We start from the raw sequence: 57671 nt of genomic DNA on the forward strand, positions 1-57671 counted from the left end.
AGAGGGTACTACACTTAAAGGTTCAGGAGCTTTTAGGGCTTCATTTATCTGCTCTTTATTAAAAACTTTCTTAAGATCCAAATCCCAAATATACTCTATTCTAGTAGTTCCATCTTCATTTTTAAATCCAGGATGATTATAATCAATTCCAGTATCAATAAATCCAACTAAAACTCCTTCTCCATAAGTTGAATAAGTGCTTTGAAGTTGATTCACACATATATCTCTATTACTATAAAAATCAGTAGTATATAAAACTTTAGGTAATTCTATATATTGAAATTCTTTCACTTCCATAAGACTATCCAACTTATCCACAGATATATTTATTATTCCATATCCATATCCTAAATCTTCGTATGTTCCACCTAAGTTATCCACAATTTGTGATAATTTATCCACATTTTCCCCACTTATACTCACAACCTCTATAGTTTTTTTATCTTCTGATATTACATTATTTCCTAAAAAATTAAGTTTTTCATTCAAGTTCCTATTTTTTAATTCATTATAAAATCTTAATTTAGATTCAAAAATATCTATTGTTATAATAATTCACCTCAAAAAAAGTACTATTAATTCATTCTATGAATCAATAGTACTTTTGATAAAATATTAAGTTATTTTTTTATTTTTATTAAAATTTATTGACTTATTATGATATTAGTATTATACTTACAATAGTTGGTAAAACAATTTTAATTAAATTTAATATCGCGGGATGGAGCAGTTGGTAGCTCGTCGGGCTCATAACCCGAAGGTCGTAGGTTCAAGTCCTGCTCCCGCAACCATAAAAAGATTCTAAAAAGAATCTTTTTTTATTTTAAATTTAATTTTTAACTGCTACTATTAAATTACGATTTATTGATTGATCAACTCTATGAATATAATTATTAAATGGTTCTTCATCTAAAACTTTAAATCCGTTATTTTCCAAAACTTCTTTTACATCTGTATATTTTAAAGTAAATTCATTAAATGATATACATAATGAGCCTTTAACTTTTAATACGTAATGCCATGATGGTATACAATCTTTTAAAAGTTGTAATGGACTTCTATCCATACTTTGTTCTGTAGCACTTTTACTTCCATGCTGAACTCCATACGGTAAATCAGAAACAAGAATATCACATGAATTTTTCTTTATTAAAATCTTCGCATTTCTTGTATCTGAAACAAATAAATTGAAGTTTTGAGTATTATTTTTCATAAACTCTTCTTTTTTGCTAGCAGTATCAACTATGAAACATTCTGCAATTTTCTTTCCATTAGCTCCAGATCTTTTTTCTTTTTGAGATTTATGTTTATATTTTCCCATTTTTAAATATCTAATAAGATATGTTTGAATTTCTTGAGCCCATTGTGCATTTATTTCTATTCCAGTTACATCAAATCCTCTAATAAGACCTTCATATAATGTTGTTCCTTTTCCACACATAGGATCTATTAATCTTATTTTTTTGCTTCCTGTTTTACAAGCACTTAATGCTAAGTTAACCATTAATCTAGTAAACTGTTCATTTGTTTTTCCAGTATATTTTAATATTTGAACCATACTTTCTGGGAAACTTCTAAAATCTTCTATAGGTATAGGCTTTAATAATCCTTCTTCAACAACCTTAAAAAGTGCATAAAAAATTGATGCTGTACTTATTCTTTTAAAATCTTCTTGTTGTAACTCCTTCTCAGTTTTAAAGCAAATACAAGCTGGAAGACCTAAATCTCCTTCAAATATTTCTTGTATTTCCACTCCATGTGAAGATATTATCGCTTTTAATTCTGAAAATGCAATAGTTAATGCAGTATCAAAATATATGCGATTATGCCCCGGATTTGCTAAAATTGCATATTGCTTCATGTTTTTATCATACCTTTCTAACTTTTATGTAGATTAAATTTTACACTACATAACATTAAATTGACAATAATATTAAAGATTAAATTTTAAACTTTAAGAATCTAGTTTTCGGACTCATCCCTGCTTTTATTTGCGTTTTTAATGAGTTGTGATTATATGCCCAACACCCTGATATAGGTTCTTTTCCCATAGTATATGCTAATTCTTTAAGCCTAATTAATATTTCTGTTCCATAGCCTAAGCCTCTATATTTTGAATTAACATACATACCAATATTTTTATGTTCTTCGAATAAAATTCCATTAACAAAATGTCCAAGTCCAATAATATTTTCATTATCAATAGCAAAATAAAATTCTTTTTTAGAAATTCCTTCTTTTAATCTTGGATAATATTCTTCTGATATTTCATTTGCTAGCTCAAAATCTTTTTCCTCTAAAAGTCTTAACGTTATTCTCTTTTTATCCATTACTTCTCTTTTTGAATCTATTGAGTAATATGAATCTTTCTCCATATCTTTATAATTTTCTAGTATTAAACCAAGTAAAGTTTCATCACTAGTAGCTACTGAAGCATGTGTAACATATTCTAACTTTTTAACTTCAGAAAATATCTTATCTCCTCTATGAAAATATTCTTTATTTAAAGTAAATGACATTATAGTGTTTTTATCATATACAGCACATACCCCAGCGAAGTTATCATCAACCATTATTTTATAAAAATTTGATTGCATGATTCTTTCTTCCCAAAATACATCTATAAATATATTATTTTTCCTATAATATTCTTTCAAATAATCTAAAATATCAATTATATTACAACCCAAAAACCTAATCTTCATTTTATCTCTCCCATTTTACTTTATATAAAAAAAATAGTAGCACTTCTTTAATGTAAATGCTACTATTTTTATTTATATTTTTTTAACGAATTCTGATTTTAAGCTCATAGCTCCAAATCCATCTATTTTACAATCTATGTTGTGGTCACCTTCAACTAATTTTATATTTTTAACTTTAGTCCCTTTTTTTAAAGCTGAAGAAGCTCCCTTTACCTTAAGGTCTTTTATTATAGTTACAGAATCACCATTTTGTAATACATTCCCATTTGCATCTTTAACTACTAAAACATCTTCATTTACCTCTTCAGAATTTGAATTCCATTCATGAGCACATTCAGGACAAACTAGCATTAATCCATCCTCATAAGTATATTCTGAATTACATTTTGGGCAATTTGGTAAAGTTGACATATATAATACCTCCTAATTTTTCTATGTACTTTTATAAGTATTTACTTATAGGTTTATATAATATCATAGTCTTTTAGTATTGACAACGTAATTACATATATTATTTATTTAAACATAAATGGTACTTTTTTACTTAATAAAAGTAATAATAAAGCTAGTCCACTCACCTAATTTACTTTTAACTTTAATACTCCCATTATGCTTTTCAATTATAGATTTTGATAATGCTAATCCTATACCTATGCTCTTAGGCTTCTTTTCTGAACTATTTTTATAAAACCTTTCAAATATTTTTTTAAGCTTATCTTCTTCAATTCCTTCCCCATTATCTTTAATTTCTACTTCCAAATATATCGGGCTTTCTCTTATTAAAATTTCTATTTTTCCACAATTATCTGTGTGTTCTATTCCATTTTTAATAATATTACTTAAAGCTTCACTAAGCCATTTTCTATCATGTCTTAAAATAAAACTTCCATTTTCATAATTAATATTTATATTTTGATTTTTTTCTTCAGCTTTTATTTTTAAAGGAGCTATAGCTTCAGATATAGTATCTAAAATAGATATATCCTCCATTTTATAATCAATTACATCACCTTCAAGTCTTGCATATTTTAAGAGAGTTATAGTAAGCCAATCCATTCTCTCTAATTGTCCTGCACTAAGTTCTATAAAACTTTCTATATCATAATTACTTATAATCTTTTAAAATATAATTATAAGACATAAGAGCTGTTAACGGAGTTTTAAGTTGATGACTTATATCATTTATTATATTTTTAAGATTTATTTTTTCTTTTTTAAGGTCACTTATATCTCTTTTTATTCTATCTTCCATAAGTGAAAAACTTTCATATAAAGTTTCAAAAGTTCCATCTTTAAGTTTATACTTATTATTTTCTGAAAATTTACCTTCTATAATTCTATTTGCTCTATTTATTAACTCTGTAGAAAGTATGAAATTTCTCCTATCCCTTAAGTAAATTAGAAATAATAATATTAAAGATAATGTTATCCAAACTATTATTATATTTCTATATAAATTCTTCTCAATATCATTCATAATTGGGTTTAAACTTAAATCTAAACCTTCTTTATAAGAATATTTTTCTAATATATCTTTTCCAATAATATAATCAGAATAATTTCCTTTTGTTATAGTTGCTATAATTTTATTTTCATCAAAACTTTTACTTTTTGATAAAGTTCCTATAATAGAAATATTTTGTTTTATATAAGCATTATTTATTTCTTTTAGAGCTGAATTAAAAGCAAAAATTAAAAAAACTCCAAATATTAAAAATAATATTGAAGCTACTAATATATTTTTTCCCCTCTCATTTAAATCCACTAATTTTCACCCCATTTATAGCCAATTCCCCTAACAGTAATTATATATTTAGGATTTTTCAAATCATCTTCAATCTTTTCTCTAAGCCTCCTAATATAAACATTTAAAGTATTAGCGTCTACAAAATCTCCGTCAATATCCCAAAGCTTTTCTAATAATCTTCCTCTTTAAATAGTTTGTCCTTTATTTTCTAGTAAAATCATCATAAGCTTATACTCACCTTTTGTTAAAGGTATTTCTGTTGAATTTTTAAAGACTGTATGCGAAAGCTTATCTATTTTTAAATCACCTATTAAATTAAAATTACTTTCAACTGACAGTTTTCCTTTTCTTCTTGAAATAGCATTTATTCTAGATATTAACTCTCTAATTCTTATAGGCTTTGTTATATAATCATCTCCACCTAAATCAAGTCCTAAAACTACATTACATTCTTCATCACAAGCAGTTACAAATATTATTCCAATATTATTATTCTTATTTTTTATATATGTACAAAGCTCATATCCATCACCATCAGGTAGTGTTATATCTAACAAAGCTATATCTATTTTCTCATTATCTATAGCTTTCTTTCCTTCTTCTACGCTAAAAGCTAAAACTACTTCAAATCCTTCTTTTTTTAAACTATATTCAATACCAATAGAAACTGGTCTATCATCTTCTACTAAAAGTATTCTCATAAAATTTCACCCCTCTTAATTTTACCATAATAATACTTTTTATATCATTATTCCCTAACAAAATGTGAGATACCTAAATTTAATTAGGTATCTCTATAAAGTTATCTATATTTATCTAAAACTATTTCTCCATCTTCAATTTTTATAATTCTATCAACTTCATCAGTTATCGAAATATCATGAGTTATCATAATTAAAGTTTGATTATACTTTTTACAGGAGTATTTTAATAAAGATATTATTTCCTTTGATGTTTTACTATCTAAATTTCCTGTTGGCTCATCCGCTAAAATAACATCTGGTTTATTTGATAAAGCTCGTCCTATCGCAACTCTTTGTTGTTGTCCTCCTGATAATTGAGATGGCAAACTATTCTCTTTTCCATTTAAATGTAGCATTGAAATTAAGTCTTTTTTATATTCTTTATCAACTTTTCCCTTATCTAAAAGAACTGGCATATCAATATTTTCCTCAACTGTTAATGATGAAAGAAGATTAAACTCTTGAAATACAAATCCAATATTCCTTCTTCTTATAATTCCAAGCTTCTTATCTTTAAGTTTTGAAAAGTCTACTCCATTTAAATAAACTTTTCCGCTAGTTGGCTTATCAACTCCACCTATCATATGAAGAAGAGTTGATTTTCCAGAACCTGACTCTCCAATAATTGCAATAATTTCACCTTTTTTTATTTCTAAATTTATATTTTTTAAAGCTTCAACTTTTGTTTCACCTTTCCCATAAACCTTGCTTAAACCTTCTACCTTAATCATAATTTACTCCTTTAATCTATACTTCTAATCATTTCAACTGGATTATCTAAACCTAATCTTCTTATACTATTTAAAGTATTTAGAATTGAAACTATTATTATAATTAATGTTCCTAGAATCATTACTCCATAAGAAAAACTGAATTTCTTTTCAAAGTTTTGTATAACTTTAAAAATCCCCAATGTAATTCCATTTCCTATTATTAAAGCTATTAAACATTGGATTAACCCTTCATAAATTAAACTTTTTCTAAGCATAACTTTGTCCATTCCAACAGCAAACATAATTCCAAATTCTTTTTTTCTGTTATTTAAAATTATGTCTCTTATATTTATTAAGCTTACTATACTCATAGATATAATCAAAATAAGTATAGTATATATAACTAAAGCTATAGATCGCATTTTTGCAGTTTCCTCTTCTAAATATTCAACTGAATTAAAAACTGTACTTTTATAATCATCTTCTTTTATCACTTCTTCTAAATCTTTTTCTAATTTAGGCATATATTCATCTCTTAATTTTTTATTGTTAAATTCAAAAGCATATTTTTTACCTTGTTTTGATTTCAAATTTTGCGATAAACTATCTGAAATTATAATTCCTATATAATTTCCTTCCCAATTCTCCCTACTTCCAAAAAAAGTCTCTAAATAAATAGTTCCCATTAAGTTCAAATCTAGGACATCTGTTTTTGCATTCTTAGGAATAATAGGTTTATTTACCTTTCCTAATTCACTCTCATAATTTTCATATTCCATTATTTCATAATTCATAAGAACTCTTATGTCATTTCTTTCTTTAGGAGGATAAATAGCTCCCTTTTCTTTATTTGAAAAAAGTATTGCTCCATTTTTTTTTAATTCTTCTAAATTAATATTTTTTCCATCAATATAAGGCATTAGATCATTAAAAAATTTATCATTTATTGTGAAAATACACCCATATTGTCTTGATATTATTACTTTTTCATCTTTATCAAAATATATATAATTTTGACTATCTTTTAATACCTCCTTATCTATTCCTTCTATCCTAACTACTGGCGTATAACTTGTTCTTGTAGAATAATTGCCAAAATCTTTATATTTCTCTAAAACATCTTCTATTTTTCTTTGTCTTTCATCTTCATTTACGAAATTATATATATCTAAATCTCTTGTCATAACTCCTAAATCTTGTTTAACTTCTTTCAACTTAAAAGTATAATAACTTGTAAATACATTAAATATTGTTAATGAAATTACCATAGCCAAAGTTAATCCTATTAAATTAACTTTATCACTCTTTAAATTCTTATATGCTAACTCTGCTTCATATCCAAAAATCTTTCTTATAAAACTAGATTTAATTTTCTTTTTTCTTCCTTTTAAATTTTCATCTTTAATTCCTTCTATTGGTGATAATTTACTTACCCATATCATTGGAATTAAACTTGATATAATGCAAACTATTAATGATATTATTACCGCAATTAGTATTATTTTAAAATTTATTGTACTTCTAATATCTATTCCATATTCATTTATAATTTCTAAAAGTCTTTCTCTAATTCCTAAGAAAATAATCTCCCCTAAAATAATTCCGGGGATTATTGACATTACTGATACAATTAAACTCTCCTTTAAAATTAACCTTCTTATTTGTCCATTACTAGCTCCTATACATTTAAGCATAAAATAAGCTTTTTTCTTTTCTTTTACTGATGCGTTTATAGATATATACGTAAAAAATATTAAAGCTAATATTAATATTCCTTGAAGTATCGCAGTTGATTTATCTGGATAATATATATCTCTTCCTAATGTTATCTTTTCACCTAATAAAAGTATTCTATTTATATTTAAGTCTATTAATGGTTTATCTCTAGGTACCTCAGATACTTCATTCCAATTCAAGAACTCAGTAACTCCTATATCCTTGCCTATTTCTTTTATGGATTTAACAATATTCTTTTCATTTATAAGTTTTATATGGGCATTAACACTTTTCATTTGACTAACATCTTTTATTCCTAAAATCTTTCTATCAGATGCCCCAATATCCAATATATTTGTTATAAAACCTACAACTACTCTATCTTTTCCTAATACATTTATTTTATCTCCAATTTTTTTATTTATAGTTTTCTTATTTCCTATAATAATTTCATCATCTGATAAAGGAATTCTTCCTTCTATCTCATAGGAATCATTCATTAATATTTTTTCTAGATAGTTTTTATCTGCATAAAATATTTCTTCTGTTATTTCTGAATATCCTTCACTATTTTCATATCTAGTTACTTCTCTATGCGTATAAGTAAATCCAACTTTTTCTATTAAACTATTATTTAATAATTTACTTGCTTGTTCTCCATTAATATTTAAAAATTTAGAATGTTTATCTCCAGTATCATATTTATTTGCCTGTAATTCATATTGTTTATTTAAATTATTTACCTCTCCTAAAAAAATTAACATTGCTAATCCAAGAATTATTCCTAAAAGAGTAAATACTGTTCTTTTCTTATGTTTTATAAGTTCTTTTAAAGCAATTTCATCATAACTCTTCATTTTAAATTCCCCCATAAATTCTCTATGATTAAAATTTTAATTTCTTTAACTTACAATCTAATAAAAGTAAAATTACTTTTTTGTAATTTTCGCCTTATTAGACTGGATATTAAATTTAAATATTTTATTTAAATAAAAAATAGTAGCCCTCATTTTAATTTTGAGATACTACTATTTCTTAATTAAAAAATTTTATTCCCATGCCTTTAAAGCATCTATCATATATTGCCTTATATCAAGCCCATAAACTTCTTTTATTTCATTACTTTTTAAAACTTTTTCCACTTTATCGTTTTTTATTATTTTCCCATCATTTATTAAAATTGCTCTTTCACTAAACATTTGAACCAAATTTAAATCATGTAAAACTCCTATAACAGTTTTTTTATTTTCTTTAGTCCATCTTTTTATGTATGATAATATTTCTATTTGACATTTTAAATCTAAATGATTTGTCGGCTCATCTAAAAGTATTATATCTGGCTCCTGTGCAAAAACTCTTGCTAAATAAACTCTTTGAAGTTGCCCTCCTGATAATTCACCTATAAGTCTATCCTTTTCTTTATATAACCCAACATTTTCAATTGCTTTTGATATTATTTCATTATCTTTACTTGATAAGCTTTTAAACATACCTTCCATATATGGATATCTTCCTAATGCTACTGTTTGATATATTGTATAATCAAAAAATATATTTGAAGTTTGACTCATTAAAGCTATCTTTTTAGCTAAATCTTTTCGCTTTAAACTTTTTAAATCTTTATTATTTATTTTTATTTCACCTTTATAATCAATTATATTTCCTATTGCTTTTAATATAGTTGATTTTCCACATCCATTAGGACCTATTAAAGCTATACTATTTCCTTCTTCAATATTAAAGGAGATATTATGTACTACGTCTATCCCATTATATCCACTTGATAAATTTTTAATTTCTAACATTTCTATCTCCTTTTTCTCTTACTAAAATAAATATATGCAAAAAATGGTGCTCCAATAACTGCAGTTATTGCACCTATAGGAAGTTCTGATGGTGATATTACAGTTCTTGAAGGTATATCTGTAAGAACCATAAAAATTCCACCAATAATAAAACTCATTGGGATAACTATTTTATGCTCTGAACCAAAAACTTTTCTTGCTACATGAGGAATTATTAAGTCTACAAATCCAATTACACCACTTAAAGCCACAGCACTTCCTGAAAGTATTGCTACAGCTATTAAAAGATATTTTTTTACTTTTTGAACTTCCACACCTGTAGTCATTGCCTGTTCTTCTCCAAAACTTAAAATATCCATTTCTCTTGTATACTTTAAAGCTACTAATAATCCTATAATGCAAAATGGTATACTAGCAATTACATATGACCATCCTTTCATTGAAAAAGAACCCATTTGCCACATTGCTATAGATTTTAAATCTTCACTAAATAAAGCAGTTAAAGTTGTTAATAATGCACTTGCAAAAAGAGATAAAACCATTCCTGCCAAAACTACAGTATTATTTGAAAATCCTCTATCAACTTTATTAGAAAATATTATTACAGTAAATATAGTAATAACTCCACATAAAAATCCTATTATAGGTAATGAAAATGAACTTATAAATGGAATACTAATTCCTAATATTATATATACTCCAACTCCTAAAGAAGCTCCTGCCGAAACACCTATTGTATAAGGTGATGCTAAAGGATTTTTTAGGATAGATTGCGTAATAGCTCCACTTACCGAAAGTATTCCTCCTACAATAAATGCTAATAAAACTCTTGGTAATCTAATTACCCAAATTATTGCCACGTCCTGTGGATTTATATTGTTTGGTAATGGAACATTAAATACCTTATTTATAATTATATTAATAATATCCTTTATATTAATATTGGAACTTCCAATGGAAGTTCCAATACATAAAATCAATATAACTATAGGTATCCATAGCCATGTATATTTTCTTTTATTATTTAATATTTTCATATTCTTTTGGATATATAGCTTTTGCTATTTCCTTTAATGCAATTATTGAATATTGACTTGGACGTGATGATGCATTTAAATTTATTTCATATACAGCTTTATCTTTAACAGCTTTTATAGTATTAAAACCTGCTCTATCTTCAATAGATTTTATAGGATTTTCTAAATATGTTTCATTAGTCAATATAACATCTGGATTAGCTTTTATTACTGATTCAGGTGAAGGACTTATCCATTCTTTTTGATCAGCAAAAATATTTTTAGCTCCAACAATTTCAATCATTGAATTTAAAAATGTGTTATTCCCAAAACTAAATAAATTAGGTGATGATCCTATTTCAAAATATACTGTCTTTTTATCTTTTATATTTTTAGCAATTTCTTCAATTTCTGAAACTTCTTTTTTCATTTCATCAATTATTTCAGTACCTTTTGCTTCAGTTCCAGTTAGTTTCGCTAAAAAGTTTATATCTTCATAAATTCCATCAAAACCTCCACTAGTTGGTACATAAACTACTGGTATTCCTGCTTCTTTTATTAATTTAAAAGGATCTTCTTCTCCCTCTTTATTATGTGTAGAAGCAATTACTATATCAGGCTTTAAACCTATTATTGCCTCAGCATTAGGATTTCTAAAATCTATTTTTTCAACTTCTTTATTTAATCCTTTTATATCTGCTGAATATTTATCAATTGCAACAATTTTATCTCCAAGCCCAAGTCCAACCAATATTTCAGTATTTGATGGTGCAGTAGATATTATTCTCTCAATTTTTTTAGGTGCTGTAAACTCCTCTCCTGCTCTATCTTTCATAGTAACTGTTTTATCCCCGCATCCAGCTAAAACTACTAAAGATAAAATCATAATGCTAATTACAGCAAGTAGTCTTTTAAATTTTTTCATTATTATTTCTCCCCTTTATACAGTTTAGGGTAAAAGATTAGTACTTATAAATACATACATTCTTTAGAATTTATACGTACTACTTAGCCCAACCCTCAGAAGGCTATAGTACTCACATAAAGGCAGGTATCCCGACTTAGATTCATCCTCTATCTCGCCTTCCCACATTATATGCAGTGACATTTTGAGATTTCGTCATCCTTACGGTTACTGGGGTAGTTAAGGATTTTAACCTTATTCCCTATTAAGTAAAATACACCATTTATGAGCTAATCGTTAATAGTTTATTATTTATTCATTATTTTGTCAATAATAACCTTATAAAGCATTTTATTGATTTTATAAATCCCATTATCTACAACTTATAAAATTATAATATAACTTCAATTTTAATTTTTGAAAATAAAAAGGAGATATATTCTAAAAGAATATATCTCCTTTTTATTAATTGTATATTAATTTATAATATCTTTCGATATCTCTTTCTAAATCTAGCATGCTAAGATTTCTTCCAAGTCTTAAAGTTTCCTTTTTATCCACATAAAGAATTAATAATGGTAGACTAAAAACTCCATACTCTGCTGCTATATCTAAGTGCTCTTCCCCGCTAATTTCTCCACACTTTATCTTTTGGAAATCTTTAACTAAAAGTTCAACTTTTTGCTTTATTACATCACATGCTATGCAAGTCTTTCCCGTAAAGTAAATTATAGCTATTTGACTACTATTTATAAGCTCTTTAATTTCTATATTACTATTTAACTTCTTCAAGTTTAGCCATCTTTCTTTCTTTGTTTATTTTAAGAATTATACTTAGTGTAATTAAAACTCCTACAAAACATATAATTGTTCCTATTAATAAAACTGTATCCATTGAGCTTACAAATACTTTTCCTTGTCCTCTTACAAATCCTCTAACTGTATATCCTAATTTTTTACTCATTAACCCATAAAGTAATGAAGTACCAAAAGTTATTCCACAAATCATTCCAAGGTTTCTAACAAGACCATTCATGCTTCCTGCAATACCAAGTTGATTTCTTTTAACTGATGACATTACTACTGCATTCATAGGTGCTTGGAAAAGACCATTTCCTGCCCCCATTATAAATAAGTAAACAGCTATTAAAACTATATTTGTCTCTGGTTTTATTGTACTAATTAATAAAAATCCGATTCCACATACTATAAGTCCTATAAAAGGTAAAATCTCTCTTCTCATCTTATCTGAAAGACTTCCACTTAAAGGTGCAAAGATTGATAATGCAATTGGGAATACCATCATTAAAAGTCCACTATATCCAGGAGAAATACCTCTTACTGATTCATAATAGAAAGGTAATAAAATTGTATAACTACTAGTAGCAGTAAATACTAAGAAAGAAGTAATTATACCCTTTGAAAATCTATGATTTTTAAATATTTCAAGATTTAATATTGGTGATGTTAATTTTATTTGAGTAATCATAAATACTATAAATGCTATTATTGCAATTGCAAATGATATAAGTATGTATTTATTTGTATATCCATATATACTTCCTTCTGTTATTGCTAAAACTAATGAAATAATTGTTATCATAAATAATATTGTTCCTATAAAATCAATTTTAGGTCTATTTTCTTTAGCAACTTTAACTGTAGGAAGCACCTTAAATGCTAATCCAATTGCAAATATACCTATTGGAATATTTATAAGGAAAATATATTCCCACTTTAATTCTGATATTATTCCTCCAAGTGCTGGACCAATCATAGTTCCAAGTGCAACTACTAATCCTGAAATTCCAAGAGCTTTACCTCTTTCTTCTATTCCAAAAGTAGCTGTAATTATACCTTGACTATTAGCCATAGTACAAGCTGCTCCAAGGCCTTGAATAGCTCTTGAAATTATTAAGAATTCAATATTTCTTGAAAGACCACAAAGTAAAGAACCTAATGTAAAAATTATTATACCTACTCTAAAAACTCTTGCTTTACCTATAATATCTCCCAACCTACCAAATGTTAATATAAGACCTGAAATAACAATTAAATATGTAGTAACTGTCCACTGTACTACTGACATAGGAACTTTTAAATCTCCTGATATAACTGGAAGTGCAACATTAACTATGCTAGCATCAACACAACTCATAAAAGTTACTATGACAACACTAAAGAGAACAATCCATCTTTTTTTTCCTGAAACTTGTTCTGCTGAATGATTCATATACTTATCTCCTCCTTTGTTATTTTATATAGTTTACCTATATTTTATGTTTTTTACCATCATCTCTAAGTTTTCTATGATTGATTCTTTTGTTTTATCATCCATTCCTTTGGTCATTAACTCCATCCATTCATCTAAAACTTTTCGAATAATAGGTTTTATTTTTTTTCCTTTTTCAGTCAAGGATACTTCGAAAGATCTTTTATCATTTTCACTTCTATGTTTATAAACAAATTCTTTTTTTACTAAGCTATTTATAACTTTTGTTGTAAGTGCAGGGTCTACACCAAGCTCATTTGACAAATATGATAAGTTAACACTACTATCTAAAGGCAAAGATATAATATACATGTATTCTGAGCAACCTATTCCATACTCACATAGCTTTGCATTTATATAAATTTGTTTTTTCCTATAAATAAATGATATGCTTTTTCCTATTTGCTTATTTGTTGTATTCATATAATATTACCCCTAATAATTTATTTGACAATTCAAATAATAACTCAAATTTATTTGAATTGTCAAATAAATATTATTTAATTATAAGTTAATTTCTTTATTAACATATATATTTTTAAAAGTAAATAAATATGTTATTATATTTTTGTTAATTATTTTACATTTTATCTATATTTATCTCATATTTTTTGCTTTAACTATATAAATTTATATCTAATAAATAGATAGTAAAATAATAACTAATATTATTTTTAGGGGGAATTTGTATGCAACTATTATGTTACTTAATTTCAGGTATTATAATAGCTTCTTTAAACTACTTTATCTTTAAAAAAGATGAATCAAAATTTGCTATTATAAAAAATTTTATTACTAATGTACTTCTATTAAATTTAATTTCATTAAGTATTCTAAAGTTTATCTTAAATAAACCTAATATACTTAAACCTACAGTCTATAACACTTCACTTTCATTTAAATATATTTTATTCACTTTGCTTTGTGGAATAATCTATTTATTTATAAAGTGTCTTATTTATTCAAAAATAATTTTTATCGAGGTTAAAGTTAGTAAAAGTGTTAAAACTAAAATATTCAAATACATAAGTGTATTCCTTTTTGCTATTGGTTCATTTTTTGTATTCTTTGCAAATTGGTTTATAGACTATTTTGGAAATATTACACCGGAACAATTTTTATTTAACCTAAATTCTCCACTTAAAGGTACAAGCACTGATATGAATCAAGAAATTCTTATGACACCTGTTTTTTCTGGAGTTGTTTGCGTAATTCTTTTTTTAATATTTATAAATTTTAAATATGACATATATTTAAATTGGTCGCATAATAAGATTAAAATTATTAATCAAAAAATATTAAAAATTATAGCATATATAATTACTGCTATCTGTTTTTTTGGTGGAATTGCTTATGGAGTTAAAAAGCTAAGCTTACATGAAGTTTATAAAGCTTATACTTCAGATTCCTCTTATATTAAAGATAATTACATTGATCCACGTAAAGTAGAAATCACTTTTCCTAAGAAAAAAAGAAATCTTATCCACATTTATTTAGAATCTATTGAAAACTCTTACTTTTCTAAAGATTTAGGTGGATATATGAATGTTAATCTAATGCCAGAGCTTTCAGATCTTTCCAAAGAGGGATTAAGCTTTTCCAATAATAATAAATTTGGCGGTCCTTATCAAACCTATGGTTCAAGTTGGTCTGTTGCAGCTATGATTAATATGAGTTCAGGATTACCTCTAAAAATACCTATGAATGGTAATTCTTATGGTAAATCAGGTAGCTTCTTACCAGGAGCTGTAACTCTAGGTGATATTCTATCATCTCAAGGTTATGAACAAACTATAATGTTTGGAGCTGATGCTGATTTTGGTGGATTAACTACTTATTTTGGATCTCACGGTAATTTCAATATATTTGATCACAAAGCAGCTATACAAAAGGGACTAATCCCTAAAGATTATAATGTATGGTGGGGATTTGAAGATGATAAGCTTTATGAGTTTGCTAAGCAAGAAATAACTAGATTATCTAATACAGGTAAACCATTTAATTTCACAATGGAAACTGCTGATACACATTTTCCAGATGGATATCTTTCGAAAAAAGCTGAGAAAAAATATGATTCGCAATATGCAAACGTTATTTCATATTCAACTAAAGAAGCTGTAAAATTTATTAGATGGATTCAAAAGCAACCTTTTTACGAAAATACAACTATTATAGTTACAGGAGATCATTTAAGTATGGATAAAAATTTCTTTAAAGATTGGGATTCATCTTACAACAGGTCTATATTTAACTTAATTCTAAATCCTGATCCTAACACTACTAATGATAATATTGATAGACTAAAGAATCGTAAATTCTCACCAACTGATATGTATCCAACTATTTTAGCAAGTATGGGAGTAACAGTTCAAGGTGATAGACTTGGTCTAGGAACAAATTTATTCTCAGATCAAAAAACTTTAGTTGAACGTGATGGACTTAAAACAGTTGGTAAAGGATTCGGTGATAAGAGTAATTTTTTTAATAATGAATTTATTTCAGAAAAGAAAAATAGCACTTTTACTACTGACTTAGTTAAAATTAGAAATTAAATAAAAACCATCAGCAAAGCTGATGGTTTTTTTATAAATTTATCTCTATTTTATCTAATTTTGCAATTACTTGAAGGTTCTTAACTTCTACAGTTTCTGTCATAAGGCCGCCTCTATTACTCATGAGAAGAACTTTTGAGTTATCTAATCTCTTGATTTCTCTTATCTTATTTTCACCTTTATGATTTACTAAGAAGAATCCATTTGAATTTAATTCACTTACTAAATGTGCAAATACTAAATCTCCTTCAAGCATTCTAAATCCACTCATTTCATCATCTTGGATTTTTATATATAAAACTTTATCTTGTGGATATCCTTCTACTTTATTTGAATGGATTGGTAACTCTTTATGTCCCAACACATTCTTTAAATTATAATCATATATTGGAACATTTCTTAGAACTGATGAAAAAGCATTTTCCCAAACATCATTCTTTTCAATTTTTGTTTTTTGAGGTTTAAAGTTTGATGCTGCTTTTCTTTCATCCATTAAATCTTTATCTGTAACAACCATACTTATATCATTTAAATCTGCTTTTAAAATTTTAGCTGCTCTATCAATAAAAGATTCTTGTGCTACTTTTCTACCAAGCTCAACTTCATTTATATACTTTTCTGCTACTCCAAGCTTTTTAGCTAAAGCTTTTTGTGTCATATTAGATTTAAGTCTTGCTTCTTTTATTCTTTCACCAACTCTACTCAAAATTTATCTCCCCTTTTGCATGTTTCTATAGAGCTCTCTTTCTTGCATTAAGTGGTTTACTAAATAGTGTAGACTCCATTGTTTAGACATAGGTGTAACAATTGCTAATATTACACCTTCTGCAATATTTCTTACCTTTTTAGTCATTCCTCTAACTTCGCCATCAGCAAAATCATGGAATAAAACTACTTTTTCATTTGGCATAATTTTTTCTGTAGTAAGTTCTTCCCCATTATATAAAGGAATTTTTCCTATTTTCATTTCTGCCATTTCAGGTTTTACCTCTATAACTTTTCCTAATGCTCTTAATGCTAACATCTCTTCATTAGTTAAGCCGAAAGCTAATAAACATTTATTTTTTTTCATAAGATATCTCCTATTCTATTATAGAAGGAGCTTCTGCTTTATAGCCATTTAATTCAACTGTTACAGTTTCCATTATTTGATCATCATATGGTCTATCCATTCTATCAGTTGGTTGTTTAACTATTTCTTCTGCAACTTCCATTCCTTCTAAAACTTTACCAAATGAAGCATATTGCCCATTTAAATGTGGTGCATCTGCAACCATTATAAAGAATTGGCTTCCTGCTGAATTAGGATTCATAGCTCTTGCCATTGATAAAACACCTGTTGTATGTTTTAAATTATTTTGGAAACCATTTGAAGTAAATTCACCTTTTATTGAATATCCAGGACCTCCCATACCATTTCCATTTGGGCATCCTCCTTGAATCATAAATCCAGGGATTACTCTATGGAATATTAAACCGTCATAATATCCTTTTTCTACTAAATCAATAAAGTTATTTACTGTATTTGGAGCTATTTCTGGATATAATTCAGCTTTTATAACTCCACCATTTTTCATTTTTATAGTTACTATTGGATTACTCATAATAATCTCCTTTCAATTTTGCTATTTTATATTATTCTCTAAAGCTAAATAATAATTCAAAATTTACCTTTAAAAATAATATTTTTATTATATTGAAATTATATATCATATAAACTTTTTTATCCATAAAAACAAAAAAACCTACTATAATCATACCGATATAGTAGGTTTTTTATACCTTATTCTGTTTTCACTCATTGTAATACTCCAATATATTTATTTGTATTATTGCAATTTAATATATACTTTCATTTTTTATTTTTATTAGTTTAAAAAAGTTGTTCCCATAACTACTCTTGAAAAATCTCTAGAATTTGTTAAGTTCTTAACACTCACATTATTAAAAATTGCTTCTCTTCCTCTTTCATTTATTAAATCTTGAAATAAGCTTATAAAAAATGTGCTTGGAACTCTATCTAATCCTTCAAAATCTAATACAACTGCTTCTTCGCTGTCTTTTATAGCCTCTCTTAAAAATATAGCATCTTCAATACCAAAATTTTCTCCTAAAAATTCTCTAACATTTATCATCATATTAATCACCTCTGTTAAAATTTGTTTTTATTTTTGAAATTTTCTGATAATTTCTTCCTCACTTATAATATATCAAGAGTGCAAAAGTTTGTCAACTATTTCACAAACTTTTTTATAATTTTCTTTTTATTTTATTATATGTCATGTTTTCTCTTTTAGTTCCTATTAAAATATAATAAAAATAAAACAAGCTATATCAAATCATTATCTATATGACTTGATATAACTTATTTAATAAAATGTATATTATATTCCTAATAGTTTTCTACTAAGTTCTTCTACATCTTCTCTTCCACATGAATTATGGAATTCTATAGTACCTTTTTGTGTACTTTCATTTATAAGACCAGCTACACTTAATCTTCTTCTTAATTCTCTTACTGTTCCTTCTCCACCATCAATTATAGGAATATCTTTACCTACTACTGATGCTAAAGTTTCTTTTATAAATGGATAATGTGTGCATCCTAAAACTATTGCTGCAATATCCTCTTTCATAACTTCTTTAAAATGATCTCTTAAAAACTCTTTTAATTCATCACTATGTAAATCTCCTGCCTCAATAAATTCCACAAGTCCTGGACATGGCATAGGGTATAATTCAACATAATCATATTTACTAACTAATTTAGCAAATTTATCTTGTTTTAAAGTAAAAGCAGTTGCCATTATAACTATTTTACCTTTTCTATTAAGCTCAACAGCAGGCTTAACAGCAGGTTCTATTCCAACTATAGGAACTTCAGGGTGAACTCTTCTAAGTTCTGCAACTGCTGCACTAGTTGCTGTGTTACAAGCAACTACTATTGCTTTTACATTTTTTGAAAATAAAAAATCAACTGCATCAAAAGTTAAATCTCTTATTTCTTTCATTGATCTATCACCATAAGGAGCATTTTTAGAATCTCCAAAAAATATATAATTTTCATTAGGCATAAGCTTTAATGCATCTTTCAAAACGCTTAATCCACCAACACCTGAATCAAAGAAACCTATTGGTAATTTACTCTTATCCAAAGCTTAATCCCTCCACTCTTTATTAATCTATTATTTATTTTATAACTTTAATATTAATAAATCTACTAACTTTTTATAAATTATAAGAACCTTACCAATAATCCCCTAATAGTTTTACTAAAATTTAATTTTATTTTTATTGACTATGTTATTGACTATGTATATTATATATAGTAAAATCTTCCTAAGATTTGTAAATTATACGAATATTTTTTGTGTATATTTATATTATATTCGACTATATAACGAAAGGATGTGAATTTATTTTATATGTATTGTTCATATTTTTCTATAAAATATACATTAAAATCAATATATATAAAATGATATCTTATGATTGAAAACTTAATTTATACAATATCTAAAGAGAATCATACTAAAGATACTTTATTTGATATTTTAACTAGCAATCCTCAAATTAAATTTGTTTCTCTAGTCGGTGTTGATCTTTCTGGAAATGACACAGACGAAAAAATTCCTGTCAAATTATTCTTAGATGACATAGAGTCATTTCTTCATGGAGTAGCTGTTCAAACGGACGGTTCATCTGTTGTCCTTCCAGAAATCGCAACTTTACATGACGCAAAAGTTGATATGATTGCAGATTTAAATTGTAATTGGTTTATTGACTACAATTTTGATAATATTGATGAAATAACTGGAAACCCTATTGGAACTCTTAAAATACCTTGTTTCTTACATCACAACAACAAACCTGTTGACTCTCGTTATATTTTAAAATCTTCTATAGATACCTTCAAAAAATCTCTTAATGAACTAATAGAAAAAAATCCATCAGCATTAAAAAGTATTGGTATTGCACCAAATGATATAGATGAAATTTTAATTACTTCTGCTACAGAACTAGAATTTTGGGTAAAAACACCAGATGATGTAGCTAATATAGAAGCTTTATCAGCATCTCAAGACTTACAAGAACATTATTGGACTAAAACTAAAGGTGATGTAAGAACAGCTTTAGAGCAAACTTTAATATTAATGGACAAGTATGGATTTGAACCTGAAATGGGACATAAAGAAGTAGGTGGAGTTAGAGCTAAACTTGACTCAGATGGAAGTTACAATCATATAATGGAACAACTAGAAATTGACTGGAAATTCTCATCAGCTTTACAAGCAGCTGATAATGAATTATTTATAAAATCTCTTGTTCAAGAAACTTATAGAAGATATGGTCTTGAAGTTACATTCATGGCTAAGCCTATTGATAATGTAGCTGGATCAGGAATGCATGTTCATTTAGGAATAAGTGCAAAACTTAAGAACGGAAAAATAGTGAACTTATTCCATGTTCCAAAGGACCATTTCCTAAGTGAAATTGGTTATGGAGCTTTAATGGGAATGCTTAATAACTATGAAATAATGAATCCATTTATTTCATCAACTAATAATGCATTAAAAAGATTAAAACCTGGATTTGAAGCTCCAATATGTACAGTTACTTCACTTGGAGAATCACCAGAAAATCCATCAAGAAATAGAACTATATTAATTGGATTAGTTAGAGATCTTGAAAGTCCACTTGCTACAAGATTTGAACTTAGATCTCCAAACCCACATAGTAATACTTATCTAACTATGGCAGTTTCTTATCTTGCAATGTTAGATGGTGTTATATATGCACTAGAAAATAATAAAACTCAAGATGAACTTTTAGCAGAACTTTCTAAAAAACCTGGTGAAAAATTTGATTATTTAAGAGTAGATAGAGCATATAGATCAGAACTTGATGTATTTGAACATTACACTGAAGAAGAAAGAGAAACTTTATTTGGTAAAGCACCTGCAACTATATATGAAAACTTAAAACAACTGGATGATTATAAAGAAAAGCTAGAAATATTAAAAAGAAATCCTATATTTACAGATAAAATAATAAATAGTTTCAGAATAGGAACTATATCAAGATGGGCTACTGAAATTGAACATAGGGTTATAAATAAATTCTTATCTCAAGTTAGAGAAAGTAAAATGCTACATGATCCATACTTAGCATCTGATTTAGATATTACAAATTGGTCAGAAATATCTAAATTAAGAATTTATATCATGAAAGATAGCTTAACTGAAAAATCTCTTTTCAGTAGATTAAAGGATGCTTTTGCTAAATCTAATTATGAATTAGCTTCAGAACTTTATATAGAACTTGAAGAAAAAATGGAAACATTAAGAAACTTATATTCAAACTACGAAAAAAATTTACTTGATATATAAATAAAAAAAGCCATATAAAATATTTATATGGCTTTTTTAAATAATAATTTAATACTAAATATTTCTAAATTACCTATTTTATAGTATAATTTGTATAGTAATAATTATTAGGGGTGTTTTTATGAGAATTATACCAGTTGAATGCGTAAGAAATGGCTCTTTTTTAGGAAAAACTATATATGACAGTGAAGGACGTATTCTATTAAGGGAAGGAATACCCCTTAAAGATACACTTTTAAAAAAAATAAAAGAAAATAACATTCATCAAATATATGTTGTTGATGAATATAGCAATATAGAAATAGATGATGTAATAAAACCTGAATTGCGTCAAAAATCTATTAAAACTCTTAAAGAAGTATTTATTAATATAAATAAAGCAAGTAAAAGTAATTTAATCGTTGATAAGGAACCTTATATTGATTCTGTAAATAATATAGCTGAAGAAATTTTAAACAATATTTTAGATAATAAAAATATAATGCTATCATTAGTAGATATAAAAAACATGGATAATTATACATATCAACATTCAGTAAATGTTGCTATTATTTCTGTTGTAATAGGTGTAGGATTAAAGCTATCAAAACGAGATTTACTTAATTTATGTATTGGTGCGTTACTACACGATATAGGAAAAGCATTTATTCCTAATGACATAATAAAAAAACCTTCTTCTTTAACAGAAGAGGAATTTAAATTAATAAAAACTCATCCACAAAAAGGTTATGATTACTTGTTTAATAACTTTAATATTTCATCTTCTAGTAAGCTTATAATAAAACAACACCATGAAAGAGTAGATGGATTAGGATATCCTAATAAATTAAAATCTGATAGTATATTTAGATTATCAAAAATAGTATCTATAGCTGATGTTTATGATGCACTTACATCTAATAGACCATATAGAAAACCAATTCATGCAAATGATGCTGTTGAATATATAATGGCTCATTCAGGTACTGTATTTGACCATAAATTAGTTACTGTATTTACTAAATTTATAGTACCTTACCCTATCGGTACTATTGTAGAACTCAGCACTGGTGACACCTGTATTGTTGAAAATAACAATTTTAGATATCCTCTAAGACCTATAGTTAAAATATTAGAAAGCTCTGATGAGGCGAGAAAAGGAAAAACTATTGATTTATTATACGCTTTATCAACAGTAATTACTAAAATTAAATATTATGTTTAAACTAAACAAGCTATCTAAAAAATCTTTTCTTTAGATAGCTTATTTTTGTATTACATTATATTTCTTGATATATCTATTGAATATCCTTTGTTATGAATAAAAGGATTATTGTTTACTACTTCTTCTGCCTCTTTAAAATCTCTAACTTTAAAAACTATTGTCCAACCATTTCTGTCATATTTTCCAGCACACATTAAGTATTTATTTTTATTATAGTCATAAGTACCTTCTCTATCTATTATTAAGCTTTTTGACTCACTAATACTTTTACAATTTACCTTTACAAATACTGATGAATTTGATTTCATAAAATAACACTCCTTTTAATGCGAACAAACGTTTGATTATATTGTATCGAACGAGCGTTCGTATGTCAACATAAAATTTTCTTATGTTAACAATATATTCCTAAAAATGTTTTTTATGACTAAATTTTTTTATAAAAAAGAACCGCTTAAAACGATTCTTTTCTACAAAAAATTATATCTAAAATTTATATTTCAGTTATATTAAATACTTCTAAATTATTATTCTTTTCAAAATGACTTTTCTTAACATCTATTATTGCATTTAAAGTATCTAATGCAGTTATAACTCCTATATTTCTTTCTACAGCTGCTCTTCTTATTAAGAAACCATCTCTCTTAGAATCATTTCCTTTAGTAGGAGTATTAATTACTAGATCTACTTCTTTATTTTTAACTATATCTAATATATTTGGCTTTTCTTCATTTAATCTTCTAACTTCTTCTGCTTGAACTCCATTTTCTCTTAAAAGCTTACAAGTTCCTTCTGTAGATATGAATGTATAACCAAGATCTGCTAACTCTTTTGCCATTCCTAAGAATTCTTCTTTATCATGTTTTTTAATAGTAGCAAGTATTTTTCCTTTTTTCATTCCTGGGAACATACTAGCTCCTAAGAATCCTTTGTAAAGTGCTTCATAAATATTTCTTCCTACACCTAAAACTTCTCCTGTAGACTTCATTTCTGGTCCTAAAGACACCTCTACATTTGGAAGCTTTTGAGTTGAGAATACAGGAACTTTAACTGAAACTAAATCAGGTTCTTTATAAACATCTACTCCATAACCTAAATCTTTTAATTTTTCTCCTAACATAACTCTAGTAGCTAAATCTACTATTGGAACACCTGATACTTTACTAATATAAGGAACTGTTCTTGAAGCTCTTGGATTAACTTCTATAACATAAAGTTTTCCTTCAAACTCTATAAATTGAATATTTATCATTCCTTTTATTCCAATTTCAATTGCTAATTTCTTAGTATAATCTAAAACATCTGCTTTTATATTTTCACTTATATTTTGACTTGGATACATTGTTACACTATCTCCTGAGTGTACACCTGCTCTTTCTAAATGCTCCATGATTCCAGGTATTAATATATCTTTTCCATCTGAAATTGCATCTACCTCAATTTCTCTACCCATTAAGTATTTATCTATAAGAATTGGATTTTTCTTATCTTTTGAGAAAGCATTATTTAGGTAATATGTTAATTCTTCTTCGTCATGAGTTATTTCCATTCCTTGTCCACCTATTACATAAGAAGGTCTAACTAAAACTGGGAAACCTAAAATTCTTGCTTCTTCTAATCCTTCTTCTAAACTCCAAACTCCTTTTCCTTTTGGTCTTGATACTCCTAATTTCTCTAGTAAAGCATCAAATTTCTTTCTATCTTCTGCCATATCAATTTGATCTGCTGTAGTTCCTAAAGTTGGAATATTTTTTTCTTTCATAAAGTTTGCAAGTTTTATTGCAGTTTGTCCACCAAATTGAAGTATTACTCCATCTGGATTTTCTTTTTCTACTATATTTAAAACATCTTCTTCTGTTAATGGCTCAAAATAAAGCTTATCTGATATATCAAAATCTGTACTTACAGTTTCAGGATTATTATTTACTATTATTGTTTCAATACCTAATTTTCTTAAAGACTTAACACAGTGCACTGAAGCATAATCAAATTCTACTCCTTGCCCTATTCTTATTGGACCTGAACCTATTACTATTACTTTCTTTCTGTCCTTTGAAACTACAACTTCATCATATTGTTCATAAGTTGAGTAATAATATGGTGATAATGCTTCAAATTCTCCCCCACATGTATCAACCATTTTATAACTAGGTTTTATATTCCAAATATCTCTTAATCTATTAACATCTTCTGGACATACTTCTAAAAAGTCTGCTATTGCTTTATCAGAAAATCCTTTTTTCTTTAAGTTTAATAACCATTCTTTATCTAAATTTTCTATATGACTTAATTTTAATCTTTGTTCTTCATTTACAATCCATTTTATTTTCTCTACAAAGAATTTATCAATTCCTGTTATTTCAGAAACTTTTTCTACTCTATAATCTCTTCTAAGCATTTCAGCTAATGCAAAAATTCTTTCATCATCTGGAGTTACAACTCTTTCTTTAAGTTCTTGTATACTTAAATCTCTAAATTTTTTAAAGTCTAATGAATATCTTCCTATTTCTAAACTTCTTATACCTTTTAAGAAAGCTTGCTCAAAGTTAGCTCCTATAGCCATTATTTCACCAGTTGCCATCATTTTTGTTCCTAATGCTCTATCTGCACTAAAGAATTTATCAAATGGCCATTTTGGTATTTTACAAACTACATAATCTAATGTTGGTTCAAAACATGCATAAGTTTTTTGAGTTACTGCATTTTTTATCTCATCTAATCCATATCCAAGAGATATTTTAGCAGCAAGCTTTGCTATTGGATATCCTGTTGCTTTTGATGCTAATGCTGATGATCTTGAAACTCTAGGATTAATTTCAATTACTGCATATTCAAAACTATGAGGATTTAAAGCAAATTGTACATTACATCCCCCTTCTATTCCTACAGCATTTATTATATTTATAGATGCTGTTCTTAGCATTTGATATTCCTTATCTGAAAGAGTTTGCGAAGGTGCTACAACTATACTATCTCCTGTATGAATTCCTACAGGATCTATATTTTCCATATTACATACAGTTATACAATTTCCATATGAATCTCTCATAACTTCATATTCGATTTCTTTCCAACCTTTAACTGATTTTTCTAATAAAACTTGCCCTATAGTACTTAATTGTAATCCTGATTCTAAAGTTTCTTTTAACTCTTCTTCATTCTCGGCTATTCCTCCCCCAGTTCCTCCTAGAGTATATGCTGGTCTAACTATAACTGGATAGCCTATTTTATTAGCAAATTGAAGTCCTGATTCAAGATCTGTTATTATTTCACTTTGAATAACAGGCTCATTAATTCTATTCATCATATCTCTGAATAGTTCCCTATCTTCACCTTCTTTGATAGATTCTATTGATGTACCTATTACTTTAACATTATATTTATCTAAAATTCCAGATTCATAAAGATCAACTGCAAGATTTAATCCTGTTTGTCCTCCCATTCCTGCTAGTAAACTATCTGGCCTTTCTTTTGCTATTACTTTTTCTACAAATTCTAATGTTAATGGTTCTAAATAAACTTTATCCGCAACTTCTTTATCTGTCATTATAGTTGCTGGATTTGAATTTATTAATACAACTTCTATTCCTTCTTCTTTTAAAGCTTGACAAGCTTGTGTTCCTGAATAATCAAACTCTGCTGCTTGTCCTATAATAATTGGACCTGAACCTATAACTAAAACTTTTTTAATATCTTTATTTAATGGCATAATAAACTCCTCCTACTTAATCCTATAGTGCATACTCTAAAAATCTATCAAAAATATATTCACAATCCTTTGGACCTGCTGATGCTTCTGGATGGAATTGAACTGAATATATAGGTAATTTTTTGTGTTTTAAACCTTCAATTGTTCCATCATTTATATTTATATGAGTTGCTTCAACTTCTTCTGGTAAACTATCTACAACATATCCATGATTTTGAGATGTTATATGAACTTTACCTGTTTCTAAATCTTTAACTGGATGATTACATCCTCTATGTCCAAATTTTAATTTAGTAGTATTTCCACCTAAACTTAAAGCTAAAAGCTGATGTCCTAAACATATTCCTACTATTGGTTTTTTACCTATTATATTTTTTATGCATTCTATTGCAAAATCTAAATCTTGTGGATCCCCAGGGCCATTTGATAAAAATACTAAGTCTGGATTAACCTCTAAAATTTCTTTTGCATTTGATTTCGCAGGAAAAACTGATATTTTACAACCTCTCTTTTTAAAATTTCTTATTATATTTTGTTTTATTCCATAATCAATTATTGCTACATGCTTTCCTAAGCCATCTATTTCATATTTTTCTTCTGATGTTACTTTTAAAACTGCTTCTTTATTGCAGAAAGATTTTATTTTATCTTGAACATCTTCTAATGAAGAATCATCTAAAACTATAATCCCTTTCATTGTTCCGCTATTTCTTAAAACTTTTGTTAAAGCTCTTGTATCAATTCCTTCAAGCCCTACTATCTTATTTTGTTTTAAGTAGTTATCTAAAGTTAATTCACATCTAAAGTTATTTGGCATATTACATTTTTCTCTTACTATGAAACCTTTAACTTGTGGTCTTTTTGATTCCATATCTTCTAAGTTAATTCCGTAATTTCCTATTAAAGGATATGTCATTGTGACAATTTGTCCATAATATGATGGATCAGTTAAAACTTCTTGATATCCTGTCATACCTGTAGTAAAAACTACCTCTCCAACACTTTCCTTAAGATATCCAAATGATTTACCTTCAAAAACCATACCATTTTCTAATATAAGCTTCGCTTTCATGCTTAAGCCCTCCTTCAAAATATATGTTTGAAGCTAAAAATACACTTTAAAGTTTATTTATATAAAAAGAAAAGGATAATAAAGAGACCTAATTCTTTAAATTGCTCTCTCTATCATCCTTATATGTTCATTATTTAAATTAACCTTCAAAGATAATTCTATGAAATTACCTATAGCTGTAACTAACATAGCTTAATGCTTCCTTTCTGGCCTCACAGGACCAATTTAAAGTGTACCTTAACTCTAAATTTTATTCTTTTTATATATTTTAATTTATGCTTTTTTACATGTCAAGAAAATTTTTCAAATTACATCACCATAAAAGTTAAGCAATATTTTAAAATAAGTTATTAAAAACTGTATTATTTTCCAAAATTTATGATATAATCTATTTATATTTTCTATATTTTGTGAATTTAGTGAAGAGGGGGAAAATTTATGATTGAGATTAAAAATTTAACGAAATCATTTAAAAAAGCTACTGTGGTAAATAACATATCTTTTAATGTTAATCCAGGTGAAATAGTTGGCTTATTGGGAGAAAATGGTGCTGGAAAAACTACTACACTTAGAATGATTTCAACAATGCTAAAGATAACATCAGGAGAAATATTTGTAAACAAGCTTTCAGCTAAAGAAAATCCTGTTAATGTTAGAAAAGAAATTAGTATATTATTTGGTGGTGATGTAGGTCTTTATGATAGACTTACTGCAAGAGAAAATATAAAATATTTTGCAAATCTTTATGGAATGAGTGATAAAGATGCAGATGAAAGAATAAATGAACTTTCTACTCAATTCGGTATGGATGAATATATTGATAAAAAAGTTTCTAAGTTCTCTAGAGGTATGAAACAAAAAGTTTCAATTGCACGTTCAATAGTTCATAATCCAAAAGTTATGCTATTTGATGAACCTTGTACTGGACTTGATGTAAGTGCTATAAGAGTAGTTCATGAATTTATTCGTAAATGCAAATCTGAAGGAAAAACAGTTCTTTTTTCAAGCCATTCTATGCAAGAAGTAGAAAAACTTTGTGATAGAGTTGTAATAATAAATAAAGGAACTCTTTTAGAGAATTGTACAGTTTCAGAGCTTAAAAATAAACATAATAATTCTGATTTAGAAGAAGTTTTTGTTTCCTTAATAGGAGGTAATATCAATGAATAGTTTTTTAGTTGTTTTAAAGAAAGAGTTAAAAGATATTTTTAGAGATAAAAAGACTGTTTTATTTACTTTAATATTACCTATAATTTTATTTCCTGTAATGTATAAACTTATGGGATATGGAATGAAGAGTACAATGAAAGGTGCTACTGAAGAGATAAACCTAGCTATAAATGGAGATAATAAATCTTCTGTTTATAACTTATTGCAATCTCAAAAGAATTTCAAAATCGAAAATCCTGAAGATCAAAAATCTGCTTTAAAAGAAGGGAAACTACAATTAATTATAAACATTCCTGAAAATTTTAATAAGTTAATTGCAGAAGGAAAAGAAGCTAATATAGAAATTTTATATGATGATAGTTCTAACAATTCATCTATAGCATCTAGTACTGTTTCATCTTTAATTTCAGGTCTAGAAGATAGTATTGTAAGTGAAAGACTTAAAGCTAAAGGAATAGATTCCGAAATATTAAAACCATTTAAAGTTGATGTTAAATCTGGAATTCTAGCTGATGGAGAAGAAGAAGTCAATCCTATGGCAAGAACTTTAGGAGGTATGATGCCTTCATTAATTGTAGTGTTTATGTTTGCTCCTATTCTTGGAATAGCTGCTGATTTAGGTGCTGGAGAAAAAGAAAGAAATACTTTCGAGCCTCTTCTTTCAACTTCTTGTAACAGAAACTCACTTATTTTTGGTAAAACTATAGCTATAAGTGTTGTTTCAGCTTTAACTATGATTGCAAGTTTAATCTCAATGTATATAGGACTTCAAAGCTTTATTAAATCTATATCTGAAATGGATAGTGGAATAAGCAAAAATACTGCTTTTTCCTTTGATTTAAGTCCGCAATCTTTAGTTTTTATGATTATACTTCTTTTAATTTTATTACTTGCAATTTGTGCAATTCAAATAAGTATAAGTGTATTTGCGAGATCAACTAAAGAAGCTGGAACTTATTTATCAGGGGTTATTACTCCAATTATGATAGTTTCATATATTCCAATGTTTATGGATGCTAAGGATATCTCATCGTTTTTATTCCATATCCCAGTTGCTAACTCAGTTGCTTTAATGAAAGAGTTTATGGTTGGAATTACAAACTTTAATCATATTGGAATAGTTCTTTTATGGAACATTATTTATCTTATTTTAGCACTTTTAGCTACAAAACACTTATTCTCAAGAGAAGAAGTTGTATTTAGATCATAAATAAAAAGACTGTCCTTTTGGACAGTCTTTTTTATATAATTTTATTAATTATCTTGTTTCAAGTAAATTATTTTATATAATATTTTCCTTTATCCAATTAACTATATATTCTATTGGACTATCATCTTTACTTGGTGCTATTAATTTTGCTTTTTTTAGTAATCTATCTGTAGCATTTTTAACTGCAAATCCATAATCAGCTTTTTCTATAAGGTCAATATCATTCATATTATCACCTACTGCAACTATCTTATATTCTTTTAAATTTTTTAAGTTTAATAGTTCTTCTAATGCCTTAGCCTTAGAAGTATATTTAGGAACTATTTCTAAATATTTTTCTGCACTTCTCAAAGGAATCTCTATATCAAATTCTTTAAAATTCTTTTCAAAATCATCTATTATTTCTTTTTGACCTACTATCAATATCTTTATCCATTGTTTTTTCCATACGCTTTCATCAATATCATAAATAACATCATATCCAATCTTAGAAAAACGTTTTGTTAAGCTACATTGTTTAAAAACATAAATATTTTCATCTGAATATACTTCTATGCCTATATTATCATTTTCCATAAGCTTATTTATTATTTCTTTTCTATGCTCCTCTAAATAATATTCTTTCAATGTCTTTTCTTCTTTATAATCATATATTTTCCCACCATTATAAAGAATTATAGGTAAACTTAAATCCAAATCTAATGCATATCTATTAGCAGATGATAACATTCTTCCAGTTGCTATAGTAAAAAGACCTCCATTCTCTTTAAAATAATTTATTGCCTTTTTATCTCTTTCAGATATTTTTTTATCACTGTTTATTATAGTTCCATCCATATCTGAAACTAGAATTATTCCATCAAAAATCCCCATATTGTTCACTCCCCCATTTGCCTCTTATGTATTGTGGAAATTTTTAATTATTTATTAGTATTGAAAATTATCTTTCTAATTAATCCTCTAGGTAAAATTTTAGTAGAATTAACCATAATTCTATTTTTAACCCCTGGGATTATAATTGGTTTTCCTTTTTTAAATCCGTTATAACCTATTTTAGCTACTATATCTGCATCCATTAAATATTTTTTTGCTTTTTCCGATTTCACTATTCCTGCATCACTTTGAAAACTAGTTTTTACTGGTCCTGGACAAAGACAACAAACCTTAACATTATGCTCTTTACATTCCTCATAAAGCGCTTCTGATAAAGTTAGTACATATGCTTTAGATGAATAATAAGTACTCATTTTAGGTCCACCTACAAAAGCTGCTGTTGAAGCAACATTAAGTATTCCTCCACTCTTTCTATCCTTCATTTTTGGTAGTAATGCTTTTATAAGCTTTGTAATTGCAAAAATATTTATATTTATTAAATCAAAATCTCTTTCCTCATCAATTTCATCAAAATATCCAAAACTACCTATCCCAGCATTATTGACTAAGTTTTCTATAATAATTTCCTCAGAGTTTATCTTATTTATAAGAATATCTATTTCATTTTCTTTTGTTAAATCAATAGAAAGAGTCATAACCTTTGTGTCATTTTCTTTTTCTAATATATCTTTCAGTTTTAATAATTTTTCTTCATTTCTAGCAACTAATAATAGATTATTTTTATCTTTTGAAAATAATTTTGCTAATTCAAATCCTATTCCTTTTGTAGCTCCTGTAATCAAAGTATATTTTTCTTTATTCATGCCTAAAACTCCTAACATCTATATAAAATAATTATATAACATTTATTGCTATTTTTCCTTTTATGTTATAATATTAATTGATTTGGTTTAAATTGGGTTTATTGAATTATATTACATTACTATGAGGTGATTTTTTTTGAAAAAAGATTTAGTTAGTGTTATTATCCCAATGTATTTTGAGGAATTAGTAGCACAAGAATGTTATAACAGGTTAAAAAGTGTTATGGAAACAATTGAAAACATAGATCATGAGCTTATATTTGTAAATGATGGTAGCACAGATAAAACTTTAGAAATATTAAAAAGTATTGCTGAAGAAGATAAACATGTTAAGGTGATAAATTTTGCTAGAAATTTTGGTCATCAATCTGCAGTAACAGCAGGACTTTTTAATTGTTCTGGTGATGCAGTTGTTATAATTGATGCTGACCTTCAAGATCCTCCAGAGCTTATACCTCAAATGTTGGATAAATGGAGAGAAGGCTTTGATGTTATTTATGGAAAAAGAGGCAAAAGAAAAGGTGAAAGCAAATTTAAGCTTATAACAGCTAAGTATTTTTATAAATTTCTTGGAAAAATGTCTGATATAGAAATACCTAAAGATACTGGTGATTTTAGACTTATTGATAAATCTGTTGTTGAAGCATTTAGACAAATGCCTGAACAAAATAGATTTATAAGAGGTATGATTAGTTGGATTGGATTTAATCAAACTTATATTGAATATACTAGAGATGAAAGATTTGCTGGAGAAACAAAATATCCATTATCTAAAATGATTAAATTTGCAAGTGATGGAATTATATCATTCTCCTCAAAACCATTAAAGCTCATGACTGCTTTTGGTTCTTTAGCAATTGCAATTTCATTTCTAATATTCATATATGCAATCATAAGCAAATTCTTCTTTGATACAAGTGTTGGATGGACATCATTAATGTGTGTCATGGTATTCTTTGGTGGAGTTCAACTTCTTTCTTTAGGAATAATAGGAGAATATGTTGGAAGAATATATGATGAAAGTAAGAGAAGACCACTTTATTTAATAAAGGATAAAATAAATTTTGAAGAAAATAATTTAAATAAATAATAAAAAGCTATGTAATAAATATTACATAGCTTTTATTTAAGTTTTAGATTAATTTGTAATAACAACCTCTAGTTTTATTTTATAATTTAGTTATTTTATATCCCTTATCCTCTAGAATTTTTATTATTCCATCATCCCCAAAGAAATGAAGTGCTCCAACAGCTAACGCATATTTTTCATCAGACTTAATATATTCTTCTATTTTTTTTACCATTCCAATATTTCTATCTAAGATAAGGGCTTTATATATATCTTCATTTTCTTTTTGCATTTCTATAGCTTCATTCATAAACTTTTCATCACCATTTTTATATGATTCCATAATATTCTTTGCATACTCTGTTTCTTCTTTTGTTAAATCTTCAAATTTTCCTTTTTCATATTCATCTAACATTTCTTTTAATTGATCTATCCCTTGAATTTTATCCATTAAATCAAGTTGAAATTCCATATTTTCAACTTGATCTACTTTTTTATTTTCTTTTATATATCTATCCTTTAATATATCATCAAATGTTGCCATTTCTAGATTTGCTTTTTCATATATTACAGCTGATATATTTTGAATAACTCCTTGAGCTTTAAATACTTTTAGTTTCTCATAATCAATCCCAGCATCACTACACAAATCTTTAAGAGTTTTTATTTGTTCTTTGCTTAATTCATTTTCTATTGTTTTTCCATCTGAATATACTAGCCTAGCATTTGCCAAAAGCATATCTTCTTGGCTCATATTAACTTCAATAGATAATACATCTGTTTCTTTCATTATTTCTAATATTTTATCTGAAAAATAATCATAACTAGTATTAATAGGGTGCATAGTTCCTATTAAATATAATTCTTTTCCATCCTTTTCAACTTTCCATTGATATCCCTTAGCAACATTTGAAGTATCTTCTTTTTCAGAACTACCACACCCAACAAATGCCCCTAATATAAAGAAAATAGACATTCCTACTAATAATAATCTTTTCTGTAACCCTCTCATAATATCCCCCTAAATTTTTAACATCATAAAAAATTGTAACATTTTTACATATAATAGTATAGTATATTATATAAATTTGATTTTTTTATTTATTTATAGTATAATTTATTTGAATATTCAGATAATTTTAATAAGAGCAGTTACCTCCCTTAAGGAACTGACTAACTTATTATTTATAAGTTGGACTGCATAATTATTATGTAGTCCTATATTTTTAAACATTGTTTTCATTTATCAAATCGCTTAAAAATAAACGGTAAAAAATAACCTGTAGAAGTCCGATCTACAGGTTATTTTTTATTATCTTATTTGACCATTTCCATAAATTATATATTTAAATGTTGTAAGTTCTTTTAATCCCATAGGACCTCTAGCATGAAGTTTTTGTGTACTTATGCCTATTTCTGCTCCAAAACCAAATTCTTCTCCATCAGTAAATCTCGTAGATGCATTTACATATACTGCTGCTGCATCAATTCTTTGAAGGAATTTTTGAGAATTTTCATAGCTCTCAGTAATTATCGCTTCTGAATGTCCTGTATTATACTTATTAATATGTGATATAGCTTCATCAATACTATCAACTATTTTTACACTCATTATATAATCTAAAAATTCAGTATAAAAATCTTCTTCTGTTGCTTCTTCCATATCTTTTATAATTTCTCTTGCTTTTTCATCACCTTTTAATAAAACACCCTTTTCTCTTAATGCGTCTACTAATATAGGTAATATATCTTTAGCAACCCCTGAATGTACAACTAAACTTTCAGCAGCATTACATACTGATGGTCTTGAAGTTTTAGCATTTACAACAATATTTTTTGCCATTTCAAAATCACATTTTGAATCTACATAAATATGACAATTTCCTGTTCCTGTTTCTATAACTGGAACTGTAGCATTCTTTACAACTGCATTTATAAGCCCTGCTCCGCCTCTTGGAATAAGAACATTTATATATTCATTAAGCTTCATCATTTCTGTTGCAACATCTCTACTAGTATCTTCTACTAACTGGATAGAATCTATTGGTAATCCAACTTCTACTAAGCTTTCTCTTAAAACTTTTATTATAGATAAATTTGAATTTATAGCTTCACTTCCACCTCTTAAAATAACTGCATTTCCTGCTTTTAGGCAAAGTCCTGCTGCATCACAAGTTACATTTGGTCTAGCTTCATATATTATTCCTATTACTCCCATAGGAACTCTTTTCTGTCCTATTTGAAGCCCATTTGGTCTATTCCACATTCCAAGAACTTCTCCAACTGGATCTTGAAGATTAGCTACTTGTCTTAATCCATTTGCCATACCTTCAATTCTAGTTTTATCTAATGCTAATCTATCTAGCATTGAATCAGAAATTCCTTTTTCTTTTGCCTTTTCTAAATCTTTTTTATTTTCACTTATAATAAAATTTGTATTTTTTATAAGATTTTCTGCCATTTTTAAAAGTGCATCATCTTTTTCTTTTGTAGTAATATTAGCTAAAACATAGCTTGCTTCTTTAGCTTTAGCTCCCATAATTTCTAATTTTGTCATACTATTACCCCCTTTTTATTTACTTTTTACAAATAAAGTTCCTATGTTCTCACCTTTTAAAATATTTATTATAACTTCTGGATTATCTCCATTTGCTAATACCATGTGAACTCCAGCACTATTAGCAGTTTTAGCTGCAGTAAGTTTAGTTATCATTCCACCTGTACCAAATGAAGTTCCTGCTCCTCCAGCTGCTTCTTCAATTTCTTTTGTTATTTCTTCTACAGTATCTAAAAGTTTTGCATCTTCATTATCTCTTGGATCTTTATCATAAAAACCATCTATATCTGAAAGTATTATTAAAAGATCTGCATTAACTAATGTAGATACTATAGCTGAAAGATTATCATTATCTCCAAATCTAACTATATTTTCTATCTCATCAATTGAAACAGTATCATTTTCATTTACTATTGGTAATATTCCTTTATCTAAAAGTGTTTCAAAGGTGTTGCAAACATTTTCTCTAATATGATCATCTTCAATAACATCTCTAGTCAAAAGTACCTGTCCAACAACATGACTAAATTCTCCAAAAAATTTACTATATATATGCATTAATTCACATTGACCAACTGATGCTACAGCTTGTTTTTCTCTTATAGTCTTAGGTCTTTCCTTTAACTTTAATTTACTACTTCCAACACCTATAGCTCCTGATGTTACTAGTACAACTTCTTTTCCTTCATTCATTATATCTGAAATAACCATTGCAAGTTTTTCAATTCTTCTTAAATGAATATTTCCAGTTCCATGAGTTAAAGTAGAAGTTCCAACCTTTATAACTATTCTTTTTGCATTTTTAATCTCTTGTCTATATGTCATTTTTATTTACTCCTCAGTCAAAATCCTATTTTATAATCATTAAAAATATAATTAATAATCTTTGCTTTAATAAATATAATATATTATTACTATTTAATTATAAAGCATTTTTATAATTAAAATACCCTATGTAATAAATTTTAAATTTATTACATAGGGTATGATGCATTTATTTTTGGGGTGAAAATTCTTAGTAATCTTATTAAATAATTATTTTGAACTTTCTTTATAATTCTTTACTGTATTTTGTACACATTCAATTGATTCACAAACTGAATTTAAAGAATCTTGAATTAATTTTTTATTTTCTGGTTTTTCAACAGTTGATAGTGCTTGTTCTAAACTAGCTTTTGCTTCATTTAATTCATTTAGTGAGCAATTTACATTTTCAATAGCATTTTTCATTCTAATTCAACTCCCTTTAATTTAACTTACAAAAATAGTATTTGTTTAAAAGAGAAAATAATACGTACCTTTTTAAGGTATATATGTAAAGAAATTTTAAGTATATTTTTTATATTTTTTTATAAAACCTCTTTCTTTTTGTTCACAAATGTATTATTATTTATTTAAATTGCATAATAATTAATATTTATGCATAAATTCATATATAGGGGGTTAATTATGAATAAAAAAACAAAATCACTTAAACTACTTTTAAAATTTATAATCCCTTCATTAATTGGAGTTATATTATTTATGACACCTATTAATTTAGGAGGTGGAATGACAATTCCAATAGCTTTTTTAGCTAATAGAACAGTCTCTTTATTTAACAGATACTTACTTCACTTTGCGGTAATATTAATCTCTTTATCCGCAATAGGAAGTATCTTAGCTAAGATAGTTAAACCAAAATTTATAATGAAAAATGATTATTTAAAACATTTATTTGATGTTACTCCAATTTGGCTAATTGCTAGAATATTAGGAATGATTTTTGTAATATGTGCTAATTTTAAAATAGGACCAGAAGCATTTTGGTCAGTTGACACAGGGGGATTTATATTAAACGATTTATTACCTATACTAATATCTGTATTTTTATTCGCAGGATTTTTATTACCACTTTTATTAGACTTTGGTCTTTTAGAATTTATAGGGGCTTTACTTACAAAATTTATGCGTCCAATATTTAAATTACCTGGACGTTCATCAATAGATTGTATAGCATCTTGGCTTGGAGATGGAAGTATTGGAATTTTACTTACTTCTAAACAATATGAAGAAGGATATTATACAAAAAAAGAAGCTGCTGTAATTGGGACAACTTTCTCTGCAGTTTCAATCACATTCTGTTTAGTTGTTCTTGCTCAAGTTGGACTTGATCACTTATTTGTACCATTTTACATAACAGTTTCACTTGCAGGTCTTGTTGCAGCTATAATAGTTCCAAGAATACCACCATTATCAAGGAAACCTGACACATTTATAAATGGTCAAGATAATAAGGATCTTGAGACTATTCCTGAAGGTTATACTCCTTTTTCTTTTGGTTTAGAAAAAGCTGTAGAAAAAGCTGATTTAATAGCACATCCAAAAGAATTTGTTATATCAGGAATTAAAAATGTATTAGATATGTGGATTGGAGTTCTTGCAATAGTTATGGCAATGGGAACTCTTGCACTTATAATTTCAACATATACTCCAATATTCCAAATACTTGGAACACCTTTTATTCCAATTTTAAAAATACTTGGAGTTCCTGAAGCAGCTGCTGCTTCACAAACAATGGTTGTTGGATTTGCAGATATGTTTTTACCTTCAGTTTTAGCTGGAAATATAGCTTCTGATATGACTCGTTTTATAATTGCAGCAGTTTCTGTAACTCAATTAGTTTATATGTCAGAAGTTGGAGGCCTTTTATTAGGTTCAAAAATTCCTGTTAATTTCAAAGATTTAGTTTTAATTTTTCTAATTAGAACACTTGTAACATTACCTATAATAGTATTAATGGCAAATATAATATTTTAAAAATAAAAGCCTTTATACAATTATTTAAATAATTGTATAAAGGCTTAATTTTATTCTTTTATTTTTTTCTTAGGTAAAATAAGTCCTATTATTAAAGTTATTATTGCTATTATAAGTAATGCCCAGAATATACTATGTACTCCTGCAAAGAATCCACTTTTTATTTGAGCATTAGATAAATGAAAAATATTATTTGTTGGACTTAAATTATCTGGAGTAACACCATTTATTCCTTGTGCTTTAAAATGATTTGTTATTGATAAATTCATTATTGCACCAAAAATACTAACCCCTATTGTCTGTCCTAAAGTTCTTATTAAAGCTATTGTTGAAGTTGATACTCCAATATCTCTTGGTTCAACTTGCTCTTGAACTACTATTATTGAAGAGTTTAATACTCCACCAAAACCAAATCCCATTATAAACATTGCTATTATAAGAATTATTATATTTGAATTTATTCCTAATAAGTTAACAATAATATTTGCTACTATTAAAATTATTATAGCTACAGTCATAACTATTTTTTCCCCATATTTAGGTAAAGTTCTTGAAAGTATAAATGAAGTTAAGAACCATGATATTGAAACTGGTGCTAAAAATAATCCTGATAAAAGAGGACTATAGCCTAATACATTTTGTGTATATATTGGCATATATGATTGAATTGATATTAAAATTATAGATACTATAAAACATAATATATTTACTATAATAGTTGTCTTATTAAATATTTTTTTAGGTACTATAGGTTCTTTTGCTTTGCTTTCAACAATGCAGAATATAATAATACTAACAATAGAAACTATTATTAAGCCAGTTAAAAGCTTTGTATTATGAGATTCTAAACAACTAAATAATAATGCTACTATTGCTATTGTTAGGAATAATGAACCTAAATAATCTATTGATGCTTTTCTTTTAACCACTTTTTCATGGAAGTATTTATTTATCATATACATTCCAATTAATCCAAATGGGATGTTAACAAAGAAAATCCAATGCCATGAAAGTTTTGCAAGTATTGCTCCTCCAACAAATGGCCCTAAGATACTAGCAACTCCCCAAACAGTACTTAAAAAACCTTGCATTTTAGCTTTTTCTGAAGTATCAAATAAATCTCCTATTATTGTATATGTAAGTGTTAAAATTGCTCCTGAGCCTAATCCTTGTATTGCTCTAAATATGATAAGCTGAACCATATCTCTTGATAATCCACTTAAAGTTGTTCCTACTAAAAATATTAAAATTCCAATTGTTATTATCTTCTTTCTACCAAATAAATCTGATAATTTACCATATATAGGTGTTGAAACTGCTGATGTTAAAAGATATGCAGAGAATATCCAACTTATAAGATTATAACCATTTAGATCTCTTGCTATTGTCGGCATAGCTGTACTTACAACCGTTCCTTCAAAAGCAGCTAAGAACGTAACAAGCATTAATGCTACTACTACTAATTTCTTTTGCTTTTCCATTTTTTTCTCCTTTGTTTATAAAATTCTTTTAATTATAGTAGTTTAACATATTTTAAACAAAATTAAAGAGGTTAAAACAATTTTTTTATTAAAACCTCTTTTTTATGAACTAATTAATCTTTAATTTTCTAAATCTGCTAAATGCAGCCATTATTTCTTGCTTTCTTGGAAGAGCTAGACTTCCTATTCCACCTTTTGCGAAACTTAAATATAATAAGCCATCTTTATTTATATTTTCTAAAACTATATCTACTGCTTCACTTAAAGTATATTTATTATTAGCTATTTTTTCATCTACTAACTTCAATATATTCCCAATAGCTGCTACTTGCTCTCTATCTACAATTTGTTCTACTAATCTAAGATTTACTTCATCTTTATTTATCATAAATCCATCAGTTCCTAATACTTTTATTTTTACTCCTTTAGGCCCTTTATCAATTGATCCTTTTAGTAAAACTCTTTTTAAATTAATATCTATTTCTGTATTATTATTTTTTATTCTTTCTAAAATTATTCCTTTAGATAATTCTTTAGCTCTTTCAGTAACATCTTTAGCTTCATAAGAATCCATTTGTATTACAGTATCTGCTATATCAAAATAATCTCCTGAACTTCCTACAACTATTATAGTTGAAATATCACATTCTTCATAAATTCCTTTTACTAGTTCTATAAAAGGTGTAATAGGTTCTTTTTCCTTTGAAACAAGACTTTGCATAACATCATCTCTTATCATAAAATTCGTAGCTGATGTATCCTCATCTATAAGTAATGTTTTTGCGCCTGTTTCTAAAGCTTCTACTATATTAGCCGCCTGTGATGTACTTCCACTTGCATTTTCACTTATAAATTTCTTTGTATCTTTTCCATTAGGAAGATTATTTATAAAAAGAGATATATCATCCTTTACTATACATCTTCCATCTTCAGCTCTTACTTTCATAGCTGTTCTATCTGCTATGACATACTCTCTTCCATCACCTTCTATATGATTATAAACCCCAAGTTCTAATGCATTTAAAAGAGTGGATTTTCCATGATATCCTCCACCTACAATTAATGTTATACCTTTTTTTATTCCCATTCCTTTTATAATTCCACCATAAGGTAAATCCATTTCAACTTCCATAGATTTAGGTGAAATAAATTTTATTCCTTCTTTTAAAGGTTTATTAGATATCCCACTTTCTCTTGGCAATATAGATCCATTTGCTATAAATGCAATTAATCCTCTTTTATTAAGTTCTTCTCTTATAAATTCTTGATTTTGAACTAACTCAATTGATTTTCTCAATTTTTCTTTATTTATATTTTCATATTTTAAAGATAAATCCACTATTTTAGGTAAAAAATCATAAATAATTTTCTCTAATTCTTTTCCTAAAACTGTTCTACCTCTTGCAGGAAACCCTACTTCAAATCTTGCTTCTATCTTATCTTTATCTATTATAATTGCAGTTCTATCTAATATTTCTTGTGGACATCTACTTATATTAATTATTCCACTTTTACCTGATCCCATTATTCTAGAACAGTTCTTATTTATGTTTAAACTAAATAATCTAGTTAAGAAATCTTGAAGTGCTATTCTTTTATGATTTTCATTAAAAAGTTCTATTGGAAATTTATTTATTTTATTTTTTATACTAACTCTAATTCTTGAAGGAGAAGCAAATGGGTCACCTTGAACATGATCAATATGAAGAATATAATCTTTAAACTCCCAATCCCCTTCTAAATCTTTATATGCTTTATATCCTCTTCCATCTATCTTTATAATACTTTTTCTTAAATCCTCAGAATTTTTCATTATTTTTCATCCCCTTTATCAAAAAGCTCATCTATTAATTTTTCTCCAAGTTTTCTATACATATTGCTCATATTTATAACAGAGCATAGCATAAGAAAATTCTTATCAAATTTATCATTAGAATTTATTTCTTCAAATCTATCAATATTCTCTTTTTTGAAGTGTCTTAAATCACTTTCTGATGTTTTTATAAACTTAGAATATAAATCTCTTATATGATCACTATCTGGCTCATTTACCAGATCATTTAATACTAACTTTATATCACTTATAGATAAAGTTCCTTTCAAATTATATATAAGATTCATTAAAATAATATGCTCTTTAGAATATTTTTTATTTTTAATTGGCATTAAAAGCTTCCCTTTAGCATAATTATTAATCATAGTTTTAGTTAATACTTTTTCATCTTCATTTCTTCTCATATCTGAATATTTCGATTCAAACATTTGAATTACTTGATCCATATATAGGTCAATTTCTGGAATTTCATTCAATTCTATATTTTTATCTAAATTCAAATTTTTAATAAGTTCTAATATTTTATCTTTATCCAAGTTAACCACTCCGTATCTAGTTTTAAAAACTATATATTATTATATATATATTAATAATAATAGTATTTAAGAGATATTTCAATATTTTTACATAAAAATAAAGTTTAATTTCAATATTTAAGGAAATACTAGCTTTGACCTTTTTCAATATTAAAACATATAATAATATTATAATAAGTAGTTTATAAAACTACTTATCGTTATAGGAGGCTAAAATATGGAGAAATATTTAAGAGAGCCTGTTAACGGATTAACTCATTTAACAGGGGCTATATTGTCATTTATAGGATTAATTGCTTTATTAACTAAAGCTTTTTTAACAGATGGATCAGCTATAGAGGTGTTTTCAGTTTTTTTATTTGGGATAAGTATGATACTTCTATATAGTGCATCTGCAACTTATCATTCAGTAATATCATCTAAAGAAGTGTTATATAAATTAAAAAAACTTGACCACTCTATGATATTTGTATTAATTGCAGGTTCATATGCACCATTTTGTTTAATATCACTTAATAATAATACTGGTTTTCTATTATTTGGAGCTGTTTTAATATCAGGATTACTTGGAATAATTTTTAAACTATTTTGGGTTACTTGTCCAAAATGGATTTCTAGTGTTATGTATATAGCAATTGGATGGTTTGCAGTATTTGCAATTTATCCTTTATCACAAGTTTTACATGAAAATGCTTTTTTCCTATTAGTATTAGGAGGAATATTGTATACAATAGGTGGAATTATCTATGCATTTAAGAATGATAGAATAAAAATAGGCGTTTTTGGAACACATGAAATATTTCATATTTTTATAATGCTTGGTAGTCTTTCACATTTTATTTCAGTTTTTGCTTACCTTTTATAATTAGTTAACACAAATAAATTCTATATATAAAGAACTATGAAAAATTATTTTCATAGTTCTTTTTTGTTTTTCAAAATAAAGTATTATTTAACTTTTTATAGAATATAATTTATTACATACATTTTTATTTGATACATAAAAAAACAAAAACTTTTAAATAGAAAGGAGATATTCATGAATAATAGCATTAAACTTACTCTAACCTTACTTAAGAGAAGTGGTAAAGAAACTAGTTTATTTATCACTATTTTAACTTTAGTTTCTGCCTTGATTTTAAATTTTACTAACCTTACTTTAATTGCAAATGAAATTTCTACAAATAGCATAGAAACAATGTTAACTAGTACTTTGTTAATAATTATTTTATCAGTTTCATTTTTTGTCCTTTATCATGCAAATAATTATCTTATAAGAATAAAAAGTAATGAATTAGCAATCCAAGTATTAAGCGGTGCATCACCATATAAACTTGGTTTTCTTTTAACTATTCAAACGGCTATCTTAAATTGTATTGGATATTGTTTAGGAACAATTTTAGGTATATTTATCTCTCCAATACTTAATATTTTTATTTTTGGTTATTTTAAATTTTCTATTTCTTTAAACTCATTAATTTATTGTTTTTTATTTGCATGTCTTCAAACAATTATATTAGGTTTAATAAATCAAGGATTTGGCTACAGAAATGATATAAAAGCATTATTAGGAATTAATGAAAAAAAACAATTTGTATCAAAAAGATATGAAAAAACTCTAAAACTAAAACATTATATGTGTTTTGTACTTATGTTTTCAATTTTTATTATATTCTTTATACCACCTGATATACTTAAGGACTTAAAAGAACTTAGCTCTTATATATTTATGATTCCTATTTTAGGAAGTTTATTATTTTATAATACTTTTCTACCTCTTTACATAGATAAGATAAAGAAAAGAAAGTATTTAAATCATAAAACAAATATTATCGTATTAAGTAATTTCAAGACTTCTCTTGAAAAAAATAAAATAGTTTTCTTAGCTCTACTAAGTATAAGTACATCATTTCCTATAATTCCAATATTATTAGAAGGAAGCTCATTAATTTTTAAATTTATCACTTTAAGTTTTTTAGTTTGTATATTACTTGTAACATTTATGATAATTTTTTATGGACTTTCTTTCTTAATTGATGAGATTAAAGCATTAAAAACTCTAATAGTTTTAGGGTATTCTAAAAAAGATTTACTTAAAATAATTAAAGATAAAATATTTCTACTTTACGGTACTTTATTAGTATTACCACTATTTATAACTTCTGTATATATAGCATTTTTAGTATTGAATTTAGGATTTAACTTAGGGCTTTCTTTAATATTTTTAGGTTCTTATATAGGATTATTTTTAATATCGACTTCTATTATTTATGTTTATGGTATTAGTTTGTTAAATCAAAATAGTTAAAGGGGTATTTTTATGAATGTTATTGAATGTATTGATTTATGTAAAATTTACGAAAGAAAACTACCATCAATAAGAATAGAAAGAACTGAAAAAGTTAATAAAATTATACAAACTGTTGCTTTAGATAAAATTAATTTTACAGTAAAAAAAGGAGAATTTACTATAATAATGGGGCCTTCTGGTTCTGGAAAAAGTACTCTATTAAATACTATTTCCACAATAGATATTCCTACAAAAGGTAAAGTTTTTATTAATGGAACAAATATTAATAAGCTTCTAACGCATGAAATATCAAATTTTAGATCTAAAGAATTAGGTTTTATATTTCAAAATTTTAATGTCCTTCATAATTTAACTGTTTTAGAAAATATATCATTACCCTTAAGTGTTTCTGGAAATAAAACTTCTGCTGAAGTAAATGAAATAGTAACCGAAATTTCTAAAAAAGTAGGTATAGAACATTTACTATCGAAATATCCTTCTGAGTGTTCAGGTGGACAAGTTCAAAGAATATCTATTGCAAGAGCATTAGTAAATAATCCAGAATTAATTCTTGCTGATGAACCAACTGGGAATCTTGACTCACAAAACTCGCATGAGATTCTTTCTATAATAAAAGATTTAAATGAAAAAGAAAACAAAACTATAATTATGGTAACTCATGATAATATGATTGCTAGTTATGGAAAAAGAGTTATCTTCTTAAGGGATGGAAAGATAGAACAGGAGCTTTTAAGAGAAAATTTATCTCAAAGCGAATTTTTCTATAAAATAGTTGAAATAAATTCTAAAGAATCGCGTATGCTTTTTAAATAAAAAAACCTCAATGAATTTAAATTCATTGAGGTTTTTTTATTTAATAATTTCACAAAATTCTACTCTTATTGCTTTTTCTAAATCTTTTGGATTCATTTCTATTTGTAATCCTATTTTTCCGCCACTAAATACTACTTTTTCAAGTTCTAAAGCATCTTTTTGGAAGAAAGTTTTATATTCCTTTTTCATACCAATTGGAGAACATCCCCCTCTGATATATCCTGTAAATTTATTTATATCTTTAACATGTATCATTTCTACTTTTTTTTCACCAGATACTTTAGCAGCTTTCTTTAAATCCAATTCACAAAGTACTGGTATAACAAATACATAAAGATTTTTTGAATTTCCCATTGTAACTAGAGTTTTATAAACAGTTTCTGGTGCTTGACCTGTTTTTTTAGCAACAGCAGCTCCATCTATATGACCATCACTAGCATCATATTCTAATGCAGTATATTCTATTTTATTTTTATCTAAAATTCTCATTGCATTTGTTTTTTGCATTTTAATCATCTCCATATAAGTTACTAATATATTTTTTAATTTTAATCTATAAAAATATATTAATCAAATTTATAAGAATTTAATTATAAATAATTTATTCTGAATAAAATATATTTATTTCTTTCTTGATTGAAGAATTTGAACTGTTATAGCTACTACTAATACTATAGTAACCATAATTCCTCCTTCTGGTCCAAATGTTCCTCCATTAATAAAATTATTTTCTAAATATGTTGTAATAATTAGAGAGCTATCATATACTGCTCCACCACTTACTAATGTTCCAAATATATTTTGTTGTGCAAAATTCCATGAACTATGAAGAGCACATATTCCCCATAGATTTTCATTTTTTATTGCATAAAAAGCTGCAAAGACTCCAAATAAAACTAAATTAATTATAGATAATGGTGTAATTCCATTGTTTGATAAATGTAATCCACTAAATATAAGTGAAGATGCACATATTGCAAATTTAGGACCAACTTTAACACCAAGGACAGGTAACATATATCCTCTTAACATAATTTCTTCAGATGCCCCTTGTATTATCCAAGCTAACAGCATTAATAAAAATGGCATTATAAAACTAGCTTTTGATATATTTTTTAATTGTAATTCAAATAAAGAATTACCAAATAGTATTATTCCTATCCAAGCTATTCCTATCATTATTATTCCTAAAGCAAAGCCTTCTAAATAATCAGATACTATTTTTTTTCTTAACCCAAATCCCATTCCTTTTATGCTTCTTTTTTCTTTGAATTTAACTATTAAAAAACAAATTATAATTGCTGAGCCAGTATTTAAGATAAGCATTATTTGATACATATATGTTTGTATAAACTTTATATCTTTAACAAAACTAAAAATAGCTCGTCCGATTAAAGTTACAGGAATAGATGACAAAATGATAATTATCACTGGTGATAGTAAAGTGAAAATTACGCTAGATAGTTTTCCTTCTTTAGCTCCTTTAAAAATATTAGAATTTAAATTAAATAAATTTCCCATAAATCTCCTTATAATCTCCTGCTTTATTTAACTTATATTCTATTTAATATAAAAAAAGACCATTTTTACTTCTTAAAAATTAAGTAGTAAAAATGGCCCTATTTTAAGACATAAAAATACCACATAGCTAACTATGTGGGACTCTCTATATCGTCAAATTTTTCTATATTAACTTTAGGTTAATGCAGTGAACATGACTAATTATTCCAACCTTATATGATTTAATTTTACCATTTCATAAAATAGCTTGTCAACATAATTGAAGTTAATTCTATTCATTTTTAAAGCTTATATGTTATAATAATCAAATAACGAAATTTTATGAAATGAGGTTGAATAATATTGATAACTGTATCAAATGTTAGTTTAAGATTTGGTGGACGTAAGTTATTTGAAGATGTTAACTTAAAGTTCACTCCAGGAAACTGCTATGGAGTAATCGGAGCAAATGGAGCAGGTAAGAGTACTTTCCTTAAAATACTTTCAGGAGAAATTGAACCTAACACTGGAGATGTAAGTTTAGCTCCTAATGTTAGAATGTCAGTTTTATCTCAGGACCACTTTAAATTTGATGAATTTGAAGTTCTTGAAACTGTAATCATGGGTAATAAGAGATTATACCAAATAATGAAGGAAAAAGATGAAATTTATGCTAGAGATCCATTTACGGATGAAGATGGAATAAAAGCTTCTGAACTTGAAGGTGAATTTGCTGAACTTAATGGATGGGAAGCAGAATCTGAAGCTTCATCTTTATTACAAGGTTTAGGAATAGGAACTGATGCTCATTATAAAAAAATGTCTGAATTAACTGGTGCTGAAAAAGTTAAAGTTCTTTTAGCTCAAGCTTTATTTGGTAACCCAGGAGTACTTATCCTAGATGAGCCTACAAACCACTTAGACATAAAATCAATAAACTGGCTTGAAGAGTTCTTAATAAACTTTGAAGGAACAGTTATCGTTGTATCTCACGATAGACACTTCTTAAATAAAGTTTGTACTCAAATGGCTGATGTTGACTTCGGAAAAATTAAAATTTATGTTGGTAACTATGATTTCTGGTATGAATCAAGCCAACTTGCTCTTCAAATGGCTAAAGACCAAAATAAGAAAAAAGAAGAAAAAATTAAAGAATTACAAGACTTCATTGCTAGATTTAGTGCTAATGCTTCAAAATCTAAGCAAGCGACTTCTCGTAAAAAACTTTTAGATAAAATAACTTTAGAAGATATCCAACCTTCAACTAGAAGATATCCTTTCGTTGGTTTTAAACCAGAAAGAGAAGTTGGAAATGATATATTAACAGTAGAAGGATTAACTAAAACTATTGATGGAGTTAAAGTTTTAGATAATGTTAGCTTTAGAGTTAATAAAGGAGATAAGATAGCTTTAATTGGAGACAATGAAATAGCTATAACAACTCTTTTCAAAATATTAAATGGAGAAATGGAAGCTGATGCTGGTACTTTTAAATGGGGTATAACTATAACAACAGCTTACTTCCCAAAAGATAACTCTGAATACTTTAATGATTGTCACCTTTCATTAGTTGATTGGCTTAGACAATATTCAGATGAAAAAGCTGAAAGTTATATAAGAGGATTCTTAGGAAGAATGTTATTCTCAGGAGAAGAAGCATTAAAAGAAGCTTCTGTATTATCAGGAGGAGAAAAGGTTAGATGTATGCTTTCAAGAATGATGCTTTCAAATGCTAATGTTCTTATGTTAGACCAACCTACTAACCACTTAGACCTTGAATCAATAACTTCTGTAAATAATGGTCTTAAAGACTTCAGTAGTGTTGTATTATTTGCTTCACATGACCACGAGTTTATTCAAACTATAGCAAATAGAATAATTGATATTAAAGAAGATGGATCAATAGTTGACAGAACAATGTCTTATGATGAGTATTTAGATTTAAATCTATAAATTAAAAGGTGCCTTTAGGCACCTTTTTTAATCTTCTATTATATAACCTATTCCTTTAACAGTTTTTATAATATCAGTTTTTAATTTTTTTCTTAAATTTTTTATTTGAGCATCAACAACTCTATCATTTCCAAAATAATCATATCCCCATACTTTATCTAATATTTTTTCTCTTGAAAGTATTATCCCTTTATTTTCAATCAATATTTTCAGAATATCAAATTCCTTTTTTAAAACACATAAATCCTCACCTTTATAATTAACATTATAATTTTTTAAATTTATTTTATAATCTTTAAATAATATTTCATCATTAGTTAATTTATTTGCTCTTCTTAAAATAGCTTCTATTCTAATCAATAATTTATTAGGAGAAAATGGTTTTCTTATATAATCATCAGTTCCTTTTTCAAAAGCTTTTATTTCAGTATTTTCACTATCTAATGCTGTTATTATTAAGACCGGATTATCTGTCATATCCCTAATATTATTTAGTATATCTATTCCATTCCCTTTTGGAACCATAATATCTAATATATATAAATCAAATATCTGTTTATATATAGCACTTTTTGCTTCTTCTGCATCAAAAACATTTGTTACAATATATCCTTTACTTAGAATATAACTTTTTATTATTTCATTTAAGTACTTGTCATCCTCTAATATTAATATTTTTAATCCCATTTTTCTTCCCCTTTTAAATCTATTCTAAATAAAACACCTTTTTTATAATTTTCAATTTTATGAGATATATTTAAAGCTGTAAAACATTCTTTAACTATATATAATCCAATTCCTCTTCCATTTACACCTTTCCTATTACTTCCCCTATATAAAGGATTAAATACAAAATCTAAATCCTCTTTAGTTAAGCTATCACATTCATTATAAAAATCTATTTTAAATCCATTAGATGTTATCATTACATTACTATTTGAGTTACTATATTTTATAGCATTTTCAATTATATTTGTTATACCTCTTTTAAAAATTCTTTCATCAGTAAATATAGATATTCTATAATCTAAATCAATAATAACTTCTACACCTTTGCTTAATGCTATGGAGCTAAGTCCTTCTACAATTTCTTCTACCATTATTCTTACACAAACTTCTTCTCTACCTGTTGGAACTGAATCAAGTTTTGTAACATCTAACATTTCATTTGCTATTTGTCCTAATCTTGATGATAGCTTTCTACATTCTCTTATATATTTATCTCTATTTGTATATGGTAGTATATTATCTAGCATTCCTTCTAATATCCCATTCAATCCTCCTATTGGAGTTTTTATTTCATGAGAAAGGCTAAGCATTAATTGCTTTTTATAAAGTTTTTCTCTTTCTAAATCTCTAAAATTTCTTCCAAATTCTTTAGTTAACTCATTTATCGTTTCTACTAAATCATCAAATTCATCTGTAATTATATCTTTGCTTAATATCGTATCAAAATCTCCTTCAAGCATTTTTCTTGATAATTTATTTATATTATTTGCTTTATTAGTTATCAGTTTGCTTATTAAAATAGAAAATATACAAGCAAATATAAATAAAAATATGCTTACCAATTTAAAAGCTAATACCATTGAAGCTTTTAATTCTTCTTCAGAAATGTCATTTGTTATAATTTTTATAATCATATCAATTTGATTTAAAGAGTATACAATTTGATTTTTTTCAAATTTATTTCCATTATAATACCCTATATTATAAGTTCCATAACTTTTAAAACTAAAACTTGATAAATCTAAATCTTCATTTTTTAAAATTTGTATATCTTCTATAAAATCTACTGTTTCTTTTAACTTTTTTATATTTGCGATAATTTCATCCTTTTTATTATCACTATTTTCTTGAACCGAATTAATAATAAATGATATTTTGTTATGTATTACTTCTTCTTTAGACTCTCTATATTTATTTGGGATTATTTCAATTAAAGTTAATCTTGCAAATAAAATAAATATTAAAGATATGATTACTGTAAAAAAGAAAATTTTAACCCTCATCCCTATTCTCATAAATTCCTCCTCAAACTAGCTTAAGGATTGCATTTATGCAATCCTTAAAGTCAAGCTTATATAACCCCAAGTAAATCTTCAATATTTTTTGATGTTAAATTTACTACCTTCCTATAAAACTCTATTTGTTCTTCCCCATTTTTATATTCTCTAACTATTTCATTTTCTAATTTGCCGTCTTTTACTAAAACTACTCTATCACAATAGCTTCCTATAAGCTGGTCATGAGTTACTAAAATTACTGTCATTCCATCTTCTATATTAAGCCTTTTAAGAGTTTCTATTACTTCCATTGCCATTTTTACATCTAAAGAATCTGTTGGCTCATCTGCAACTATTATATTAGGTTTATTACTAAGTGCTCTTGCTATCGCAACTCTTCTTCTTTGTCCTCCTGAACATTCACTTGGATATTTGTCCAAAAGCTCTTCTATCCCAAGCTTTTTTGCAAGTTCTACAACTATTCTATTACTCTCATCTCTACCTTTTTCAGCAATTATTAAAGGAGTTAAAATATTATCTCTATTTGTTAAAGTATCTAAAAGATTATGATTCTGAAAAATAAATCCTATATTTTTCATTCTAAAATCACTTAATTCTTTATTATTTATTTTACTTATATCTTGTCCATTTATAAATAAATTACCTTTAGTATGATTATCTAAAGTTGATAATATGTTTATAAGTGTACTTTTTCCAGAGCCTGACGGTCCCATTATTCCTATAAATTCCCCTCTTTTAATATCTAAATTTATATCTTTTAATGCTTCAAATTTACCATCATATTCTCCATAAAATTTATATATATTTTTTGCACTTATTATATTCTCCATTTATATCCCCCTTAAATTTATACCTATCAATTTTTCTTTTAATTCTTTTTATCATATATCTCTAAATTATCACTGATTTTATTTTTACATAAAAATGAACAGATTACTCCAATAACATTTGAAGGAATCAAAATACTTAATATTAAACTAGCTCCAAATTTAAAACTTAATAATCCTGATATTGTAAATATATAGATAGTTGAAGCTAAAATCATTAAAGGTATTATATTAGTTAATGTAAAAGTTAAAATTATCTCTTTTGTTACACAACTTAATATACTTTCATTTGAAAATCCAAGTAGCCTTATTTGTTTTGCTCTAGATTCTATTTCTCTTGCTTCAACTATAAATTTATATCCTACAGAAAGAGATATAACTATACTTGACCCCATTATACAAATAAGTATAATTTCCTTCATACCTGTAAAGTCTAATACTCCAAGCATAGTGTATGCAGCGCTTAACATTGTTAACATCAATAGTAATATATATACATAGGATTCTTTTATAGTTTTAACTGAATTGCTTATATATAATATTCTCGTACCTTTATACATAAACTTTCTCTTTTTTAAACTTCTATAAATTCCGTCTAATCCATATTTTATAAATCCGTGTAGTACAAGCATACTTATTATACTTAATACCAAACTTATTTTTCCTGCATCTTTGTAATCTGGGAAGGTCAGCATGTAAAACAGAGGTAGAACATATAAAATTATATAGATTATATTAGGTATTTTTATTACTCTTTTATCATCAAGAGTTTTTGCCCCGTCTATATTTATAAGACCCATAACATCTTTTCTATATATATATCCAAAGTTTATCTTTACTATAGTTGAAAACTGGATAATAATGAATAACAACACATTTAAAAAGCCTTCTAAGTTAAATGTAAATAGACTTCCTTCATTTTGAACTATTTTATATATAATAAAATTATTTATAGGAGAAATGAGTATTCCTATTAACACACCTAATATAGTAGCTATTGAAAAACTTTTCAAACTAGTGTAAACCAAAAATTTAAAAGCTTCTCTATATCCTCCTCCGCTATACATTATGCATGCAATATTTTTGCTTTTTTCTCTTATATATTTAAAAGTACATAATATAACAACAGCCGTTGCAACAGCTAAAATAAAAAATAAATTTGTTCTCATTAATCCTTCAACAGGATACTCAAATTCAACTAAATTATGAGCTTGATCCCGATAACTAATTTGTTTAAATTCTCTTACATTTGGATATATATTTTCATTATAGTAAATACTTATAATTCCATACATAAATATTATTGTGGCAGTCATCATTAATATAAATGACTTATTCTTTTTTATTTCACTATCATATATTTTCTTAGAAAATAATTTTATCCCCATTCTATTCCTTTCCCCCTTTAATTTCCAAATATCTTTTAAATTAATATATTCACCTTTTTATTTTTAAAACCTCCATAAATTTTAATTTTATAATATTCTTCTAATATGAAATGATTATGAAATTATAATTTTTTTCACACTTTAGATAAAAAAATAAACTACTTCAATCTTTGAAGTAGTTTATTTTTCTTTTATCTTCTTTTAAACCTTTTTCTATAAGGTATATCATCAGAATCATTTTTATCTTCTTTTTTATATTTATTTAAGTATAGGAATATTGAAACTCCAACTAAAACTATTATTAAAACTAAAAGTCCCATTAATCCTTTAGTTAATAAATTACTTTGCTTAAACATATCAAAGCTAGGAGCATTATTTTCTGGTTTTATCATTTGGAAGTTTTGTAGATTTCCATATTGATCTACTATCGCAGAATCTCCTGTTAAATCCAATATTTTCTTTGAATCACTTAAATATAAAGTTGCATCTTGTAAGTTTTTATCTTTAGGAGATGTTATTACAAGCATTCCTCTTTGATTATTAAATGGTGATTTACACATTTGGAAAGTTGTTATATTTTCATTAAATGGTGTTGTTAAATATTGTTTCGCATTAGATTCAAATCCAGTGTAATTTGAATTATATTTAAACCATAAATCATTATTTATTTTCTTTATAAAAGGATTATTACTTGGTGTTCCATATACTATTAAGTTACTATCATTTACTAAATCTCCAACTGAGTTTCCACTTTCTACAGTAATATTTCCTGTATTATATTTTGTTCCTGTTCCCATTAATGCAAACATGTTTCCTAACTTAGTTAAATCAGTTGAATTCATATTATCTGGTGTTACAACTAATACATTGTTGAAAGCATAATTTTCTACATATGGGTTAGGGTACCTTTGGAAATTATAATCTTTAGATTGAACTGATGGTAAGTAAATATATGAATCTGGAGTTACATATGCCCAAGGAGTTTTTTCCTGTCTTTTTTCACACCATGTATTTGTCATAGCTAAATCAAATGATATTTCTATGTTTAAATAGGCTGAATTAGGAATATCTCTTGGAATTGTAAGTTCAAGTGTATCCCCATTTGCTTTATCATAACTTAACTTTTTACTTCCAACTGGTACATTATTTATATAAACAGTAACTAAAGCTTTATTAAAATCTAGATTTTGTGAATATCTCATATTTAAATGAATTTTTCCACCAGATGCTAAAACTTTATTTTTAGGCATTTTATATCCTAAATTAACTGACCTAGTAAAAGGACCTTGAAGATAAATACTATCTGATCCTAGATCTTGCATAGTTAATGTATCTTTATCACCTTGAATTTCTTGAAGTTCTTTTACATTATCATTAACAATATATCTAGGTGAATCTAATTGCATAACTAATGAAGAATTCATCATAAGTCTTACAGCTTTAGAGATCATATCTTGATTATCTGATAAAATCATTAATGCTTTTATATTTTGATTATTGCTATATGGCGAATTTACTTGTTGTATTAAAGCTTCTTTATTAAAATCAATTCCATTTACGCTACCAACTGATTTTTTAAGTTCTGCTGGTAAATCATTATAACTACCTATATAAATTATATTATTATTTTTATTTATATCATTTTCTTTTACAATAGTTCCATTATAATCTCCTGTTGTAAATAATCTACTTAAATAAGATTGCATCATTAAAGCATTTGAAACATCATAATCTTTATAATTATTTGGAACTACTATTTGAGTATTAACTTGTGGATTATTATTTTCTTTTAAATAAGGATATGGAAAATTTCCAATATTATCATTAGCTAGTTTATTATTAAAACTTACGGTTATACCTGTACCTTTATTTATGGTAGCCCAGTTAGCTGGGTTTACATCATCTACACAAGGTAAATCTGATATTCTCATATATGCTTCTATCTTTAATGTATTATTTCCACTTTTTAAAAGTCTCGTAGGAACATTAATTTTAAGTGTTTGAACCTCATCATTTTCTTTATAAAAAATCTCTTGTGACCTAAAAGGAATATTATTTATATAAAAAACAAAAAATGTTTGAGCATTCTGAGTACTTATTTGACTTCTAGTATAATTAACCTGAAGTTCTGCTCCACTTACATCCCACCACTTACTAACATTAAAATATATCTCATGTGATGAAAAATCTCCTCTAAATACTATATCCGAATTTAAAGAAAAAGTTTTTTGATTATCATTATTTGGTGCTGCACTTGCTATCACGCTACTACTCATTAAAACAAATACTGCACATATTCCTAAGGTTAAAAATATATGCATAAGTCGTTTTTTCATATATAATCCCTCCTTCTTTAAAACCTTTCAGTCTTATACCATTTTGCCTCTCTTTTCAATATCGTATCTTTCATATAATTATAAAATCCTAAAGCTGCTACTACAGCCCATAATTTACAATAAACAAAATACATAATAAATGTTATTCCAGCATTCTGCATATTAAGCTCTCCTTTTTCTGTTGATATAGCAACTTGAATAGACATTATAAAAACTAATATTGCCATAAACCAAAATAATGTGCTATATCCTGTTATATCTAAATGTATAACTCCAAGCAATCCTAATAAAAATAAAGAGTCTGAAAGAATACTTGCTGATAAGAATAAAAAATATGTCATTGAATAATAAAGTATATCAAATCTAGTTACACCTGCATTTCTTTTAAATAGATATTTAAAATTTTTAACTACAACATAGGTATTTCCTTTAGCCCATCTAGTTCTTTGTCTAATCCAAACATTTAATGTTTGAGGTTCTTGCTCCCATGTTATTGCTTTAGGCATAAATTTAATTTTATAACCCATTCTATACATTCTAAAACTTATTTCTGTATCCTCTGTAACTGCCTTAGTATCCCAACCTCCCATACTTTCTATTATAGAACGTCTTATAACAAAGTTAGTTCCTGGTATAGTACATAAGTTAAATAATTGCCATCTTCCAGCTTGCGCCATCCATTGAAAAGTAAGTGTTTCTATGTTAATAAATTTAGTTAGTAAATTTACATTCTTATTTCTACATCTAAACTTCCCAATAACAGCACCTAATTTATCATCTTCTAATATTGTTTGAACTAAATATTTTAATGCATTTTTTTCTGGAGTATTATCTGCATCATAAATAGCAAGTAACTCTCCTTTACTTTTTTCAAATCCTATATTTAACGAATTTGATTTTCCTTTACCACCATTTACACTATCTGTATTTATTACTATAAGATTTCTATCTTTATTATTATCTTGTATCCTTTTTAATATTTCAGCTGAATTATCACTTGAATTATCATTTATTACTATTATTTCATATCTATCTTTAGGATAAGATAAATTTAATAGTGATTTAACAGTCTTATCAATAACTACAGCTTCATTATGAGCTGGAACCATAACAGAAACAAAAGGATAATACTCTAACTCTTCTTTTAATTCAACTTTTTGAACTTTCTCATAATAAATATATCCTGCTACAACAAGAACCACATTTATAAAAATTATTACCCATATTACTATTAATGAATATATAGCTAAATAATCTGCCATAAGTACCCCCTTTTCTATTTAAAGTACTTCCTTTTATCAATCCTTCTGCTTAAGATTGTTATTATTATAAATAAAACACATGCAATAAACGCAAGAAGCATAACCTTATTACTTATTTTTGATATATCTATTTGTTTATTATCAGTACTTACTTGGTTTGAGGTATTTCCTTTTTCTAAATCTTTATTAGATATATAAGTATTTTGTTGTACATCTTTATTATTTGAATATAATCCTCTATTACTACAAGTTACATCTACTCCATTTATATTTATATTAGAATCTAATATCGTTGGAGAGTTAAAAAATATTCCATTATTAATTAAATTCTGAACATCTTCTTTAAATTCATTTAAAGAAGTAGAGTTTTCTATAGTTATAGCTATATTTCCTAAATTAGAATTTATATTTTTATAATCTATTTCTTTATATTGAATTTGGTTTATTACATTTTTAAATGTTGCATTTTTAAATCCAAAATTAATCATTCCTACATTTGAGTTTTCTATAAATATAGTATTAGATTTTTCAACATATTGCTTCATATCATTTCTATACAATAAATATCTTGGCATAGAAATAGCTATTGGATAAACTAAATAATTTATATAATTTTTATATCCCTCTTCCATAGGATTAAAAATTTCCTCTGATGTTGCATTTTCATTTTCAATATATGGACAACTCAAAACTATATATCCTCCAGAAGCTTGTGCATATCTTAAAACTTCAGTGAATCGTTTCATAGCATCAAAATTTGGATTTTCAAATACTGGGATTGTATTCAATATAAAAGGTATACCTTGTTCATTTAAATATTTTATCTTAGCCACAAGGTCATTTAGATTTATAAAAGGATTTACATTATTTATCATTAAAAATTTATTTGATTGAACATTTTTACCTAAAGTATATTCAATTAAATCCTGTTTAAATTTAAAACTATTGTTTTTCAAATAATCTATTGATAATGAATTAGAATACTTTATCTTCTCATTAGTTATGTTAGATATATATATAAGTTTATTAGATACTTTATTTATTTTATCTATAAAATTTTGATTAAAATTTTCTGTATTACAATTTAAAAATACTATTTTAGAATAATTATCTAAATTTTTATCATCTATATTATTCATATTTTCTAATGATACTTGAACATTATTAAGCATTAAGTCATTATTGATTTCATTTAAAATGTTATCATTTTGACCATAAATATTATAAGAATCATATATAACTAAAACTTTATTTATAGTATCTCCAAATGCTTTATAACTTGGTAAAAGTATTGCTACCATAATCATTAACAAAAAGGTTATACTTATTTTTTTAAACATCGTAATCTAATTC

General features: G+C 26.2%; 52 protein-coding genes, 1 tRNA gene, 1 pseudogene and 1 riboswitch (2 of these 55 running past the window's edge). Of the genes and pseudogenes, 12 read left to right on the plus strand and 42 right to left on the minus strand.

The features are described from left to right. On the minus strand, positions 1–489 hold the beginning of the coding sequence (locus HMPREF1092_RS12600; RefSeq protein ID WP_002599053.1) for a S8 family serine peptidase. The gene continues 2922 nt to the left of window position 1, outside the view; only the first 489 of its 3411 coding nucleotides appear in the window; the start codon lies at positions 487–489; the stop codon falls past the left edge of the window. Positions 490–715: 226 nt separating this feature from the next. On the opposite strand from HMPREF1092_RS12600, the gene HMPREF1092_RS12605 reads away from it, so the two are divergent. Further along, a tRNA-Met gene (locus HMPREF1092_RS12605) sits at positions 716–791 on the plus strand. A gap of 38 nt (positions 792–829) precedes the next feature. On the opposite strand, the gene HMPREF1092_RS12610 is transcribed toward HMPREF1092_RS12605, so the two are convergent. From HMPREF1092_RS12610 to HMPREF1092_RS12670, 14 genes and pseudogenes are all read right to left on the minus strand, one after another. Then, a complete protein-coding gene (locus tag HMPREF1092_RS12610; RefSeq protein ID WP_002599054.1) occupies positions 830–1861 on the minus strand; it encodes a TRM11 family SAM-dependent methyltransferase in 1032 nt (343 codons plus the stop codon). Between the two features lie 79 nt (positions 1862–1940). Next, positions 1941–2705, minus strand: a complete 765-nt coding sequence (locus HMPREF1092_RS12615) for a GNAT family N-acetyltransferase (protein ID WP_002599055.1) — start codon at positions 2703–2705, stop codon at positions 1941–1943. A gap of 72 nt (positions 2706–2777) precedes the next feature. Continuing rightward, entirely contained in the window at positions 2778–3116 is a 339-nt protein-coding gene (locus HMPREF1092_RS12620) for a zinc ribbon domain-containing protein YjdM (RefSeq protein ID WP_002599056.1), read from the minus strand. A 129-nt stretch (positions 3117–3245) separates the two neighbouring features. Then, the gene (locus tag HMPREF1092_RS17580) at positions 3246–3761 is read right to left on the minus strand and encodes a sensor histidine kinase (protein ID WP_002599057.1); all 516 of its coding nucleotides are present in this window, start codon (positions 3759–3761) and stop codon (positions 3246–3248) included. A 49-nt stretch (positions 3762–3810) separates the two neighbouring features. Continuing rightward, positions 3811–4470, minus strand: coding sequence for a sensor histidine kinase family protein (locus HMPREF1092_RS17585; protein WP_002599058.1), 660 nt, complete (start codon positions 4468–4470; stop codon positions 3811–3813). Next, a pseudogene (locus tag HMPREF1092_RS12630) lies at positions 4470–5153 on the minus strand (response regulator transcription factor). Before HMPREF1092_RS12630 ends, HMPREF1092_RS17585 begins: the two are co-directional and overlap by 1 nt. 101 nt (positions 5154–5254) lie before the next feature. Next, positions 5255–5926, minus strand: coding sequence for an ABC transporter ATP-binding protein (locus tag HMPREF1092_RS12635; protein ID WP_002599060.1), 672 nt, complete (start codon positions 5924–5926; stop codon positions 5255–5257). 11 nt (positions 5927–5937) lie between these two features. After that, positions 5938–8481: an FtsX-like permease family protein gene (locus HMPREF1092_RS12640; RefSeq protein ID WP_002599061.1), complete on the minus strand. Its 2544-nt coding sequence runs from the start codon at positions 8479–8481 to the stop codon at positions 5938–5940. A gap of 192 nt (positions 8482–8673) precedes the next feature. Then, complete coding sequence (locus HMPREF1092_RS12645; protein ID WP_002599062.1) at positions 8674–9429, minus strand: ABC transporter ATP-binding protein; 756 nt, start codon at positions 9427–9429, stop codon at positions 8674–8676. 2 nt (positions 9430–9431) lie between these two features. Continuing rightward, positions 9432–10466: a FecCD family ABC transporter permease gene (locus HMPREF1092_RS12650; RefSeq protein WP_002599063.1), complete on the minus strand. Its 1035-nt coding sequence runs from the start codon at positions 10464–10466 to the stop codon at positions 9432–9434. After that, entirely contained in the window at positions 10450–11370 is a 921-nt protein-coding gene (locus HMPREF1092_RS12655; protein ID WP_002599064.1) for an ABC transporter substrate-binding protein, read from the minus strand. The genes HMPREF1092_RS12650 and HMPREF1092_RS12655 overlap by 17 nt, the downstream gene beginning before the upstream one ends. A gap of 104 nt (positions 11371–11474) precedes the next feature. Continuing rightward, positions 11475–11647, minus strand: a riboswitch (cobalamin riboswitch). A 167-nt stretch (positions 11648–11814) separates the two neighbouring features. After that, complete coding sequence (locus tag HMPREF1092_RS12660; RefSeq protein ID WP_002599065.1) at positions 11815–12141, minus strand: thioredoxin family protein; 327 nt, start codon at positions 12139–12141, stop codon at positions 11815–11817. Beyond that, positions 12125–13582, minus strand: a complete 1458-nt coding sequence (locus tag HMPREF1092_RS12665) for an MFS transporter (RefSeq protein WP_002599066.1) — start codon at positions 13580–13582, stop codon at positions 12125–12127. The genes HMPREF1092_RS12660 and HMPREF1092_RS12665 overlap by 17 nt, the downstream gene beginning before the upstream one ends. Positions 13583–13615: 33 nt before the next feature. Further along, the gene (locus tag HMPREF1092_RS12670; protein ID WP_002599067.1) at positions 13616–14044 is read right to left on the minus strand and encodes a MarR family winged helix-turn-helix transcriptional regulator; all 429 of its coding nucleotides are present in this window, start codon (positions 14042–14044) and stop codon (positions 13616–13618) included. 266 nt (positions 14045–14310) lie between these two features. On the opposite strand from HMPREF1092_RS12670, the gene HMPREF1092_RS12675 reads away from it, so the two are divergent. Beyond that, entirely contained in the window at positions 14311–16173 is a 1863-nt protein-coding gene (locus HMPREF1092_RS12675; protein ID WP_002599068.1) for an LTA synthase family protein, read from the plus strand. 31 nt (positions 16174–16204) lie between these two features. On the opposite strand, the gene HMPREF1092_RS12680 is transcribed toward HMPREF1092_RS12675, so the two are convergent. From HMPREF1092_RS12680 to murI, 5 genes are all read right to left on the minus strand, one after another. Next, entirely contained in the window at positions 16205–16879 is a 675-nt protein-coding gene (locus tag HMPREF1092_RS12680; protein WP_002599069.1) for a helix-turn-helix domain-containing protein, read from the minus strand. Between the two features lie 3 nt (positions 16880–16882). Then, positions 16883–17245, minus strand: a complete 363-nt coding sequence (locus HMPREF1092_RS12685; protein WP_002599070.1) for a DUF3783 domain-containing protein — start codon at positions 17243–17245, stop codon at positions 16883–16885. A 10-nt stretch (positions 17246–17255) separates the two neighbouring features. Beyond that, positions 17256–17777, minus strand: coding sequence for a peptidylprolyl isomerase (locus tag HMPREF1092_RS12690; RefSeq protein WP_002599071.1), 522 nt, complete (start codon positions 17775–17777; stop codon positions 17256–17258). A gap of 264 nt (positions 17778–18041) precedes the next feature. Then, positions 18042–18311 (minus strand): STAS-like domain-containing protein, encoded by a 270-nt coding sequence (locus HMPREF1092_RS12695; RefSeq protein ID WP_002599072.1) that lies wholly within the window; start codon positions 18309–18311, stop codon positions 18042–18044. A gap of 246 nt (positions 18312–18557) precedes the next feature. Next, positions 18558–19328: a glutamate racemase gene (gene murI, locus HMPREF1092_RS12700; protein WP_002599073.1), complete on the minus strand. Its 771-nt coding sequence runs from the start codon at positions 19326–19328 to the stop codon at positions 18558–18560. Between the two features lie 333 nt (positions 19329–19661). Here murI and HMPREF1092_RS12705 point away from each other — a divergent pair, with 333 nt between their 5' ends. Both HMPREF1092_RS12705 and HMPREF1092_RS12710 read left to right on the plus strand, forming a co-directional pair. Further along, positions 19662–21563 carry a type I glutamate--ammonia ligase gene (locus HMPREF1092_RS12705; RefSeq protein ID WP_002599074.1) on the plus strand — a complete coding sequence of 634 codons (1902 nt, stop codon included), beginning with the start codon at positions 19662–19664 and terminating at the stop codon, positions 21561–21563. Between the two features lie 121 nt (positions 21564–21684). After that, positions 21685–22767: an HD-GYP domain-containing protein gene (locus HMPREF1092_RS12710; RefSeq protein ID WP_002599075.1), complete on the plus strand. Its 1083-nt coding sequence runs from the start codon at positions 21685–21687 to the stop codon at positions 22765–22767. 50 nt (positions 22768–22817) lie between these two features. Here the strand turns inward: HMPREF1092_RS12710 and HMPREF1092_RS12715 are convergent, their stop codons facing one another. The 3 genes from HMPREF1092_RS12715 to HMPREF1092_RS12725 form a co-directional block, all read right to left on the minus strand. Further along, complete coding sequence (locus HMPREF1092_RS12715) at positions 22818–23075, minus strand: hypothetical protein (protein ID WP_002599076.1); 258 nt, start codon at positions 23073–23075, stop codon at positions 22818–22820. Positions 23076–23260: 185 nt separating this feature from the next. Then, complete coding sequence (gene carB / locus HMPREF1092_RS12720) at positions 23261–26476, minus strand: carbamoyl-phosphate synthase large subunit (protein ID WP_002599077.1); 3216 nt, start codon at positions 26474–26476, stop codon at positions 23261–23263. 22 nt (positions 26477–26498) lie between these two features. Next, positions 26499–27548 (minus strand): carbamoyl phosphate synthase small subunit, encoded by a 1050-nt coding sequence (locus HMPREF1092_RS12725; protein WP_002599078.1) that lies wholly within the window; start codon positions 27546–27548, stop codon positions 26499–26501. A gap of 438 nt (positions 27549–27986) precedes the next feature. On the opposite strand from HMPREF1092_RS12725, the gene HMPREF1092_RS12730 reads away from it, so the two are divergent. Together HMPREF1092_RS12730 and HMPREF1092_RS12735 are read left to right on the plus strand one after the other, a co-directional pair. After that, on the plus strand, positions 27987–28718 hold the full coding sequence (locus HMPREF1092_RS12730) for an ABC transporter ATP-binding protein (protein ID WP_002599079.1): 732 nt from the start codon (positions 27987–27989) through the stop codon (positions 28716–28718). Beyond that, the gene (locus HMPREF1092_RS12735) at positions 28711–29928 is read left to right on the plus strand and encodes an ABC transporter permease (RefSeq protein WP_002599080.1); all 1218 of its coding nucleotides are present in this window, start codon (positions 28711–28713) and stop codon (positions 29926–29928) included. Before HMPREF1092_RS12730 ends, HMPREF1092_RS12735 begins: the two co-directional genes overlap by 8 nt. Before the next feature lie 72 nt (positions 29929–30000). Here HMPREF1092_RS12735 and HMPREF1092_RS12740 read toward each other — a convergent pair whose 3' ends face one another. Continuing rightward, the gene (locus tag HMPREF1092_RS12740; protein ID WP_002599081.1) at positions 30001–30801 is read right to left on the minus strand and encodes a Cof-type HAD-IIB family hydrolase; all 801 of its coding nucleotides are present in this window, start codon (positions 30799–30801) and stop codon (positions 30001–30003) included. A 47-nt stretch (positions 30802–30848) separates the two neighbouring features. After that, positions 30849–31625 carry an SDR family NAD(P)-dependent oxidoreductase gene (locus HMPREF1092_RS12745; RefSeq protein WP_002599082.1) on the minus strand — a complete coding sequence of 259 codons (777 nt, stop codon included), beginning with the start codon at positions 31623–31625 and terminating at the stop codon, positions 30849–30851. A 136-nt stretch (positions 31626–31761) separates the two neighbouring features. Between HMPREF1092_RS12745 and HMPREF1092_RS12750 the strand changes: the two genes are divergently transcribed. Continuing rightward, positions 31762–32715 (plus strand): glycosyltransferase family 2 protein, encoded by a 954-nt coding sequence (locus HMPREF1092_RS12750; protein WP_002599083.1) that lies wholly within the window; start codon positions 31762–31764, stop codon positions 32713–32715. A gap of 79 nt (positions 32716–32794) precedes the next feature. On the opposite strand, the gene HMPREF1092_RS12755 is transcribed toward HMPREF1092_RS12750, so the two are convergent. The 4 genes from HMPREF1092_RS12755 to HMPREF1092_RS12770 all read right to left on the minus strand — a co-directional run bounded on the left by HMPREF1092_RS12755 (position 32795) and on the right by HMPREF1092_RS12770 (position 36481). Beyond that, positions 32795–33706, minus strand: a complete 912-nt coding sequence (locus tag HMPREF1092_RS12755; protein ID WP_002599084.1) for a TraB/GumN family protein — start codon at positions 33704–33706, stop codon at positions 32795–32797. Positions 33707–34006: 300 nt separating this feature from the next. Next, positions 34007–35251 carry a glutamate-5-semialdehyde dehydrogenase gene (locus HMPREF1092_RS12760; RefSeq protein ID WP_002599085.1) on the minus strand — a complete coding sequence of 415 codons (1245 nt, stop codon included), beginning with the start codon at positions 35249–35251 and terminating at the stop codon, positions 34007–34009. A gap of 15 nt (positions 35252–35266) precedes the next feature. After that, positions 35267–36076 carry a glutamate 5-kinase gene (proB, locus tag HMPREF1092_RS12765; RefSeq protein ID WP_002599086.1) on the minus strand — a complete coding sequence of 270 codons (810 nt, stop codon included), beginning with the start codon at positions 36074–36076 and terminating at the stop codon, positions 35267–35269. A gap of 210 nt (positions 36077–36286) precedes the next feature. Further along, a complete protein-coding gene (locus HMPREF1092_RS12770) occupies positions 36287–36481 on the minus strand; it encodes a hypothetical protein (RefSeq protein ID WP_002599087.1) in 195 nt (64 codons plus the stop codon). A gap of 219 nt (positions 36482–36700) precedes the next feature. On the opposite strand from HMPREF1092_RS12770, the gene HMPREF1092_RS12775 reads away from it, so the two are divergent. Continuing rightward, positions 36701–38050 (plus strand): YjiH family protein, encoded by a 1350-nt coding sequence (locus HMPREF1092_RS12775; protein ID WP_002599088.1) that lies wholly within the window; start codon positions 36701–36703, stop codon positions 38048–38050. Positions 38051–38100: 50 nt separating this feature from the next. Here HMPREF1092_RS12775 and HMPREF1092_RS12780 read toward each other — a convergent pair whose 3' ends face one another. The 3 genes from HMPREF1092_RS12780 to HMPREF1092_RS12790 form a co-directional block, all read right to left on the minus strand. Beyond that, positions 38101–39531 carry an MDR family MFS transporter gene (locus tag HMPREF1092_RS12780; protein ID WP_002599089.1) on the minus strand — a complete coding sequence of 477 codons (1431 nt, stop codon included), beginning with the start codon at positions 39529–39531 and terminating at the stop codon, positions 38101–38103. A gap of 109 nt (positions 39532–39640) precedes the next feature. Then, a complete protein-coding gene (locus tag HMPREF1092_RS12785; RefSeq protein WP_002599090.1) occupies positions 39641–41344 on the minus strand; it encodes an ABC-ATPase domain-containing protein in 1704 nt (567 codons plus the stop codon). Continuing rightward, complete coding sequence (locus HMPREF1092_RS12790; RefSeq protein ID WP_002599091.1) at positions 41344–41901, minus strand: DUF1836 domain-containing protein; 558 nt, start codon at positions 41899–41901, stop codon at positions 41344–41346. Before HMPREF1092_RS12790 ends, HMPREF1092_RS12785 begins: the two co-directional genes overlap by 1 nt. Positions 41902–42118: 217 nt before the next feature. On the opposite strand from HMPREF1092_RS12790, the gene trhA reads away from it, so the two are divergent. From trhA to HMPREF1092_RS12805, 3 genes are all read left to right on the plus strand, one after another. Beyond that, the gene (trhA, locus tag HMPREF1092_RS12795) at positions 42119–42766 is read left to right on the plus strand and encodes a PAQR family membrane homeostasis protein TrhA (protein WP_002599092.1); all 648 of its coding nucleotides are present in this window, start codon (positions 42119–42121) and stop codon (positions 42764–42766) included. A gap of 174 nt (positions 42767–42940) precedes the next feature. Beyond that, positions 42941–44209: an FtsX-like permease family protein gene (locus HMPREF1092_RS12800; RefSeq protein WP_002599093.1), complete on the plus strand. Its 1269-nt coding sequence runs from the start codon at positions 42941–42943 to the stop codon at positions 44207–44209. Between the two features lie 12 nt (positions 44210–44221). Next, complete coding sequence (locus HMPREF1092_RS12805; protein WP_002599094.1) at positions 44222–45025, plus strand: ABC transporter ATP-binding protein; 804 nt, start codon at positions 44222–44224, stop codon at positions 45023–45025. A 36-nt stretch (positions 45026–45061) separates the two neighbouring features. Here the strand turns inward: HMPREF1092_RS12805 and ybaK are convergent, their stop codons facing one another. Then, a complete protein-coding gene (ybaK, locus tag HMPREF1092_RS12810) occupies positions 45062–45541 on the minus strand; it encodes a Cys-tRNA(Pro) deacylase (RefSeq protein WP_080023603.1) in 480 nt (159 codons plus the stop codon). Positions 45542–45646: 105 nt separating this feature from the next. Then, the gene (locus tag HMPREF1092_RS12815; RefSeq protein WP_002599096.1) at positions 45647–46546 is read right to left on the minus strand and encodes a CPBP family intramembrane glutamic endopeptidase; all 900 of its coding nucleotides are present in this window, start codon (positions 46544–46546) and stop codon (positions 45647–45649) included. 342 nt (positions 46547–46888) lie between these two features. Between HMPREF1092_RS12815 and HMPREF1092_RS12820 the strand changes: the two genes are divergently transcribed. Beyond that, entirely contained in the window at positions 46889–48478 is a 1590-nt protein-coding gene (locus HMPREF1092_RS12820) for an ABC-F family ATP-binding cassette domain-containing protein (protein WP_002599097.1), read from the plus strand. Positions 48479–48505: 27 nt separating this feature from the next. On the opposite strand, the gene HMPREF1092_RS12825 is transcribed toward HMPREF1092_RS12820, so the two are convergent. From HMPREF1092_RS12825 to HMPREF1092_RS12860, 8 genes are all read right to left on the minus strand, one after another. Further along, on the minus strand, positions 48506–49165 hold the full coding sequence (locus tag HMPREF1092_RS12825) for a response regulator transcription factor (RefSeq protein ID WP_002599098.1): 660 nt from the start codon (positions 49163–49165) through the stop codon (positions 48506–48508). Further along, positions 49156–50502, minus strand: a complete 1347-nt coding sequence (locus tag HMPREF1092_RS12830) for a HAMP domain-containing sensor histidine kinase (protein WP_002599099.1) — start codon at positions 50500–50502, stop codon at positions 49156–49158. Before HMPREF1092_RS12830 ends, HMPREF1092_RS12825 begins: the two co-directional genes overlap by 10 nt. 56 nt (positions 50503–50558) lie before the next feature. Beyond that, positions 50559–51335, minus strand: a complete 777-nt coding sequence (locus HMPREF1092_RS12835; RefSeq protein ID WP_002599100.1) for an ABC transporter ATP-binding protein — start codon at positions 51333–51335, stop codon at positions 50559–50561. Between the two features lie 38 nt (positions 51336–51373). Next, positions 51374–52720 (minus strand): hypothetical protein, encoded by a 1347-nt coding sequence (locus tag HMPREF1092_RS12840; protein WP_002599101.1) that lies wholly within the window; start codon positions 52718–52720, stop codon positions 51374–51376. 191 nt (positions 52721–52911) lie between these two features. After that, entirely contained in the window at positions 52912–55056 is a 2145-nt protein-coding gene (locus tag HMPREF1092_RS12845) for a cellulose biosynthesis cyclic di-GMP-binding regulatory protein BcsB (protein ID WP_002599102.1), read from the minus strand. 17 nt (positions 55057–55073) lie between these two features. Then, a complete protein-coding gene (locus HMPREF1092_RS12850) occupies positions 55074–56318 on the minus strand; it encodes a glycosyltransferase family 2 protein (RefSeq protein WP_002599103.1) in 1245 nt (414 codons plus the stop codon). A 14-nt stretch (positions 56319–56332) separates the two neighbouring features. Continuing rightward, positions 56333–57658 carry a DUF2334 domain-containing protein gene (locus tag HMPREF1092_RS12855; RefSeq protein WP_040413732.1) on the minus strand — a complete coding sequence of 442 codons (1326 nt, stop codon included), beginning with the start codon at positions 57656–57658 and terminating at the stop codon, positions 56333–56335. Continuing rightward, positions 57651–57671, minus strand: partial view of a diguanylate cyclase domain-containing protein gene (locus HMPREF1092_RS12860; protein ID WP_002599105.1) — the 3' portion only. It continues 831 nt past the right edge of the window; only the last 21 of its 852 coding nucleotides appear in the window; the start codon falls outside the window, past its right edge; the stop codon is at positions 57651–57653. Before HMPREF1092_RS12860 ends, HMPREF1092_RS12855 begins: the two co-directional genes overlap by 8 nt.

The sequence above is a fragment of the Clostridium thermobutyricum genome (assembly GCF_000371465.1).
Classification (GTDB): domain Bacteria; phylum Bacillota; class Clostridia; order Clostridiales; family Clostridiaceae; genus Clostridium; species Clostridium thermobutyricum.

Bases quoted from the DNA above. Each gene is read 5' to 3' on its own strand.
- HMPREF1092_RS12855 (WP_040413732.1), bottom strand. From the start codon at position 57,658: ATGTTTAAAAAAATAAGTATAACCTTTTTGTTAATGATTATGGTAGCA.
- trhA (WP_002599092.1), top strand. From the start codon at position 42,119: ATGGAGAAATATTTAAGAGAGCCTGTTAACGGATTAACTCATTTAACA.
- HMPREF1092_RS12730 (WP_002599079.1), top strand. From the start codon at position 27,987: ATGATTGAGATTAAAAATTTAACGAAATCATTTAAAAAAGCTACTGTG.
- HMPREF1092_RS12745 (WP_002599082.1), bottom strand. From the start codon at position 31,625: ATGAATAAAGAAAAATATACTTTGATTACAGGAGCTACAAAAGGAATA.
- HMPREF1092_RS12760 (WP_002599085.1), bottom strand. From the start codon at position 35,251: ATGACAAAATTAGAAATTATGGGAGCTAAAGCTAAAGAAGCAAGCTAT.
- HMPREF1092_RS12755 (WP_002599084.1), bottom strand. From the start codon at position 33,706: ATGAGAGGGTTACAGAAAAGATTATTATTAGTAGGAATGTCTATTTTC.
- proB (WP_002599086.1), bottom strand. From the start codon at position 36,076: ATGACATATAGACAAGAGATTAAAAATGCAAAAAGAATAGTTATAAAG.
- HMPREF1092_RS12825 (WP_002599098.1), bottom strand. From the start codon at position 49,165: ATGGGATTAAAAATATTAATATTAGAGGATGACAAGTACTTAAATGAA.
- HMPREF1092_RS12670 (WP_002599067.1), bottom strand. From the start codon at position 14,044: ATGAATACAACAAATAAGCAAATAGGAAAAAGCATATCATTTATTTAT.
- carB (WP_002599077.1), bottom strand. From the start codon at position 26,476: ATGCCATTAAATAAAGATATTAAAAAAGTTTTAGTTATAGGTTCAGGT.
- HMPREF1092_RS12710 (WP_002599075.1), top strand. From the start codon at position 21,685: ATGAGAATTATACCAGTTGAATGCGTAAGAAATGGCTCTTTTTTAGGA.
- HMPREF1092_RS12835 (WP_002599100.1), bottom strand. From the start codon at position 51,335: ATGGAGAATATAATAAGTGCAAAAAATATATATAAATTTTATGGAGAA.
- HMPREF1092_RS12665 (WP_002599066.1), bottom strand. From the start codon at position 13,582: ATGAATCATTCAGCAGAACAAGTTTCAGGAAAAAAAAGATGGATTGTT.
- HMPREF1092_RS12805 (WP_002599094.1), top strand. From the start codon at position 44,222: ATGAATGTTATTGAATGTATTGATTTATGTAAAATTTACGAAAGAAAA.
- HMPREF1092_RS12830 (WP_002599099.1), bottom strand. From the start codon at position 50,502: ATGAGAATAGGGATGAGGGTTAAAATTTTCTTTTTTACAGTAATCATA.
- HMPREF1092_RS12635 (WP_002599060.1), bottom strand. From the start codon at position 5,926: ATGATTAAGGTAGAAGGTTTAAGCAAGGTTTATGGGAAAGGTGAAACA.
- HMPREF1092_RS12640 (WP_002599061.1), bottom strand. From the start codon at position 8,481: ATGAAGAGTTATGATGAAATTGCTTTAAAAGAACTTATAAAACATAAG.
- HMPREF1092_RS12705 (WP_002599074.1), top strand. From the start codon at position 19,662: ATGATTGAAAACTTAATTTATACAATATCTAAAGAGAATCATACTAAA.
- HMPREF1092_RS12675 (WP_002599068.1), top strand. From the start codon at position 14,311: ATGCAACTATTATGTTACTTAATTTCAGGTATTATAATAGCTTCTTTA.
- HMPREF1092_RS12650 (WP_002599063.1), bottom strand. From the start codon at position 10,466: ATGAAAATATTAAATAATAAAAGAAAATATACATGGCTATGGATACCT.
- HMPREF1092_RS12780 (WP_002599089.1), bottom strand. From the start codon at position 39,531: ATGGAAAAGCAAAAGAAATTAGTAGTAGTAGCATTAATGCTTGTTACG.
- ybaK (WP_080023603.1), bottom strand. From the start codon at position 45,541: ATGATTAAAATGCAAAAAACAAATGCAATGAGAATTTTAGATAAAAAT.
- HMPREF1092_RS12770 (WP_002599087.1), bottom strand. From the start codon at position 36,481: ATGAAAAATGCTATTGAAAATGTAAATTGCTCACTAAATGAATTAAAT.
- HMPREF1092_RS12845 (WP_002599102.1), bottom strand. From the start codon at position 55,056: ATGAAAAAACGACTTATGCATATATTTTTAACCTTAGGAATATGTGCA.
- HMPREF1092_RS12685 (WP_002599070.1), bottom strand. From the start codon at position 17,245: ATGAAAAAAAATAAATGTTTATTAGCTTTCGGCTTAACTAATGAAGAG.
- HMPREF1092_RS12645 (WP_002599062.1), bottom strand. From the start codon at position 9,429: ATGTTAGAAATTAAAAATTTATCAAGTGGATATAATGGGATAGACGTA.
- HMPREF1092_RS12655 (WP_002599064.1), bottom strand. From the start codon at position 11,370: ATGAAAAAATTTAAAAGACTACTTGCTGTAATTAGCATTATGATTTTA.
- HMPREF1092_RS12800 (WP_002599093.1), top strand. From the start codon at position 42,941: ATGAATAATAGCATTAAACTTACTCTAACCTTACTTAAGAGAAGTGGT.
- HMPREF1092_RS12725 (WP_002599078.1), bottom strand. From the start codon at position 27,548: ATGAAAGCGAAGCTTATATTAGAAAATGGTATGGTTTTTGAAGGTAAA.
- HMPREF1092_RS12850 (WP_002599103.1), bottom strand. From the start codon at position 56,318: ATGGCAGATTATTTAGCTATATATTCATTAATAGTAATATGGGTAATA.
- HMPREF1092_RS12620 (WP_002599056.1), bottom strand. From the start codon at position 3,116: ATGTCAACTTTACCAAATTGCCCAAAATGTAATTCAGAATATACTTAT.
- HMPREF1092_RS12610 (WP_002599054.1), bottom strand. From the start codon at position 1,861: ATGAAGCAATATGCAATTTTAGCAAATCCGGGGCATAATCGCATATAT.
- HMPREF1092_RS12615 (WP_002599055.1), bottom strand. From the start codon at position 2,705: ATGAAGATTAGGTTTTTGGGTTGTAATATAATTGATATTTTAGATTAT.
- HMPREF1092_RS12695 (WP_002599072.1), bottom strand. From the start codon at position 18,311: ATGATGATAAATGTTAGAGAATTTTTAGGAGAAAATTTTGGTATTGAA.
- HMPREF1092_RS12715 (WP_002599076.1), bottom strand. From the start codon at position 23,075: ATGAAATCAAATTCATCAGTATTTGTAAAGGTAAATTGTAAAAGTATT.
- HMPREF1092_RS12735 (WP_002599080.1), top strand. From the start codon at position 28,711: ATGAATAGTTTTTTAGTTGTTTTAAAGAAAGAGTTAAAAGATATTTTT.
- HMPREF1092_RS12740 (WP_002599081.1), bottom strand. From the start codon at position 30,801: ATGGGGATTTTTGATGGAATAATTCTAGTTTCAGATATGGATGGAACT.
- HMPREF1092_RS12690 (WP_002599071.1), bottom strand. From the start codon at position 17,777: ATGAGTAATCCAATAGTAACTATAAAAATGAAAAATGGTGGAGTTATA.
- HMPREF1092_RS12775 (WP_002599088.1), top strand. From the start codon at position 36,701: ATGAATAAAAAAACAAAATCACTTAAACTACTTTTAAAATTTATAATC.
- HMPREF1092_RS17580 (WP_002599057.1), bottom strand. From the start codon at position 3,761: ATGGATTGGCTTACTATAACTCTCTTAAAATATGCAAGACTTGAAGGT.
- HMPREF1092_RS12815 (WP_002599096.1), bottom strand. From the start codon at position 46,546: ATGGGAAATTTATTTAATTTAAATTCTAATATTTTTAAAGGAGCTAAA.
- HMPREF1092_RS12785 (WP_002599090.1), bottom strand. From the start codon at position 41,344: ATGAAAAATTCTGAGGATTTAAGAAAAAGTATTATAAAGATAGATGGA.
- HMPREF1092_RS12840 (WP_002599101.1), bottom strand. From the start codon at position 52,720: ATGGGGATAAAATTATTTTCTAAGAAAATATATGATAGTGAAATAAAA.